This is a genomic window from Streptomyces sp. NBRC 110035, assembly GCF_000829695.1.
GTDB lineage: Bacteria > Actinomycetota > Actinomycetes > Streptomycetales > Streptomycetaceae > Streptomyces.
In genome coordinates this window covers 41865-98773 of record NZ_BBNN01000035.1, presented here as the reverse complement: position 1 = coordinate 98773, position 56909 = coordinate 41865, and the positions used below count along the sequence as shown (strand labels likewise).

Sequence of the window (56909 nt, the reverse complement as noted above, 5' to 3'; positions counted from 1 at the left end):
GGGGTGGGGCGGGTGGGCGGTGAGCCGTGGATCACCCTGAGCCGGCCGCCGGGGCGCCGGATCACCGGGCCGCCGGGCCGTCCCGCGTGACGGCTCACGGCTCACGGTTTGCGACAGATAATTTGAACGTGAGATGCGCATTACCTACGCTCCCCGGTATGAGGCTGCTGCGCTCCACCGACCTGGCCCTGCGGGTCCTGATGCGCCTCGCCGTGGCCGCGGAGGGCTCCCACCCGACGACGCGCGATGTCGCCGAGGCCATGGGCGTGCCGTACACCCATGCCGCGAAGGTCGTCGCCGAACTCCGGCACAGGGACCTGCTCACCGCCCGGCGCGGCCGGGGCGGCGGCCTCACCCTCACCGAGCGGGGCCGGACGGCCTCGGTCGGTGCCCTGGTGCGGGCCTTCGAGGGCGAGGGCGACGTCGTCGACTGCGAGGGCGCGTCCGCGTCCGGCACGGGCACGCCCTGCCCGCTCCGGTCCGCCTGCCGGCTGCGCGGCGCACTGCGGCGGGCCCGGGAGGCGTTCTTCGCCTCGCTGGACCCGCTCACCGTGTCGGACCTCGCCGCGAGCCCGACGGGCCCGCTGCTGCTGGAGATCTCCCGACCCCCTCGGCCGTAGCCCGCGGCCGTGCGGGGCGCGCTCAGTCCTGCTTGGCCAGCCAGAGGTCCGGGCCGAACACCTCGTAGTGGATGTCGGCCGGTGCGACGCCCTTGCCGATCAGCTGCTCCCGCACCGTCCGCATGAACGGCAGCGGGCCGCACAGGTACGCCCGCGTGCCCGCCGCGACCGGTACGCCGGTGAGGTCGACGTAGCCGGTGGAGGCGCCGGCCGGGGCGTCCTGCTCGTACCAGAGGTGCACCGCCGCGTCCGGCAGCTTCGCCGCGTGGGTCTCGTGGTCGGCGCGCAGGGCGTGGTCGGCGGGGGAGCGGTCACCGTGCACGACGGTGACCGGGGCGTCGTAGCCGTGGTCGGCGAGGTGGGCCAGCATCGCGGTCATCGGGGTCACGCCGATGCCGGCGGAGGCGAGCAGCAGGGGTGCGGCGGGCTCGGCCTCGAGGACGAGATCGCCGTACGCCTCGGACAGTTCCAGGACGTCCCCGACCCGCACGCGCGCGTGCAGGTGGCCGGAGACCTCGCCCTCGGGCGTTCCGTCGTCGTGCACGCGCTTGACGCTGAACTGCCGCTCGCCGGGGCCGGGCGCGCCGGAGAGGCTGTACTGGCGGATCTGCCGGGCGCCGTCGCCGAGGGTGACGCGGACGGAGACGTACTGGCCCGGGCGGAAGTCCCGCACCGGCCCCCCGTCGGCCGGACGCAGCCGCAGCGACACGACGTCGGCGGTCTCGGCGACCCGCCCGACGACCTCCCACTTCCGCCAGCCGGGCCCGCCCTGCTCCTCGTGGAGCCGCTTCTCGATGGCGATGAGGGCGTTGGCCATCAGCCAGTAGACCTCCTCCCAGGCGGCCGCGACCTCGGGCGTGACGGCCTCGCCCAGGACCTCCGCGATCGCGGCGAACAGGTGCTCGTGGACGATCGCGTACTGCTCCGGGGCGATGCCGAGCGAGGCGTGCTTGTGCGCGATGCGCCCCAGCATCGCGTCGGGCCGGGTGTCGGGGTGCGCCAGCAGGTGCGTGGCGAACGCCGCGATGGACCCGGCGAGGGCCTCGCGCTGGGTGCCGGCGGCCTGGTTGCCGCGGTTGAACAGGTCGCGCAGCAGCTCGGGGCGGGCCTCGAACATCCCGGCGTAGAACCGCTCGGTTGTCTCGCCGAGGGCCCCGCCCACGGCGGGAAGCGTGGCGCGGACGGTGGCGGCGGACTGCTCGGACAGCATCGGGTCTCCTCGTTGTGGACTGCCTTCTCGACGGTCTGCACCGCCCATTAAAACTTGCATCTGGAATACCAATTAAGGGGGGTGGGTCCAGGGCCGCCGGGAGGACCGTGTACAAGGCGTGTGCCGCGGGGCGCCGGGGCGGGCCGGATCGCATACGGGCCGCTCCGTGACGAACCCCGGCCCGAGCGGGCAGGATGGGCCGCAGGGTGATACGCCTGGCGTGGCCGGCCCCTTCGCGCCACCGTGGAAGCCCGTGGGACGATCAAGGTCGGCAACGCGCGCGAAACCCGGATGTGGTGGGATGGCCGCAGTGCCCGACCGCCGCCCGAGGAGGCCACCCGGTGCGGGAGAGACTGGCGGCCTGACCGGCAAGGATGGGGAAGCGGAAGATGGACAAGCAGCAGGAATTCGTGCTCCGGACGCTGGAGGAGCGCGACATCCGGTTCGTACGGCTGTGGTTCACGGACGTACTGGGCTTCCTCAAGTCCGTGGCCGTGGCCCCGGCCGAGCTGGAGCAGGCGTTCGACGAGGGCATCGGCTTCGACGGCTCCGCCATCGAGGGCTTCGCCCGGGTGTACGAGTCCGACATGATCGCCAAGCCGGACCCGTCGACGTTCCAGGTCCTGCCGTGGCGCGCCGAGGCCCCCGGCACGGCCCGCATGTTCTGCGACATCCTGATGCCGGACGGCTCCCCGTCCTTCGCCGACCCGCGCTATGTCCTCAAGCGCGCGCTGGCCCGCGCCTCCGACCAGGGTTTCACCTTCTACACCCACCCGGAGATCGAGTTCTTCCTGCTGAAGGACAAGCCGGTCGACGGCAGCCGCCCGACCCCGGCGGACAGCTCCGGCTACTTCGACCACACCCCGCACAACGTCGGCATGGACTTCCGCCGGCAGGCGATCACCATGCTGGAGTCGATGGGCATCTCGGTGGAGTTCTCCCACCACGAGGGCGCCCCCGGCCAGCAGGAGATCGACCTCCGTTACGCGGACGCGCTGTCCACGGCCGACAACATCATGACGTTCCGCCTGGTCATGAAGCAGGTGGCGCTGGAACAGGGCGTGCAGGCCACGTTCATGCCGAAGCCGTTCTCGGAGTACCCGGGCAGCGGCATGCACACGCACCTGTCCCTCTTCGAGGGCGACCGCAACGCGTTCTACGAGTCGGGCGCCGAGTACCAGCTCTCCAAGGTGGGCCGCTCCTTCATCGCGGGACTGCTGCGGCACGCGGCGGAGGTCTCCGCCGTCACCAACCAGTGGGTCAACTCCTACAAGCGCATCTGGGGCGGCTCCGAGCGCACCGCCGGCGCCGGCGGCGAGGCCCCCTCGTACATCTGCTGGGGCCACAACAACCGCTCGGCCCTGGTCCGCGTCCCGATGTACAAGCCCGGCAAGACCGGCTCGGCCCGCGTCGAGGTCCGCTCGATCGACTCCGGCGCCAACCCGTACCTGACGTACGCACTCCTCCTGGCCGCCGGCATGAAGGGCGTGGAGGAGGGCTACGAACTCCCGCCCGGCGCCGAGGACGACGTCTGGGCCCTCTCCGATGCCGAACGCCGTGCCCTCGGCATCGAGCCCCTCCCGCAGAACCTCGGCGAGTCCCTCACCCTGATGGAGCGCAGCGACCTGGTCGCCGAAACCCTCGGCGAACACGTCTTCGACTTCTTCCTGCGCAACAAGCGCCAGGAGTGGGAGGAGTACCGCAGCGAGGTCACGGCCTTCGAGCTGCGCAAGAACCTGCCGGTGCTGTAACGCGCGGAGCGAGCCCTGTTCCCCGACCCGTACGCGGTCCGGGGAACAGGACTCCCTTCCGGTGGGACCGGCCTCGGGTGGGACCGGAGCGGCGCGGTGCGGCCCGCCCTTGGGGCGGACGGCGGGAATGTGACGACAGGCCCTTAGCCCTTGAGGTGCCGGCCGGAGTCACGTGCCTGCTCGGTGACCTCGCCGGTCCGGCCGCGTGCCTCGTCCTGGGTGGTGCGTGCGGCCTGCGCCGCGGTGTCCTTCACCTCCGCGGCCGCGCTCTGCGTCACCTCCCGGGCGCCTTCCCTGAGGTGCTGCGCGGACTCCGCGGCGGCCTCCTTCACCGGCTCCAGGGCCTCGCCCCCGCGCTCCATCAGCTCGGTGGCCTTCTGCTGCTCGGCCCGGGACGCGGGCGCCATCGAGGACGCCAGCAGACCGACGCCGAAGGCGACCAGGCCGGCGGCCAGCGGGTTGCCCCGGGTCTGCCTGCGGGCCATGTCGGGTGCCTGCTGCACGGCGTCCCCCGCCCGAGCGGCCGCGGCGCGAGCCGAACCGGACGCCTTCCCGGCGCCCTCCTGCACCGAGCCGGCCGCCGACTGCGCGGTGCCCGTCACACCCTGCGCGGACTGCGACGCGGTGCCCATGACCCGGTCGCGGACGCCCGACACCCTGTCGCGCATCCGGTCCGCGCGGCGGCGCACCACCCGGCCGGGGCTGGTCCGCTCGGCGAGCTGGTCCACGTTCGTGGAGAGTTGTTCGCGAGTGGCCTCTATCTCGGCCCTCACCTGGTCGGGTGACGTGCCCATTCCGCGTTCTCCTTCATGGTCTCGACGGTCTGCTCGGGCTTCGGTGAGACGGCACGCATCCGTGCGCGGCCCTTCTGGTACAGCACGGCCGCGACGACGGCCCACACCGCGGCGACGATCAGGGCGGCCCAGCCCCCGTCCATCACGTTGGCCAGCCCCAGTACGGCGGCCAGCGACAGGAACAGCAGCACCAGGTAACCGGCGAAGCCGGCACCGCCGTACATCCCGGCGGCCTTGCCCGCCCTGGCCCCCTCCTCCTTGATCTCGGCCTTCGCCAGCTCGACCTCCTGCCGGAAGAGGGTCTGGAGGTCGGAGGTCACGCCGGAGAGGAGCCGGCCCACGGACTGCTCCTGTCCCTGCGGCTCGGTCGAGCCGGGCACGGGCGACATGGAGGACATCTCACACCTCCGGGTGTGCGCGCCCCGGCGCCCCGGTCGGCGGCACTCCTCCGGTGGGCGGAGGACCGGCCGGAGGAGTGCCGGGGGGCAGCGGCCGGGTGGGGGGCGTACCCAGCCCGTCCCACCCCTGCGACCCGGAGGCCTGCTCCTGTCCGGACCCGTCGGACCGCGACCGGGTCCGGGAGACGGCGCCCGACGCCTTCGCCAGCCGACCGACGGCCAGCCCGGCCAGCAGCGCGCCGCCGAGGAAGGCCCCGGGGCGCCGGCGGGCGAAGCTCTGGAGGTCGGAGACGAGTCCTTCGGCGCCCTGCTCCTCCAGGTAGTCGGCGGCACGGTGGCTCCGGTCGGCCGCCTGGGCCGCGAAACCGCGGGCGGCGGAGTCGCTCTGGGCGTGGTCGGCGAGATCGGTGAGGTCGCCCGCCCACCCCCGCAGTGCTTCGGCCGCGCGCCCGGCCTGCCCCTCGGCCTCCTCCATCGCCCGGCTCCGCAGGTCGTGGACGGCCGTACCGGCCTGCTGCCGGGCCTCGCCCGCCACGGTCCGGGCCTGCTCCGTCGCGGTGTCCGCGATCTGGCCCGCGGCCTGCTTGGCCTGACCGGCCGTCGCGGAGGCCTCTGTCCTGACCTTCTCTCCGGTATCCCCGGTTCCGGTGTGTACGGACTCACTCATCGGCGACTTCTCCTCATCGGATGTCCTGCGTGAGGTCCCGCGTCCCGGACGCCCCGGCGCCTGCCGGAAGTTGTACACCGGGCATCCCACGTGACCGTCCGTCCCGCCCCGAGTGGCCATTCGTGCGTACTTGACACGCTTTGTCCGTAAGGAATCCCTGCCGGGGACCGCCGGACCGGCCCCGGCCGGTGGGCGAGGAGGTGACGGTGAGGGAGGGGAAGGGGCAGGCGGTACGCCTGCAGGCGACGTGGGCGGGCAGCGGGTCCGGGCCCGTGGCCCGTGGCGTGGGACCGGGTGGGTTCTGGGTACCTGCGGGGCCCGGGGTGGCGGGCTGGGGTGGTCGTATGTCGCGGAGCGGTGACGGGATCGTCGAGCGGATGCAACCGTCCACTGGCGTGAAACCGCACCCTGGCGGGACATAATCGCTGGGATCGTGCGACGGCGGCTCGGCGGGGGAGCCGGTCGACGGAGGAACAGGGGGCGCTGGATGAACGCGGGACCGGTCGGGGTCGCGGTCGTGGCTCGGGGCGCTGTCGTCCGCGGTGGGCTCACCGCCCTGCTGAAGGAAGCGGGTCTCGTGAAGCGGAGTCGGGAGGGGGGCCGGGCCACCGCCGGAGCGTGGCGCAGAGCAGCGCCGGGTTGCCGGCCGTCGCGGCGACCGCGGGAGCGAGGAGAGGGGTGGCCGCCTCCTCGCCGTATGCCCTGACGAGCAGCGTTCGTACGGCTTGCTCGCCGAGCGGGTGCAGCGTCAGCTCGTACCGGAGGCCGGGGGCGGAACAGGAGCCCGCGGGGCGGGGTGCCGGGGGCGAGCCCTCGACACCGCCGACGCCTTCGGCCACCACCACACGCAGCACCGGCCGCCGGTGCCCCGGACCGCTGCCGGACGGCTCCGCCCACTTCGTCGCCGGTCCGGGCGTGGCCCGGAGGCCGTCGACGAGGATCGTCCACGGGGCCCCGGGGGCAGCGGGTTCCTCCCGGGCGGGCGTCCGGGTGCCGCCGTCGGCCGGCCACGTCATCGAGTTCACCGGCTCCGCGGTGGAGTCGCTGACCGTCGAGGGCCGCATGACGCTGTGCAACATGGCCATCGAGGCGGGGGCACGGGCCGGCATGGTCGCCCCCGACGACGTCACCGTCGAGTACGTGCGAGGCCGCCGCTACGCCCCCTCCGGCGAACTCTTCGAGCTCGCCGCCGAGCAGTGGAAGCAGCTGGCCGCGGACCCCGGCGCCCGCTACGACGCGGTGCACCGGATGAACGTCGACGACCTGGTGCCGCAGGTCACCTGGGGCACCAGCCCGGGCATGGTGGCCGACGTGACCGGTACGGTCCCGGACCCGCAGGACGAGAGCGACCCGGCGCTGCGCGCCGAGATGGAGAAGGCCCTGGAGTACATGGGCCTGGAACCCGGCCGACGCGTCGACGAGATCACGGTCGACACCGTGTTCATCGGGTCGTGCACCAACCCGCGGCTGGAGGACCTGCGGGAGGCCGCCGGGTTCGTCACCGGCAGGAAGGTGGCACCCGGCGTACGCGCCATCGTCGTCCCCGGCTCCATGGCCGTCCGCCGCGACGCCGAGGCCGAGGGACTGGCGGACATCTTCCGCGAGGCGGGCTTCGAGTGGCGTGAACCCGGCTGCAGCATGTGCATCGCCATGAACGGGGACCGCCTCTCGGCGGGCGAGCGCTGCGCCTCGACCAGCAACCGCAATTTCGAGGGACGTCAGGGCCGGGGCGGCCGCACCCACCTGGTGAGCCCGGTGACCGCGGCGGCCACGGCCGTGGCCGGCCGGTTCGCCGACGTCCGCGACGTGTAGAGGAAGGACCACCGTGGAGAAATTCATCACGCACGAGGGCACCGCGGTACCGCTGATGCGGTCCAACGTGAACACCGACGACATCGTCCCCGCCCGGTTCCTCAAGTCGATCAGCCGCACCGGCTTCGGCCGCCACCTGTTCGGGAACTGGCGCTACCTCGAGGACGGGACCACGCCCGCCCCGGACTTCCCGCTGAACGAACCCCGCTACGAGGGTGCCTCCGTGCTCGTCGCGGGCGACAACTTCGGCTGCGGCTCCTCGCATGAACACGCGCCCTGGTCCCTGCGGGAGTTCGGCTTCCGGTGCATCGTCGCGCCGAGCTTCGCCGACATCTTCCACAACAACTGCTTCAACAGCAGCATCCTCCCGGTCCGGCTGGAGGCGGCCGAGGTCGAGACGATCGCGGAGGGCCTGACGAGCGGGGCCCCGCCGACGCTGCACATCGACCTGCCGGCCCAGACCGTGACCACCGCCGACGGACGGACCTTCCGTTTCGAGACCGACCCCTTCAAGAAGAACTCCCTGATGGAGGGGCTCGACAACATCGGCTGGTCGCTCTCCCACAAGGACCGCGTCCTCGCCTACGAGCAGCGCCGCCGGCAGGAGGCGCCCTGGCTCTTTCCCCGTACCGCGTGACCCGGCGGCCCCGTACCGCGATGTCCGACAGCACAGAAGCTGGAGCCCGGCAGTGGAAGCACAGCAGTTGAAGGTCCTCGTCAACGACGAGGAGCAGTACTCCTTGTGGCCGACCTACCTCGCCGTCCCCGACGGCTGGCGGGAGACGGGGACGGCCGGCTCGAAGGAGGAGTGCCTCGCGTACGTCAAGGAGGTCTGGGTCGACATGCGCCCCAGGAGCCTGCGCCTGCAGAGGGAGAAGACGGCCGGCTGACGGCCGGTCCGGTCAGCGGAACTTCGTGACAGTGACAGAGGAGCCACTCATGGACGAACTCGTCGGACGCCTCTCGGCCGAGGTGCACAGGACCGTGGTCGGCGGTCCCTCGCCCTCGGTGAAGGACCTCCAGCGGCGTATCACCGAGATGGGGTACGTCTTCATCAAGTTCACCGACACCGACGGCGGCACCGACCTCGGCGTACGCGTCGACCCGGCCGCCAGCGACCTCGGCGGGGCCGACTTCGACCGGGGCGCCGGCCGCGTGCACCTCGAGGGCACGCTGACGCTCAACCTGGTGAAGGTGCGGTGCGTGACCGACATCGAGCTGCCGTCGCTCAGCGGAACCGGCCGCCTGGTGGCGCTCGAGGAAGCCGCCGTCGTGTAACGTCCGCCGGCTCTCCCCGCCGGGAGCCCCCGCACCGGACGGTCCCGCGTCCCGGGGGCCTCCTCCCGCGGCGGGACGGGGCTTCGCTCCCCGTCCCGCCGCTCCCGCCCTACGCCCGGCCGTCCTCTCGGCCCGCGGTGCCCGCCAGATCCGTCAGCAGCTTGTGCAGGGGCTCCGTCGCGCGGCGGCGGTACTCCTGGACCGCCCAGCCGTTGCCGTCCGGGTCCTTGAAGTACATGAACGTCGCGCCGTCGTCCGGGGTGTACACGACCGGTTCGGAGATCTCCAGGCCGCGTGCGGTCAGTTCCGCGTGGGCCGCCCCGATGTCGGCGACGCACAGCTGGAGGCCCCGGTACGAGCCCGGGGCCGGGCGGGCGTCACCCGCCATCTCCCAGATGCTGTCGCCCAGCGCGATCGAACACCCGGAGCCCGGGGGCGTCAGCTGGACGATGCGCATGCCCGGCATGACCTCCTGGTCGATGTCGACGTGGAAGCCGACCTTGTCCCGGTAGAAGTCCCTGGCCCGGTCGATGTCGCTGACGGGCAGCGGGAGTACTTCGAGGGTCATGGCCATGTTCATCAGAGGTCCTCCAGCTGTGTCGGTCGGGTCGGTCCGGTCTCTCGGCGTCACGCGAACCGCCATCTGGTCTGGCTGAACGGCTCGCCCTTACCGAACCCGAAAACCGTGCGCGGCGCCACCGAGAACACGACGGCGCGTCCCGGCCCGTGGTGGAAGTGGCCGCCGCGCACCTCGAAGTGCCAGAAGCTCCCGTACTTCGCCTCCCAGGCCGCCGCCAGTTCGCGCAGCCGGCCGTCGTCGGCGACCCGTACCGCCTCCCCCTCCACCGTCAGGTCGTGTCCCTCGTTCCAGGCGGGGGTGCCGGTGGTCAGGACGACGTGCGGGTTCGCCGCCAGGTTGCGGGCCTTGCGCTCCTGCGGCCCGGTGCAGAAGTGCAGCGCGCCGTCCGGCCAGACGGCGGGAAGCGGAGTGACGTGGGGACGGCCGTCGGGGCGGACCGTCGAGATCCAGAAGAGCTCCGCCGCGGCGAGCCGCCCCTGCGCCTCGGCCCAGGGGAGCGCGGTCGCCTCCGGGTCGCTGTAGCGCGGGTCGAGACGGACCTCGGGAGAAGCGGGGGAGACGGGAGCCCCGTTCGTCGGGGGTGGTGGTGCGTCGGTCATCAGGGCCTCACCGGTCGGGGACGGGGTGACGGGGGTGACGGGGGAGTTCTTCCCCCGGAAGGTCCGACCCCGCACGCCCCCGGAACTCATCGCGCACCGCACCGCACGGCATCGCACCCGCGTCCCGGGGACGGGCCGTGGCGGGACGGATAGGCTCGTCGCCTGGAAGGGCTCGTGGTGGGCCCGAGGCGGGTCAGGACCGAGGGAGGCCGGGGATGACGTCGGTGCCGGGGCGCAGGAGCAGTACCTTCACCCGGCTGCTGCGGCACGGTTTCACCGATCCGTCGGCGGCCGAGCGGCTGCTGGACGGGCCCGAGCCGGCCGCGGTGCGCGACGACCCGGTACTCCTCGACGCGCTCGGCGGCACCGCCGACCCCGATCTCGCGCTGCTGGGACTGGTCCGGCTGCTGGAGGCGCAGACCGGCGCCACCGGCCGGCAGGAGCTGCTGGACACGCTGATCGCCGCCAAGCCGCTGCGTGACCGGCTGCTCGGCGTGCTCGGCGCCTCCGAGGCCCTGGCCGACCACCTCGCCCGGCACCCCGACGACTGGCAGGCGCTCGTCACGTACGAGGCGCGGGACCTGCACCCCGGCGTCACCGAGTTCGAGCACGGCCTCGCCTCCGCCACCGACGCCGTGTCGCTGCGCGTCGCCTACCGGCGGTGCCTGCTGTCCATCGCCGCCCGCGACGTCTGCGGCACCACCGAGGTGTCCGAGACCGCCGCCGAACTCGCCGACCTGGCCACCGCCACCCTGCGTGCAGCCCTCTCGCTCGCCGAGGCCGCCGCGCCCGAGGACACCGCCCTGTGCCGGCTCGCGGTGATCGCGATGGGCAAGTGCGGCGGGCACGAGCTGAACTACGTGTCGGACGTCGACGTCGTCTTCGTCGGCGAGGCGGTGAACGGCGCCGACGAGGACAAGGCCCTGCGCGCCGCCACCCGGCTGGCCTCGCACATGATGCGGATCTGCTCCGAGAACAACGTCGAGGGCACCATCTGGCCCGTCGACGCCAACCTGCGGCCCGAGGGCCGCAACGGCCCCCTCGTCCGCACCCTCGCCTCGCACCGCGCGTACTACCGGCGCTGGGCCAAGACCTGGGAGTTCCAGGCGCTGCTCAAGGCCCGCCCGGTGGCCGGCGACCTCGCGCTCGGCGAGGAGTACGTCGCCGCCCTCCGCCCCCTGGTGTGGCAGGCTGCCGAGCGGGAGAACTTCGTCGCCGACGTGCAGAAGATGCGCCGCCGGGTGATCGACACCATCCCCACCGCCGAGGTCGACCGTCAGCTCAAGCTCGGCCCCGGCGGGCTGCGCGACGTCGAGTTCGCCGTGCAGCTGCTCCAGCTGGTGCACGGCCGCACCGACACCTCCCTGCGCAGCGGCACCACCCTCGACGCGCTGGGGGCCCTCGCCGCCGGCGGCTACGTGGGCCGCGCCGACGCCGCCCAGCTCGACGACGCCTACCGCTTCCTGCGCTCCCTGGAACACCGTATCCAGCTCTTCAAGCTGCGCCGCACCCACCTGGTCCCGGAGGGCGACGCGGACCTGCGCCGCACGGGCCGCTCCCTGGGCCTGCGCACCGACCCGGTGACGACCCTGAACCGCGAGTGGCGGCGGCACGCCTCCGTCGTACGGCGGCTGCACGAGAAGCTGTTCTACCGGCCGCTGCTCGACGCGGTCGCCCAGCTCGCCCCCGGCGAGGCCCGGCTCAGCGCCGAGGCCGCCCGCGAACGGCTGGTCGCCCTCGGCTACGCCGACCCGGGGGCCGCCCTGCGCCACCTGGAGGCGCTGGCGTCCGGCGTGACCCGCAAGGCGGCCATCCAGCGGACCCTGCTGCCCGTGCTGCTCGGCTGGTTCGCCGACTCCGCCGACCCGGACGCCGGCCTGCTGAATTTCCGCAAGGTCTCCGACGCGCTCGGCAAGACCCCCTGGTACCTGCGGCTGCTGCGTGACGAGGGCGCCGCTGCCGAGAACCTCGCCCGCGTCCTGTCCGCCGGACGGCTCGCCCCCGACCTGCTGATGCGCGCCCCCGAGGCGGTGGCCCTGCTCGGCGACGGCGAGGCCGGCGGCCTCAGCCCTCGCTCCCGTGACCACCTGGAACAGGAGATCGTCGCCGCCGTCCGTCGCGCCGACGGCGCCGTCCAGGCGGTCGCCGCCGCCCGCGGAGTCCGCCGCCGCGAGCTGTTCCGCACCGCCGCCACCGACATCGTCGGCTCCTACGGCACCGAGTCCCAGCCCGCGGAGGCCGACCAGGGCGCCCTGGTCGACCTGGTCGGCGGCGCTGTGTCGGACCTGACCGCCGCCACCCTCGCCGGCACGCTGCGCGCGGTCGTCCGGGAGGGCTGGGGGGACACCCTCCCCACCCGCTTCGCGATCATCGGCATGGGCCGCTTCGGCGGCCACGAGCTGGGCTACGGCTCCGACGCGGACGTCCTGTTCGTCCACGAACCGCGCGACGGCGTGGACGAACGGGAAGCGACCGACGCGGCCGGCAAGGTCGTCGCCGAGATGCGCCGCCTGCTCCAGATCCCCAGCGCCGACCCGCCCCTGCTCATCGACGCCGACCTGCGCCCCGAGGGCCGCTCCGGGCCGCTGGTCCGCACCCTGAAGTCGTACGAGGCGTACTACCGGCGCTGGTCCCTGGTGTGGGAGCGGCACGCGCTGCTGCGTGCCGAGCCGGTCGCCGGTGACGAGGACCTCGGCCGCCGCTTCGTCGAGCTGATCCACCCGCTGCGTTATCCGTCCGCCGGAATCGGTGAGGACGACGCGCGCGAGATCCGGCGCCTGAAGGCCCGCATGGAGTCCGAGCGGCTGCCCCGCGGCACCGACCCCAAGCTGCACGCCAAGCTCGGTCCCGGTGGCCTGTCCGACGTCGAGTGGACCGTGCAGCTGATCCAGCTGCGGCACGCCGCGCACGAGCCGGGGCTGCGCACCACCCGCACCCGCGAGGCGCTGGCGGCCGCCCGGGAGGCCGGGCTGATCCCCGCGGAGGAGGCGGCCGTCCTCGACGAGGCATGGGTGCTCGCCACGGGCGTGCGCAACGCGGTCATGCTGGTCCGGGGCCGGGCCGGGGACACCTTCCCCAGCGACCCGCGGGAGCTGGCCGCCGTCGGCCGCTACCTCGGCTACGGTCCCGGCCGTGCCGGCGACATGCTCGACGCGTACCGGCGCACGGCCCGCAGGGCACGGGGCGTGATGGAGGAGCTGTTCTACGGCGGGTCGTAGACCCGGCGGTGCGGGACCCCTCAGGGGCGCGGGGTCGTCTCCGGCGCCCGGGTGCGGGCGGAGGCGCCCGCGGTGGGGGAGCTGTCCGGGTCCTTCGGGGTGCGCGGGCCCACGACCGCCGTGCTCCCGCCGCCCGTGCCCCGGCTGCCGTCCGGGTTCGTGCCGCCGTCCGCCTCCACGACGGCCGCGTCCGTGCCGCGCCGGCCCGGCGAACCCCTGAACCGGCCGGCCCCGTCCCGGACGCCCCCGCCCCCGCCCCCGTCGTCCGGCACCGCTCGCGGCAGCGCGTACGGCCTGCTCCCGTACCAGAGGGTCGCCAGCGCGTAGCCGAAGGCGAGGCAGAGCAGGCCGCCCACCGCGTCCAGCCAGAAGTGGTTGGCGGTGGCGACGATGACCACCAGCGTGCCCGCCGGGTACAGCAGGCCCAGGACCTTCGCCCACGGGACCGTCGCCAGGGCGAAGACGGTCAGCCCGCACCACATCGACCAGCCGATGTGCATCGAGGGCATCGCGGCGTACTGGTTGGACATGTTCTTCAGGTCGCCGGAGGCCATCGACCCCCAGGTCTCGTGGACCACCACGGTGTCGATGAAGCCGCCGCCGTTCATCAGGCGCGGCGGGGCGAGCGGGAACAGGTAGTAACCGGCCAGGGCGACGGCGGTGGTGGAGAACAGCACCAGTCTGGTCGCCGCGTAACGGCCGGGATGACTACGGTAGAGCCATACCAGGACACCCAGCGTGACCACGAAGTGCAGGGTGGCGTAGTAGTAGTTCATGCCGACGACCAGCCAGGTCACCGAGTTCACCGCGTGGTTGACCGACTCCTCGAAGGCGAGGTTGAGCTGCCGCTCCAGGTCCCAGAGCCAGTCCGCGTTGCGCAGCGCCTCGGACTTCTGCTCCGGCACCGCGTTGCGGACGAGCGAGTACGTCCAGTAACTCACCGCGATCAGCAGGATCTCGAACCACAGCCGCGGTCGGCGGGGGGTGCGCAGACGGCGCAGGAGCCCTCGCCCCGTCCCGTCCTCGACGGGGTGCGCTGCGGCCTGGTGCCGGCCTTCCAGCGTGGTCACCGTCGCTTCACCCATGGGCACAGAGTCTGCCAGAAAAGCCCCTCCCGCAGATCATCCTACGGTCTGGGTGGACCCGCACGTTCTCTCCGGGGGAGGGCTCCGCCGCCTCCTCCTGGAGCAGGGGGCGAGGCCCGCCGCCTACGACCCGGGGACGACACGGCGCCCCGGACGGCCTCTGCGGGTGCGCGGTGCCACGGCTCCGCGCGTGCGGGCGGAGCCTGCTTCCGGGGAGCCGTGGCACCGGGCCGGTTCAGGGACGGGGGCGGGTGGCGGTGTCGAGGTAGAAGGCGTCGATGCTCTGGACGGCCTGCTCGAACTCCTCCAGGTTGACGGGCTTGGTCACGTAGGCGTTGGCGTGACTGCTGTACGCGCCCGTGACGTCGTCCGGGGCGGTGGACGTGGTCAGGACGACCACGGGGATCGTCTGCAGGTCGTCGTCGCTCTTCAGGACCTTGAGCAGGTCGCGGCCGTTCATCCGGGGCATGTTCAGGTCGAGGACGATGAGGTCGGGTCGCGGACTGTCCGGGGCCCGCAGGTGTTCCAGCGCGGCGACTCCGTCGGTGACCTGGACGAGGTTGCGGGCTCCGCGCTCGGAGAGGGCTTCCTCGATGAGCATGGCGTCGGCAATGTCGTCTTCGACCAGCAGGACGTCGAAGGGACGGGCGGGGGTGGTCATCGTCGGATGCTCCGTGGGTTTCTCGGGGGAATGGTGGAAAAGCCCCGGCCAGCGCCGCCGGGCACCTTGCCGGGTCATGCCGCAGGCGGCGCCGATCTGCGGGTAGCCGGCACCCGCGCGGGCGGCGGCCACGGCCGCTTCCTGCTGGAGCCGTTCAGCGGCCTGCTTGAGGTGATTCAGCACGCGGAGCAGGGCCAGGGCCTGTGCCGGGTCTTCCGGTGCCGGCTGTGCGGGGGCTTCCAGGAGCCGGTGGACGAGGCGCTGCGCAAGATCACCGACTGCCGCGTCCGTGAGGGAGGCGGTCTCCTGCGGAGTGATCCGCGGTGCGAAGTCCTTGCCAGGCATGCCTGGCACTCTAGGTCCCGGAGCGGCTCCGCGACAACAAGGGTTGTCACCCTCTAAAGTGTGCTGGCCCAACTTTCACACGATTGCCACACCGAGGAGCCCACACGATGACCGTCGACGAGAGGCGATCACGCGCACGAGGGTTTTCCGCGTGGACGACCAAGCGGTGGCTTCGCGTGGGAACGGCCGCGTCCCTCGTGGTCCTGGCCCTGCTCGGGGCGGCGGGCGCATGGGTCCTGGGGCGGACCGAGTCGATCAGCGACGAACTCGTGGACGTGCGCTCCTCCGCGCTGACCGTCGCGGTCCGCCTGGAAGCGGCCGTGCTCAACCAGGAGACCGGAATCCGCGGTTACGGCCTCACCGGCATACCGGAGTTCGTCGACCCCTACGAGCAGGGGCTCACCGAGCAGAAAGCGACCGTCGCGCACCTCACCGAGCTGCTCAAGGACGACCCCACGGGGCTGGACGACCTGAAGACCGTGCAGGACGCCGTGGCGACGTGGCAGGAGAGGGTCGCCCGGCCCGTCGCCGCGGCGCGCCCCGGATCCCCCTCGCCGACGGCCACCCATCGGGCGACGGAGGGCAAGGAGGCCTTCGACGACGTACGTGCCGCCCTGAGCAGCCAGCAGGACCAGCTGCGCGCGGACCTCGCACAGGTGAGGGAGGACCTGACGGACACGATGGCCTTGAGGAACGGGGTGTTCAGCGCCATCGCGGTGCTCATCGTCGTCCTCACGGCTCTGATCTTCGAAGGACTGCGCCGGGGCATCAACATGCCGCTGGAGCGGCTCGGCGCGGACGCCCGGGCCGTCACCGGCGGCGACTTCGAGCATCCCATCACCCCGACGGGACCCGCCGACCTGCGGCGCCTCAGCCGTGAGATCGACTTCATGCGGCAGCGTCTCGTACGGGAACTGGCCCTCAGCGAGGACACGCGGCAGCGGCTGGACACGCAGGCCGCGGACCTCCAGCGCTCCAACGCCGAGCTGGAGCAGTTCGCGTACGTGGCCTCCCACGACCTGCAGGAGCCGCTGCGCAAGGTCTCCAGCTTCACCCAGCTCCTCCAGCGGCGCTACGGAGGGCAGCTCGACAGCCGGGCCGACCAGTACATCGACTTCGCGGTCGACGGGGCGAACCGCATGCAGACCCTCATCAACGACCTGCTCGACTTCTCCCGGGTCGGGCGGCTGCACAACGCCCACCAGAGCGTCGACCTGGACGAGGTGCTGGAGCGGACCCTGTCCGCGCTGAGCGTCGGCATCGAGGAGGCCGGGGCGGAGATCACCCACGACCCGCTGCCGACCCTGGTCGCCGACCCCACCCAGCTGGGCATGCTCTGGCAGAACCTGATAGGCAACGCCGTCAAGTTCCGCCGCCCGGGCGAAACGCCGAAGATCCACATCACGGCGGCCCCGGAAGGCGAACTGTGGCGGTTCACCGTCACCGACAACGGCATCGGCATCGCACCGGAGTACGCCGACAAGGTGTTCGTGATCTTCCAGCGGCTGCACACCAAGGACACCTACACCGGCAGCGGAATCGGCCTCGCGATGTGCAAGAAGATCGTCGAGTTCCACGGAGGCACCATCCAGGTCGATCCGGAGTACCGCGACGGCGCACGCATCGTCTTCACCCTCGCACCCCGGCCGCCGGAGAGCCCCGGCCCGCCCACCGTGCCGGAGGCCGTCCGCGCCGACGCGGAACCCGCGCGATGACGACAGACATGCCGGCCGTGCCGGAAGTGGCCTCCGAGGGGTCGTTGTACCGCGTCCTGCTGATCGAGGACGACCCGGGCGACGCCCTGCTCGTGGAGGAACTCCTGCACGACACGGGGATGCGGTTCGCGCTGACCACCCGGACCACCCTGGCCGAGGCGCGCGCCGAACTGGCCGGCAGCCCGATCGACTGCGTCCTCCTCGACCTGCACCTGCCCGACGTGGCCGGCGTCGACGCGGTCACGGCCGTGCGAGGGCTGGCCCCGCACACCGCGGTGATCGTCCTGACCGGGCTGTCCGAGGACCGGGCGGGCACCGAGGCCATGGCCGCCGGAGCGCAGGACTACCTCGTCAAGGGCAAGGTCGAAGCGGACCTGCTGCGAAGAGCGCTGCGCTACGCCGTCTACCGGAGCCGGACGGAACGCGCGAGCGCCGAAGCCCAGGCCACCCGGCTGCGGGCGGAGGAGAACGCACGCCTGGAACGCGGCCTGCTGCCCCAGCCGATGCTCGACACCTCCACGGTGAGGGTGACGTCCCGCTACCTGCCCGGTGCGGAGATGGCCCTGCTCGGCGGGGACTTCCTCGACGTGGTGGAGGGGGACGACGGGCTGCTGCACGCCGTCGTGGGCGACGTCAGCGGCCACGGTCCCGACGCCGCTGCGCTGGGTGTCTGCCTGCGGATCGCATGGCGCTCCCTGGTACTCGGCGGCTACCGCGGAGACGACCTGCTGCACCTGATGGAACGCATCCTGATCGCCGAACGCGACAGTCAGCACCTGTTCGCCACCTGCACCCTGCTCACCCTCGACCAGAGCTCCGGCACCGCCGTCCTCCACCTGGCGGGCCATCACGAGCCCCTCCTGACCACGGCCGAGGGAACCCGGGAGGTGAGCGCCGAACACGGCATCGCCCTCGGCATCGTCCCCGGAGACGGCAGCTGGCCCTCCACGGTCGTTCCGCTCCCGGAGACCGGAGCCCTGACCGTCTACACCGACGGCCTCATCGAAGGGCACAACGGGACGAAGGGCGAGCGGCTCGGCGTCGAAGGGCTGCTCGCGCTGATCGGAAACCTGCCGCCGACGGATCCGGAGGACCACGTCGACCTCCTCATCAAGGAAACCCACACGCTCAACGCCGGCCGCCACTCCGACGACCTGGCCGTGCTCCGCCTCGACTGGGGCCACCTGCCCGCCGGCCGCTGAGGGCCCGGTGCGCCGGCACCGGCCCGGCGACCGCGGCAGCCGCGACGCCGTCCGCAGGGCTCCCCGCCGGTGTGCGCAGGGCGGGCAGCACGAACGGTCCGGTTGCTGTCGGCACCGCGCTCCGGCCGGGCCTGCCCCACGGATCAGGGCCGAGGTGACCAGCGGCACCTTCCCGCCGGGGCGAGCGGGGCCGGTGCGTGGGGACGCGCGGCGCAGGAGGGGCCGCCACGGAGAGACCGGAGCTCTCCCGCTCACCGGGGGCAGTGAGAGGGACGAGGACGCGGCCGGGGGCGCCCTCGGCCCGAAGAGGTCGGGGGGTCGGGGGAGTGCGCAGTCAGGGGGCTCGTCTCTTCGGCGTGTCCTGCCGGACAGTCCCGGGGCCTGTGGCGAAAGGGTCGCCTGCCGCGCGACGTCCGGCAGGCACTCCTGCCGCGTACTTCCGGCGCACCGCCCGGGAGGCCGGGCACGCCGGGGACGAGGGCTTCCGGGCGGCACTCCGGGAGCACGCTCTCCTACGCTCTCGGCTTCGCTCGAGCAAGGGGGGACCTCCAGGGCGCCGCGCGGCCGCCCTGCGGGCGACGACGCCCCTTCCGCCCCCGGGCCCTACTGGGAACGGTTCCGGTCCCCGGGGGCCGAGGCCGTCGAGCCGCGGACCACCAGCTCCGGCATGAACACGAACTCGCTGTGCGGGGCCGGCGTCCCGCCGATCTCCTCCAGCAGGGTGCGCACCGCGGCCTGGCCCATCGCCGGGACCGGCTTGCGGACCGTGGTCAGCGGCGGGTCGGTGAAGGCGATCAGGGGGGAGTCGTCGAAGCCGACCACCGAGATGTCCGTCGGCACCTCGAGACCGCGCTGCCGGGCCGCCCGTATCGCGCCCAGCGCCATCATGTCGCTGGCGCACACCACCGCCGTGCACCCGCGGTCCATGAGTGCGTTGGCGGCGGCCTGGCCGCCCTCCAGGGTGTACAGGGAGTGCTGGACCAGCTCCGTCTCCACGGTCCCGGCGTCCAGGCCCAGTTGGTCCTGCATGGCGCGTGCGAAGCCCTCGATCTTGCGCTGCACGGGCACGAACCGCTTCGGCCCGAGCGCCAGCCCGATCCGGGTGTGCCCGAGGGAGGCGAGATGGGTGACCGCGAGTGCCATCGCCGCCCGGTCGTCGGGGGAGATGAACGGCGCCTGCACCTGCGGGGAGAAGCCGTCGACCAGGACGAACGGCACGCCCTGGGCGCGCAGTCGCTCGTAGCGCTGCATGTCGGCCGTGGTGTCCGCGTGCAGGCCGGAGACGTAGATGATGCCGGCCACCCCGCGGTCGACGAGCATCTCCGTCAGCTCGTCCTCCGTCGACCCGCCCGGGGTCTGGGTGGCCAGGACCGGTGTGTAGCCCTGGCGGGTCAGCGCCTGCCCGATCACCTGGGCCAGGGCCGGGAAGATCGGATTCTCCAGCTCGGGAGTGATCAGCCCCACCAGGCCCGCGCTGCGCTGCCGCAGCCGCACCGGGCGTTCGTAGCCCAGGACGTCGAGGGCGGCGAGGACGGACTGGCGGGTGGTGGCGGCGACGCCCGGCTTGCCGTTGAGCACGCGGCTGACGGTCGCCTCGCTCACCCCGGCCTGAGCGGCGATGTCGGCAAGACGTGTGGTCACAGCACCGGACCCTATCGGCCGCCCCACTCCTTGCACACCGGCCGGACGCCTGGTGCGCGCCGTCGAACGGCCCGTCGCGGGCTGCTGCGTCATCGCGGTCCCTCATGTCGTGGTCGGCATGTCGTACTCGACACGTCGTGCTCGGCGTCCGTACCGCAACGGATGATTCCCCCGACGGAAACGGATGGCAAGTGCTTGCAGAGTCTTGCACAGCTGTCCGAACTCCTGCCCTGGCGCCGGAAACCCGGCGGTGGCGCGGTGATCGGGGCGTCACGGGGCGGGGGCCGGGGAGGTCACGGCGGGGTAACCGTCAGAGTTTCTTGCATGATTTTTCAGCAAGGTCTTTCGGATCGGTTGCATCGCTGTTACGTTCACGTCGCCCGGCGGCCCCATCGGCGCGGTCGGCACGTAGGCAGGACGGCAGACGGGGCCTTCCTGCATCACACGGGCTTTCACCCTCAAGGAGAACTCATGCGGCGTGGCATAGCGGCCACCGCGCTGGTGGCGTCCCTCGCCCTCACGGCGACGGCCTGCGGCGGAGACAGCGACAGCGGCGACTCGGCCGACGGCCCGGTCACCATCACCTGGTGGGACACCTCCAACGCGACCAACGAGGCGCCGACGTACCAGGCCCTGGTCAAGGAGTTCGAGGCCGCCCACAAGGACGTCAAGGTCAAGTACGTCAACGTCCCCTTCGACCAGGCGCAGAACAAGTTCGACACCGCCGCCGGTTCCAAGGGCGCCCCCGACGTGCTGCGCTCCGAGGTCGGCTGGACCCCCGCCTTCGCCAAGAAGGGCTTCTTCCTGCCGCTGGACGGCACCGAGGCGCTGAAGGAACAGGCGGAGTTCAAGTCCAACCTGATCGAACAGGCCACCTACGAGGACAAGGTCTACGGCGTTCCGTTCGTCACGGACACCCTCGCGCTGGTCTACAACAAGGAACTCTTCGAGAAGGCCGGCGTCGAGGCCCCCGAGACCTGGGACGACCTGAAGAAGGCCGCCGCCACCATCAAGGACGAGACCGGCGTCGACGGCTACTGGGGCTCCACCCAGGCCTACTACGCCCAGTCCTTCCTCTACGGCGAGGGCACCGACACGGTCGACGCCGACGCCAAGAAGATCACCGTCAGGTCGCCCGAGGCCGAGAAGGCCTACGGCACCTGGCTGGACCTCTTCGACGGCAAGGGCCTGCACAAGGCCGACACCACCGCCGACGCCTACGCCCACATCCAGGACGCGTTCGTCAACGGCAAGGTCGCCTCGATCATCCAGGGCCCGTGGGAGATCACCAACTTCTACAAGGGCTCGGCCTTCAAGGACAAGGACAACCTGGGCATCGCCACCGTCCCGGCCGGCTCCGCGGGCACGGCGGGCGCCCCGACCGGCGGCCACAACCTCTCCGTCTACGCCGGCTCCGACGCCGCGAAGCAGGAGGCCGCGCTGAAGTTCGTGAACTTCATGACCTCGGCCGGGTCCCAGGAGACCATCGCCCTGAAGAACTCCACGCTGCCCACGCGGGACGACGCCTACACCGACAAGGTCAAGGCCGACCCGGGCATCGCCGGCTACCAGACGGTCCTCGAGGCCGCCCAGCCGCGCCCGGCCCTGCCCGAGTACAGCTCGCTGTGGGGTCCGCTCGACGACGAACTGCCCCAGATCGCGGGCGGCAAGGAGTCCCTGGACAAGGGTCTCGGCGACGCCGAGACCGCCATCGCCAAGCTGGTGCCGGACTTCAGCAAGTAGAGCCCGCGTGGCCGCCGGGTCCCTTTCCGGGAGGGGAGGACCCGGCGGTCACCGGCCTGTGTGCCGAACCCCTTGACCCTCCAGAAGGTGCCCCACCATGACAGTCGCCATCGACCGTGCGACCGGCAAGCGCAGCGGTGACCGCCCGCCCCGCGCCGGCCGGGCCGGCCGCCTGAAGCAGGCCTACCAGAAGCACTGGTACGCGTTCGCCATGATCGTGCCCGTGGTCGTCGTGCTCGGCGTCCTCGTGCTGTACCCCCTGGCGTACGGCTTCTACCTCACCCTCACCGACGCCAACAGCCTCAACTCGGCCCGCACCATCGGCGTCAACGAGATCGAGGCCACGTACACGTTCATCGGCCTGGACAACTACGCCGACATCCTCTGGGGCGAGACGGCGTACGACCGCTTCTGGTCGCACTTCGTCTGGACGATCGTCTGGACGGCGGCCTGCGTCGGCCTGCACTACACCATCGGTCTGGGCCTGGCCCTGCTGCTCAACCAGAAGCTGCGCGGCCGCACCTTCTACCGGCTGATCCTGATCCTGCCCTGGGCCGTGCCGACCTTCGTCACCGTCTTCGGCTGGCGGTTCATGCTCGCCGACAGCGGCATCATCAACTCGGGCCTGGAGTCCCTGGGCCTGCCGACGCCGCTGTGGCTCGAGGACACCTTCTGGCAGCGGTTCGCCGCGATCATGGTCAACACCTGGTGCGGCGTGCCGTTCATGATGGTCTCCCTGCTCGGCGGACTCCAGTCGATCGACGGAACCCTGTACGAGGCGGCCGAGATGGACGGCGCGAGCGCCTGGCAGCGGTTCCGCCACGTCACCCTGCCCGGCCTGCGCTCGGTCAGCTCCACCGTCGTGCTGCTCGGCATCATCTGGACCTTCAACCAGTTCGCCGTCATCTTCCTGCTGTTCGGCAACACCGCGCCGGACGCACAGATCCTCGTCACCTGGGCGTACCAACTCGGCTTCGGACAGCAGCCGCGCGACTTCGCGCAGTCCGCGGCCTACGGCATGCTGCTGCTGGCCGTCCTGATCGTCTTCACCTCCTTCTACCGCCGCTGGCTGAACCGCAATGAGCAGCAGCTCGCGATCTGAGGCAGGAGCCCCCATGAGCACCCTCGACACCCCACCGTCAGCCGTGGTGACGGGCACGCCGGCCGGGCGGACCACGCCCCGCCGGCCCGGGACGCGGCGGCGCGGCGAGGTCGGCCGCGGCGGCGTCCTCGCCTCGCACGGCATCCTGACCGTGGCGAGCGCCATCGCGCTGTTCCCGGTCGCCTGGCTGGTCTTCCTGTCCCTCGGCCCGGACAAGGACGACTATCTGCGCCCCGGCGGCATCTGGGGCAAGATGACGCTGGACAACTACGCGTTCGTGCTGCAGAACACGAACTTCTTCGACTGGCTGAAGAGCTCGCTGATCGTCTCGCTCGGCACCACCGTCATCGGCGTGCTGGTCGCCGCCACCACCGGGTACGCGGTGTCCCGGATGCGGTTCCCCGGGTACAGGAAGTTCATGTGGGTCCTCCTGGTCACCCAGATGTTCCCGGTGGCCGTCCTGATGGTCCCGATGTACCAGATCCTGTCCGACCTTCAGCTGATCGATACCTACTTCGGGCTCATCCTCGTCTACTGCTCGACCGCGGTGCCGTACTGTGCCTGGCTGATGAAGGGCTACTTCGACACCATTCCGTTCGAGATCGACGAGGCGGGCCGGGTCGACGGGCTGTCCCCGTTCGGCACGTTCGTGCGGCTGATCCTGCCGCTCGCCAAGCCGGGGCTCGCCGTCGCCGCCTTCTACAGCTTCATCACGGCGTTCGGCGAGGTCGCCTTCGCCACGACGTTCATGCTGGACGACGAGAAGTACACGCTCGCCGTCGGTCTGCAGAGCTTCGTCAGCGAGCACGACGCCCAGCGCAACCTCATGGCCGCCACCGCGGTCCTGATCGCGATACCCGTCTCCGCGTTCTTCTACCTCGTGCAGAAGAACCTGGTGGCCGGCCTCACCGCGGGCGGCACGAAGGGCTGACGCCCTCCGTACGAAGACTCCCGCGCGCCGCGGCGCGCGGGGAGGCGGTCGCGGTGCACAGACATCCGACCCCGCCGGCACCGCGGCCGCCTCGTCTCCCGCCTCCTGCCCTCCCGGCCCCGGCCCCACTCGCCTCCCTGACCGACCCCACGTATTCAAGGACGACATGAGCCAGCAGCACACCGCCGCCCCGGCCCCGACCTCCACGACCGACGCTGCCGTCGCCACCGTCGCCAGGCGTCACGACTGGTGGCGGGACGCGGTGATCTACCAGGTGTACCCGCGCAGTTTCGCCGACAGCAACGGCGACGGCATGGGCGACCTCGAGGGCATCCGCTCCCGCCTGCCGTACCTGCGCGACCTCGGGGTGGACGCCGTGTGGCTCAGCCCCTTCTACGCCTCCCCGCAGGCCGACGCCGGCTACGACGTCGCCGACTACCGCGCCGTCGATCCCATGTTCGGCACCCTGCTCGACGCGGACGCGCTGATCCGGGACGCCCACGGACTGGGCCTGCGGATCATCGTCGACATCGTGCCCAACCACTCCTCCGACCAGCACGAGTGGTTCAAGCGGGCCCTCGCCGAGGGCCCCGGCTCGGCCTCGCGCGACCGCTACCACTTCCGGTCCGGCAAGGGCGTGGACGGTGAACTCCCGCCCAACGACTGGGAGTCGATCTTCGGTGGCCCCGCCTGGACCCGGGTCACCGAGCCCGACGGCACCCCCGGCGAGTGGTACCTGCACCTCTTCGCGCCCGAGCAGCCCGACTTCAACTGGGAACACCCGGCCGTCGGCGACGAGTTCCGCTCCATCCTCCGGTTCTGGCTGGACATGGGCGTGGACGGCTTCCGCATCGACGTCGCGCACGGCATGGTGAAGGCCGAGGGCCTGCCCGACCTGGGGGACCACGAGCAGCTGAAGCTGCTGGGCAACGATGTCATGCCGTTCTTCGACCAGGACGGCGTCCACGACATCTACCGCCAGTGGCGGCTCATCCTCGACGAGTACTCCGGCGAGCGGATCTTCGTCGCCGAGGCCTGGACCCCGACCGTCGAGCGCACCGCGAACTACGTCCGCCCCGACGAACTGCACCAGGCCTTCAACTTCCAGTACCTGGGCACCCACTGGGACGCCGAAGAACTGCGCGAGGTCATCGACCGCACCCTGGACGCGATGCGCCCGGTGGGCGCCCCCGCCACCTGGGTGCTCTCCAACCACGACGTCACCCGGCACGCCACCCGCTTCGCCAACCCGCCCGGTCTCGGCACCCAGATCCGGCTGCCCGGCGACCGGGAACTGGGCCTGCGCCGGGCCCGCGCCGCGACCCTGCTGATGCTGGCACTGCCCGGCTCGGCCTACGTCTACCAGGGCGAGGAGCTGGGACTGCCGGACGTCGTGGACCTGCCCGACGAGGTGCGCCAGGACCCGGCGTACTTCCGGGGCGCCGGCCAGGACGGCTTCCGCGACGGATGCCGGGTGCCGATCCCGTGGACCCGTACCGGTTCCTCGTACGGCTTCGGGGGCGGCGGCAGCTGGCTGCCGCAGCCGGAGGGCTGGGGCGAGCTGAGCGTCGAGGCGCAGAGAGGGGCGGCCGGTTCGACCCTGGAACTGTACCGGAGTGCACTCGCCGTGCGCCGGGACCAGGCCGGACTGGGCGCGGGCGACGCGGTGGAGTGGCTGACGGCGCCCGAGGGTGTCCTCGCCTTCCGCCGCGGGGAGTTCGTGTGCGTCGCGAACACCACGGGCCGGGCGGTGACCACCGAGGCGTACGGGCGGGTGCTGCTCGCCAGCGGCGACGTGGACCGGGCGGACGGCGGAGTGAGGGTGCCGGCCGACACGACGGTGTGGTTCACCACGGGCTGAGGCCTCACGGGCCGGGCACAGGGTCCGCCGCTTCCCGGCCGGGAAGCGGCGGACCCTGTGCCCGGTGCTGGTGTTACCTGCTGCGCTGCTCGCTCCGCCGGTTCACCTCACGGACCCTGGTGATCAATCCGGTGGCGCGGCCCTCCCGCAGCGCCTCCGCCAGCTTGCGCGCCGTGCCCGGATTGCAGCGCCCGAGATCCACCAGCGGCGGCAGATAACCACTGGCCAGCGAGACGGTGTCGAGCCCCAGCGAGGGCAGGAGCACGCCGGCGTCGTCCAGTGCCGAGGAGAGTTCGTTCCTGGCCTCGTCGGCGTCCTGGATCGCGGCCGCGCGCCTCGTACGTTCCTGTGGTGCCATGAGTGCGGTGCCCTTCCGTCGTGGTGATCCCGGCTCTCCCCACGATCATCGGTACGTGACGCTACGCTCACCAGGGGTGACGGCTTTCGTCGCACCGGATCGAAAACGGGGGGACGGGAGATGCCCGCGCCGAAGGACCTCGACCCGTCCGCGTCCCTGCCGGCGCTCTACGGCGTGAAGCTGCGCAAGCCCAGCGTCCGCGCCGGGTTCACCCAACGCGGGCTCGGCGACCTGATTCCCGTCGCCCACAGCCGCATCGCCCAGTTCGAACTGGGCAAGGAGACCCCGCCCGAGGACGTCAACGCCAGACTGGACGAGATCCTGAAGGCCGACGGCGACCTGGTCGACCTGTGGACCCACATCAGGCGCACGCCCATTCCGGACTGGGCACGGAAGTTCGTGGCGTACGAGGCCAGGACGAACGCCATGCACAAGTACACGGCGCACAGCGTTCCGGGTCTCCTGCAGACCGAGGCTTACGCACGTGAAGTGCTGTGCCACGGACAACCGTGGTGCACGGTGGAGGAGACCGAGGAGAACGTGGCGGCGCGGCTGAGTCGGCAGAGTCTGCTCCGCAAGCCGCAACCGCCACTGTTGTGGGTGGTCCTCGACGAGTCGGTGATCCGGCGTCCGGTGGGAGGCCCGACCGTCATGCGGGAGCAGTTGGCCTCCGTCCTGGAAGCCGCACACGTCCCGCACATCGAGGTGCAGGTGATGCCCTTCGTCGCGGGGGCCCACTCCGCCATGGGCGGCTCGCTCACCCTCCTGCCGTTCGACAACGCGCCGGACGTGGCCTACCCGGAGGCGGGCCACTCGGGCGAGTTGGCGGAAGACCGGGCCATGGTGACCCGGCACTCGCATCGTTACGGTCTCGTGCATGCCCGAGCCCTGCCACCAGAGGCATCCGCGGCCCTGATCCGGCGGGCCATGAAGGAGTACGAGACATGCGCAGTACCCGACCCGACCTGACGGCCGCAGTGTGGCGCAAGAGCACGTACAGCGATGGTGGCGGCGGAGACTGCCTGGAAACCGCGGACAACATCCCCGGCACCGTCCCCGTCCGTGACAGCAAGAACCCCACCGGCACGATCCTGCTCATCGGCACCTGCGCCTGGGCCGCCTTCGTCGACGGCATACGAACCAGCGGGCGCTGACGCGGGTCACCGCAGTGGCCCCGGGGCCGCGTCGTTCTCGCGGGGTGCCCGGTTCGACCAGGCGGACAGCGGCGAACCGACGACACGTCGAAGCTCCGGCCGGGGACGACGACTTGGGGGAGCTGTCCGTCTTCAGCCGGAGCTTCGACACGTCCGCCGCGGGCACCACCCCGCTCGTCACACCACGGGTGGCGGCAGGTCATGGGCGGCGGGATGCGACCTGCCGGATTCTCGCCAGGCGGTCGTCCACACGACAGTCGGTGCGTGACGCCACGCTCATCAGGGGTGACGGTTTTCGTCGCGCCGGATCGAGAGCGATCGACGAGACGCTGCAGAACTTCGGTGAGGCGGGATCCCGGCTCACCGGCAGGAACAGCCGCCGGTCGACGGCCGCCGACGCGCCGTCGGAGGCCAGGCGCAGCGGCACCCCGGCCTGCCGGTTGCCGTCCTTGCCCAGCCGGGCGGGCATCGGTTCCACCGACTCGCGCCGCCCGCCGCGACGTGAGGGGTCGAGGTGCGGGCACCAGGGATCTGCGTGCCGCTGTCTGCCGGGGGCCGGTCCTGCTGGAGTTCGCTGAAGCGTTCGGTCGCTCGGGTGCGTCCGGCGACGATGATGGTGTCGTCCACTTCCACGACGGTCTCGGGGGTGGCGTAGGCGAAGCCTTCGCCGGGGCGTTTGATGGCGACGACGGTGGCGCCGTGGCGGGTGCGGACGGCGCTGTTGGACAGGGGGAGACCGATGATGTCGGCGGGCGGTTTCGTCTTGACCACGGCGAAGTCGTCCTCGAACTCGATGTAGTCGAGCATGCGGCCCCGTACGAGGTGGGCGACGCGCTGGCCCATGTCGTGTTCGGGGTAGACGACGTGGTGGACGCCGAGCTGGGTGAGGATGCGGCCGTGGGCCTCGCTGATGGCCTTGGCCCAGACGCTCTCGATGCCGAAGGAGATCAGCAGCGAGGCGGTGAGGACGCGAAGGTCATGATGCCGAAGCCGCCCACCTGGATGAGCGCCAGGATCACCGCCTGCCCGAACCCGCTCCAGTAGGCGGGAGTGTCCACCACGATCAGACCGGTCACGCACACGGCGGAAGTGGAGGTGAACAGCGCCTCCACCGCACCGGCCCCGCCGGGCCCGGCCTTGGCCGCGGGCAGCATCAGCAGGCCGGTCCCGGCCGCGATCGCCGTGGCGAAGCCCGCCACGACCACCTGCGCCGGATGCCGAAGACGCGGCCACCGAAGCGTCACCACACCAAGCCCTCCGCCCTGCGGACAGGCACCATGATTGTTCGCACCGGAAGACGATAGACAACGCTCGCACCGTTCTCGGCATCAGGCCCCGCCGCGAGCCCTCCGCCGTGTCCGTGCCCCCGCCGTGTCCGTGCCTCCGCCGTGTCCGGGCCTGCGCCGTGCGGCTGACGGGCTCCGGTTCGCTTCCGACGGGGGTTCCTGCTCGTCCGGCCTCGAGTAGTCCCCCCGCCCTTTGAAGTTCTTGCCACAACTGCGGACCGACTACTGCCCTTTGTTCGGTGAACGTTTTAACATCTGCGTTGCCGCAAGGTTTCTGAAGATTTCAGCAAGAAGCTTCAGTCGCTCTGTGCGCTCCCCGCACCCTTCGATGGAGAAGGAACCCCACATGGCACGCAGGACCCTCGCCGGGGCCGCCGCACTCGCGGTCGCCTCGGTTGTCATGACCCCGACTGTCGCGCAGGCCGCGCCGCCCGGGAACAAGGACGTCACCGCCGTCCTCTTCGAGTGGAACTTCCACTCGGTCGCCCGCGAGTGCACCACCACCCTCGGCCCCGCCGGGTACGGCTCCGTCCAGGTCTCCCCGCCCGCCGAGCACATACAGGGCTCGCAGTGGTGGACGTCGTACCAGCCGGTCAGCTACAGGATCGCCGGCCGGCTCGGCGACCGCACCGCCTTCCGGAACATGGTGAACACGTGTCACTCGGCCGGCGTGAAGGTCGTCGTCGACGCCGTCATCAACCACATGTCCGCGGGCAACGGCACCGGAACCGGCGGCTCGGCGTACACCAAGTACCACTACCCCGGCCTGTACTCGTCGCCCGACTTCGACAACTGCACCTCGCAGATCAACAACTACCAGGACCGCTGGAACGTCCAGAACTGCGAACTGGTCGGTCTCGCCGACCTCGACACCGGCGAGAACCACGTCCGCGGAGCCATCGCCGGGTACCTGAACGACCTGCTCTCCCTCGGGGTGGACGGCTTCCGCATCGACGCGGCCAAGCACATGCCGGCCGCCGACCTGGCGAACATCAAGTCCCGGCTCTCCAATCCCGGCGTCTACTGGAAGCAGGAGGCCATCCACGGCGCCGGCGAGGCCGTCCAGCCCGGCGAGTACACCGGCACCGGCGACGTCCAGGAGTTCCGCTACGCCTTCGACCTCAAGCGGGTCTTCACCAACGAGAACCTCGCCTACCTGAAGAACTACGGCGAGGGCTGGGGCTACATGAACGGCGGCGTCTCCGGCGTCTTCGTCGACAACCACGACACCGAGCGCAACGGCTCCACGCTCAGCTACAAGGACGGCGCCACCTACACCCTGGCCAACGTCTTCATGCTGGCCTGGCCCTACGGTGCCCCCGACATCAACTCCGGCTACGAGTTCTCCGACCACGACGCCGGCCCGCCCAACGGCGGCCAGGTGAACGCCTGCTGGCAGAACGGCTGGAAGTGCCAGCACGCCTGGCCGGAGATCAGGTCCATGGTCTCCTTCCGCAACGCCACACGCGGCCAGGCGGTGACCAACTGGTGGGACAACGGCGGTGACGCGATCGCCTTCGGCCGGGGCAACAAGGGCTTCGTGGCCGTCAACCACGAGTCCGGCTCGCTGACCCGTACCTACCAGACGTCCCTCGCGGCAGGTACCTACTGCAACGTACAGAACAACACGCAGGTGACGGTGGACGGTTCGGGCCGGCTCACCACCACCCTGGGCGCCGCCACGGCCCTCGCGGTGTACGCGGGCAAGTCCTCCTGCTGAACGCGCGCCGGTCGCGCCGCCGCTCACGGGGGCGACGCGACCGGCGTCCGGATGAAAGTCCTTACCGTTACTTTCGCAACCCTTGCTGTAAAGCTTTCAACGGCGATACGGTCACGCCGGCGCCCCGGTGACGTGGCCGGAACAGGCCGTGCCGTGGTGCGGGGTCGGACCCTCAATGAGCCGTAGTCGCAAGGAGTTCACGCCTGTGATACCCAGATGGCCCGCGCCCCCGGCGCGCCGCACCGCGCAGGGCGGGCGGGTGGCCGCCGTGACGGCGGCCGCGCTCGCCGCCGCCCTTGCCGCCACCCTCGTGCAGCCCCTGGCGGCCCAGGCCGCCGCACCCCCCGAGCCCCCGTCCGACGCCACGCTGGCGAAGGCCCCCGCGCGGCACGATCTCACCCGGGAGCAGTTCTACTTCGTCCTGCCGGACCGGTTCGCCAACGGGGACGCGAGGAACGACCGGGGCGGGCTGACCGGTTCGCGGCTCAGCACCGGGTACGACCCCACCGACAAGGGCTTCTACCAGGGCGGCGACCTCAAGGGCCTCACCGAGAAGCTCGACTACATCAAGGGGCTCGGCACCACCGCCCTCTGGATGGCGCCCCTCTTCGAGAACCAGCCCGTGCAGGGGACGGGGGAGAACGCCTCGGCCGGCTACCACGGTTACTGGATCACCGACTTCACCCGGGTCGACCCGCACTTCGGCACCAACAAGGACCTCGAGACCCTCATCGACAAGGCCCACGACAAGGGCATGAAGGTCTTCTTCGACGTCATCACCAACCACACCGCCGACGTCGTCGACTACGAGGAGAAGTCCTACGACTACCTCTCCAAGGGCGCCTTCCCCTACCTGACCAAGGACGGGAAGCCCTTCGACGACGCCGACTACGCCGACGCCTCCCGGAAGTTCCCGCGCGTCGACGCCGGTTCCTTCCCCCGCACCCCGGTCGTCCCCGCCGCGAAGAAGGACGTCAAGGTCCCGTCGTGGCTCAACGACCCGACGATGTACCACAACCGGGGCGACTCCACCTTCGCCGGCGAGTCCGGCGAGTACGGCGACTTCTCCGGGCTCGACGACCTGTGGACCGAGCGTCCCGAGGTCGTCGACGGCATGGAGAAGATCTACCAGCGGTGGGTGAAGGACTTCGACATCGACGGCTTCCGGATCGACACCGTGAAGCACGTCAACATGGAGTTCTGGACCCAGTGGGCCACCGCCCTGGACGCCTACGCGGCGAAGAAGGGGCGCGACGACTTCTTCATGTTCGGCGAGGTCTACTCCGCCGACACCGACGTCACCGCCCCCTACGTCACCGAGGGCCGCCTCGACGCCACCCTCGACTTCCCCTTCCAGGAGGCGGCCCGCCGGTACGCCTCCCAGGGCGGCAGCGCGCAGCGGCTCGCGTCCGTCTTCGGCGACGACCACAAGTACACGACCGACCGGGCCAACGCCTACGAGCAGGTCACCTTCCTCGGCAACCACGACATGGGCCGCGTCGGGACGTTCCTGAAGCAGGACAACCCCGGGGCGTCCGACGCCGACCTGCTGAAGAAGGACATGCTCGCCAACGAGCTGATGTTCCTCAGCCGCGGCAACCCCGTCGTCTACTACGGCGACGAGCAGGGATTCACCGGCGCCGGCGGCGACAAGGACGCCCGCCAGACCCTGTTCGCCTCCCGCACCGCCGACTACCTCGACGACGACCTCATCGGCACCGACCGCACCCACGCCGAGGACACCTACGACACGAAGGCCCCCCTCTACCGGCAGATCAGCGCCCTCGCCGAGCTCCGCAAGGCGCACCCCGCCCTCACCGACGGCATCCAGCAGGAGCGGTACGCGGCCGACGGCCCCGGCGTCTACGCCTTCTCCCGCACCGGGACCGGCACCCGCACCGGCCAGGACACCACCGAGTACGTCGTCGCCTTCAACAACGCCGACGACGCCAAGAAGGCGACCTTCGCCACGAACTCGGCCCGCATGACCTTCCGCGGCATCCACGGCACCGACGCCTCCGTCACCAGCGACGCCGACCGGAAGATCACCCTCACCGTCCCGGCCGGCTCGGCGGTCGTCCTCGAGGCGGCGGGCAGGCTCGCCGAGCCCGCCGCGAAGCCCACGGTCACCCTGAAGGCCCCCGGGGCCGGAGCCACCGGCACCGTCGAGCTCACCGCCGACGTCGAGGGCGGACAGCTCAACCGCGTCGTCTTCGCCGCCCGGACCGGCAACGGCAAGTGGCGCACTCTCGGCTCCTCCGACCACGCCCCCCACAAGGTCACCCACACCATCGGCGACGACGTCCCCGCCGGCACCGCCCTGCGCTACAAGGCCGTCGCGATCGACTCCGCCGGCCGCACCGCGAGCGCCCTGGCGGCCTCCACCACCGGCGCCCCGCCCGTCGAGGAACCGCCCACGGCGGGCTCCCGCGACCACGTGGTCGTCCACTACCAGCGCGCCGACGGCGACTACGACGACTGGGGCCTGTACGCCTGGGGCGACCTCGCCGACGGCGAGGCCACCGAGTGGCCGGACAGCCACCCCTTCACCGGCCGCGACGCCTACGGCGCCTTCGCCCACGTCAAGCTCAGGCCCGGCGCCTCCACCGTCTCATTCCTCGTCGTCGACGAGGACGGCGACAAGGACGTCTCCACCGACCGCACGATCGACGTCACGAAGAACGGCGAGATCTGGATCGAGCAGGGCGAGGAGACCGTCACCACCGAACGCCCCGAGTACCCGGAGCAGGACAAGAGCAAGGCGGTGCTGCACTACCAGCGCGCGGACGGCGACCACGACGGCTGGGGCCTGCACGTGTGGACCGGCGCCGCCGAGCCCACCGACTGGTCGAACCCCCTGGAGCCGGTGAGGACCGATCCCTATGGCGCGGTCTTCGAGGTACCGCTCACCGAGGGTGCCACCAGTCTCAGCTACATCATCCACAAGGGCGACGAGAAGGACCTCCCCTCCGACCGGTCGCTCGACCTCGAGGCGAACGGCCACGAGGTGTGGCTGTTGAGCGGTGAGGAGAAGTACCTGCTGCCGCAGCCGCCCGGCTCGGCCGCCGCCGTCGACCCGACCACCTCGAAGGCGGTCTGGATCGACCGGCACACCGTCGTGTGGGACGGCTCCGCGGGCGCCGCCTCCACTCAGCTGCTCGCCTCCCGCAGCGGCTCGATCGAGGCGCGGGACGGCACGCTCGTCCTCGGTGACGACACACGCGTGATCCGGCTGCTCCCGGCCGACCTGACCGACGCGCAGAAGGCGACGTTCCCGCACCTCAAGGACGGCACCGCTCACGCGGTCGACCCGCGCGACCGGGACCGCGTGCGCGAGGCCCTGCGCGGCCAGGTCGTCGCCGCCCGGCGCGCCGCCGACGGGGCCGTCCTCGCGGCGACCGGCGTGCAGATCGCGGGCGTCCTCGACGACCTGTACGCGGCCGGCGCGACGAAGGCGGAGCTCGGCCCGACGTTCCGGCACGGCCGGCCCACGCTGGCCGTGTGGGCGCCGACCGCGCAGAACGTCTCGCTGGAGATCGGCGGCTCCACCGCCCGCATGAAGCGTGACGACGCCACCGGCGTCTGGTCCGTCACCGGCCCGAAGTCCTGGAAGGGCAAGCCCTACCGGTACGCCGTGAAGGTGTGGGCGCCCAGCACCCGCGAACTCGTCACCAACAAGGTCACCGACCCCTACTCCGTCGCCCTGACCACCGACTCCGCGCGCAGCCTCGTCGTCGACCTCGGCGACCGCGACCTCGCCCCCGAGGGCTGGTCGGGTCTGGACAAGCCGAAGGCCGTCCCCCTCAAGGACGCCCGGATCCAGGAACTGCACATCCGCGACTTCTCCGTCGAGGACCGCACGGCGGAGCAGCCCGGCACCTACCTCGCCTTCACCGACAAGGACAGCGACGGCTCGAAGCACCTGCGGAAGCTGGCGCGGGCCGGCGCCTCGTACGTGCACCTGCTGCCCGCCTTCGACATCGCGACCATCCCCGAGAAGAAGTCCGACCGGGAGACCGGCGACTGCGATCTCGCCTCCTACCCGGCCGACTCCGGCAAGCAGCAGGAGTGCGTGGCGAAGGCCGCCGCGAAGGACGCCTACAACTGGGGCTACGACCCGTACCACTACACGGTCCCCGAGGGCTCCTACGCCAGTGACCCGGACGGCACGGCCCGCACGGTCGAGTTCCGCAGGATGGTCGAGGCGCTGAACGAGGACGGCCTGCGCGTCGTCATGGACGTCGTCTACAACCACACCGCGGCGAGCGGGCAGGCGAAGACCTCCGTCCTGGACCGGATCGTGCCCGGCTACTACCAGCGGCTCCTCGCCGACGGTTCGGTCGCCGACAGCACCTGCTGCGCCAACACCGCGCCCGAGAACGCCATGATGGGCAAGCTCGTCGTCGACTCGGTCGTCACCTGGGCCAGGGAGTACAAGGTCGACGGCTTCCGCTTCGACCTCATGGGCCACCACCCCAAGGCCAACATCCTCGCCGTCCGCAAGGCCCTCGACGCGCTGACCCCCGCGCAGGACGGCGTCGACGGCAAGAGGATCATCCTGTACGGCGAGGGCTGGAACTTCGGCGAGATCGCCGACGACGCCCGCTTCGAGCAGGCCACACAGAAGAACATGGCCGGAACCGGCATCGCCACCTTCTCCGACCGGGCCCGCGACGCCGTCCGCGGCGGCGGCCCCTTCGACGAGGACCCCGGTGTCCAGGGCTTCGCCTCCGGCCTGTTCACCGACCCCAACTCCTCGGACGGCAACGGCACCGAGGCCGAACAGAAGGCCCGGCTCCTGCACTACCAGGACCTGATCAAGGTCGGTCTGAGCGGAAACCTCGCCGAGTACCGCTTCACCGACACCGACGGCAAGGAGGTCACCGGTTCCCAGGTCGACTACAACGGCGCACCGGCCGGATACGCCCACGCACCCGGCGACGCCCTCGCCTACGCCGACGCGCACGACAACGAGACCCTGTACGACGCGCTCGCCTACAAACTGCCACAGAACACGACGGTGTCGGATCGTGCCCGCATGCAGGTGATCGCGATGGCGACCGCCACCCTCTCCCAGGGCCCGGCGCTCTCCCAGGCCGGCACCGACCTGCTGCGCTCCAAGTCCCTGGACCGCAACTCCTACGACAGCGGCGACTGGTTCAACGCCATCCACTGGAACTGCGCCGACGGCAACGGCTTCGGCCGCGGCCTGCCGCCGGCCGCCGACAACGCCGACAAGTGGCCCTACGCCGGGCCGCTGCTGAAGACGGTGCCGACGCCCGGGTGCGCGGAGATCGACGGCGCCTCCGCCGCCTACCGGGACCTGCTGAGGATCCGCACGACGGAGAAGACCTTCTCCCTCGGCACCGCGGGGCAGGTGCAGTCCGCGCTGTCCTTCCCGCTGTCCGGGAAGGACGAGACACCCGGCGTGATCACCATGCGCCTCGGTGACCTGGTCGTCGTCTTCAACGCGACGCCGCGGAGGCAGGAACAGCGCGTCGCCGCGCTCGCCGGCACGGACCACCGGCTGCACCCGGTGCAGGCGGCGGGCTCGGACGCGGTGGTGAAGACCTCGTCCTACGCGGCGGACACCGGCACCTTCACCGTCCCGGCCCGCTCGGTCGCGGTGTTCACCACGGCCGGCTGACGCACCGGGCGCACCGGCGCAGAAGCTAGGGTGGGCCCTCCGACCCGGAACCGGAGGGCCCCTTCATGCCGCAGATCACCGTCGACCACTCCGCACAGCTGAAGCACGGCTTCGAGTGGGACCGGCCCGCCTTCGTCCAAGACCTGCACAGCACCGTGGTGGAGATCGCGGCGGCGAAGCTCCCGGCGTGCAAGACCCGGTTCCGCCCGACCGGCGACGTCTTCATCGGCCACGAGCAGGCAGAGGACCACGCCCTCGTGCACGTCCACATCGGCATGCTCCCCGGGCGTACCGAGGAGACCAAGGCGCGGCTCACCGAGGCCGTCCTGGAACTGGTGCGCCGGCACGTGCGGCCGGTCGACGGCCTGACCCTGCACGCCTCCGCCGAGGTACGCGACCTCGACGCGTCGTACCGCAAGTTCGTGGAGCCGGCGGAGTAGGCGGAGCAGAGGGAGCCGGCGAAGCAGGCGGAGGGCCGCTTCAGCGGGCCAGCGCGATGAGCCGGGCGGCCAGGTCGGCGAACGGTCCGTCGCCCGGCTCGTCCTTGAGCAGGCCGCGCAGCAGCCCGCCCAACTCCTCGTCGTGGGCCGCGGCGACCGCACAGAGCGCGGCGAAGTCGTGCACCAGCTGGGTCTCCAGCTCGTCCCGCGGTATGCGGCGGCCGTCCAGCCAGATCAGCGCCGTCGACTCGGCGAGCGAGATCCAGGACCGCACCACCAGTTCCAGCCGCGCGGGCGGGTCCACCGCGCCCATGTGCGACAGGATCTGTTCGTACGCCGCCTGCCGTACGGAGTCGACCAGCGCATGGGTGGTCGGGGCTGTGTTCATCGACCAGGCCGCGCCTGCGGGTACCGCCGGGCCGCCGCGCATCAGGGCGGAGAAGCCGGGCCCGTGCTCGTCGACGAAGTCGAAGTACCGGCCCATCACCCGTAGGAGCCGCGCACCCAGCGGGCCCTCGCGCGGCTCCACGAACCGCGACGCCAGATCGTCCGCGGCCCGCTTCAACGCGGCTTCGTAGAGGCTGAGTTTACCGGGGAAGTAGTGGTACACCAGCGGGCGCGAGATACCGGCCGCCGACGCGATCTCGTCGATGGAGACGTCGTCGGGCGAACGACGGCTGAACAGTTCGAGGGCGACGCCGATCAACTGCTGCCGACGTTCCTCGACTCCCATCCTGCGACGCACCCCGGTAGTCATACAGACAGCCTACCGATCGAATCCGGCCGTGAACGGTCCGCACCGGACGGCGGTGATCGTCCGGGTGCCGGCCGGTCCGGCTCCGGTCAGCGGAGCCCGGTGACCCGGTCCCCGTTCTCCAGGGTTCCCTCGAGGTCGGCCCGGGCGCCCTGCTCGGCCCCGACGGTCAGCAGGCTGCCCTGCGCGGTGCCCTCGACACCGCCCGTCGCGGTGACCGACGTCGTGCCGGGGCTGCCGGCGGCCAGCAGGTACCAGATGCCCGCACCGGACTTCCACAGCACCCCGGCCAGCACCCGCGGCTCACGCTCCCCGCACTGCGGTACGTCCCCGGCCTGGGCCGCCACCACCCCGGACGGTCCGCCCGGCGTGTGGAACTGCGCCTGCGTCCGGGTGCCGCCGCCCCGCCAGGTCTCGGCCCGCGTGCACACCCAGGCCGCGGCCCCGCTCGCGTCCGGCAGCGGCTGCTCGGCGAACGCCCACGCGTTCACGCTCCGTACGCCCGCCGAGCGCATCGAGGCCAGCGAGCAGGCGAACGGCGCCCAGGTACGCCGCGCCTCCCCTCCGGCCACCTCACCGGTCTTTCCGGGCCGTCCCGCGGTCAGCGCGGCCGGGACCAGCTCGCCGAGGTCGGTCACCAGCCGGGTGCCGGTGTCGTCGGTCAGCTCCAGCACGTTCCACGAGGTGCACGAGCCGGACTTCGGGGCCGCACCGGCCAGCGGCGGGGTCACGCCGCCGGTGAGCGCGAGGTCCGCCGTGTCCGCGCCGGGCTCGCGCAGGTCCCGCGTACCGGCCGAACGCACCCAGGGCGCCGTCAGATAGCGGACGTTGCCGTCGGACCGCCCCAGCACCAGCGCGCTCGCCCCGGCCCGGTCCGCGCCGTCCGCCCGGGCGAAGTCCAGGGCGGCGCCCTCGGTGCCGTCCACGGGTTCGGCGTACCTGGCGATGCGCAGACCGTCGTGGAGGACCACCACGCGCGCGTGGTCGACCGTCCCGGCGTACAGCAGCTGGGGCGGTCCGGCCGGGCCCCCGGACGGGGTGCCCGGCGTCGCCGACACCCGCACCCGCTCGCCGGGCCGGGCCCACACGGCGAGGGCCCGGCGCAGCAGCCCCGCGTCACCGGCCAGGTCGCCGCGGGCCGGCCACACCGAGAAGTCGGTGCGCGCGGAGGTCTTCCAGGCGGTGGGGGAGACCCGGGTCAGCTTCCCCGGATCCAGGGCGGCCTGCGCGGCCCGGTTCAGCGCGTACGGCGGCGCGGCGGCGCCGTCGGGGCCCCAGCCGTCCTCCGGCAGCCCGAACAGCGCGCCGCAGACGACGAGCGCGGCCCCGCCGGCCAGCACGGCCTTCAGACGCCGGCGGCGGCGCACCAGATCGGTGGGCCGGGCCTGCAGCGAGCAGGGGTCGAACGCGGGGGAGCCGAGCAGCCGGTCCCCGGCCGGCACCCGGTCGGCCTCGCGCAGCGCACCCACCGCGTCGGCCACGCCCGCCTCCGTGAGCAGCGTACGGACGTCGGCGTCCGGGAGCCGCTCCAGAGCACGCAGCACATGGGCGGCGCGGGCGGGACCGGACAGGGCGGACAGCTTTTGCTCCAGGGCGAGTTCGTCGGCGCCGCCGGACCGCGGGAACAGGCGCAGTCCCCACACCTGGGGCAGCGGTGGCGGCAGGGCGGGCAGCCCGGCCCGCCTGCGCCGGGCCCCGCGCCGCCGCACGGCCGTACGGCGCGACGGGCTCGCCCGCAGCGCCGTACGCACCACCTGGAGCCGGACCAGCGCGTATCCGGGGTCGCCGTCCGGGCCGACGGCCCGCTCGGGCCGGGGGGACTGGGCGGGGATCACGGGTGCCGCGGTGCGGCCACGGGGCAGCGCGCGCTGGACCAGGGCGTGCGCGGTCAGCACCCGCCTGCCCCCGGCGCCCGGCTCCGGCGGCAGCATCAGGTACGCGAGCCGGACGAGCCGCGGATAGTGCTCGACGAGAGCGGTCTCGGCCTGACGGACGTCGACTAGCGGGTCGTCGGGGGAGGGGACCGTGGGCCGCTTGGCGGCATGCTGTGACTGCACATCAGGCAGAACGAGCGATGTCTCCGTAGGTCACCGGTTGAGCAGTCCGGCTCCCGGAGCCGTATCGAAGGCGGAGAGCCCCTCGCCGGGGCTCCGTGCGGCATGTCGCCGGAAGGACCGGAGGAACTCATGAGGCTGACCCGACCGAGGATCGCGCTGACCGGCGCGGTGGCGGTACTGGCACTGGCGGGCTGCGGGTCCGGCGGCGGGGGCGACGACGGCGACGGGAGGAGCGGGGCGCCCGTCACGGCCACCGGCAGCCTGGAACACCTGGCCGCCGAGGCGAAGTGCGAGCCGGACATGCAGACCGACGCCGACACCATCCGTCAGGCCATCTGCGAGACGGGCAAGGAGAAGTACATCCTCGCCACCTTCGCCACCGACCGCGGCCAGCGCGAGTGGATCGACACGGCCAAGGACTACGGCGGTCTCTACCTCGTCGGCCGCAAGTGGGTCGCCGTCGGACACGGGAACGTGCTCGAGGACCTGCGTGGCCGGCTCGGCGGCGACGTGGAGGAGGGCATCGACCACAGCGGCGGGGGCCACGGCGGCGGTGCGCACGCCTCCGGTCCCGCCGGGGAGGAGACGGGCGGTCACACCGGGCACGGAGGCTGACCGGACACACCGGGTGCACCGGGCACACGGAAGGAGGGCCGGTGGCGGGAATCCCGCCACCGGCCCTCCTCCTTCAGTGGGCGACCGAGGGGACTACGTGCAGTTCTTGCCCCGGTTGATGCACTTGACCACCTTGTTCATCAGCCTCTCGTCCATGACGTTGATGAAGTCGTTGTGGTCGGTGATCGGCTTGTGCAGCTGCTCCGGGAAGCCGTCCACGGCGTACGGGTTCTGCACCTGACCGTTCTCGACGGTCGGGGCGGGCACGTCGTACACCAGGCGGACCTGGAGCTGCGGGATGGCCTGGAAGCCGTTCGGGCAGCTGCCGTCCTGCTGGACGAACGCCACGTGGTCACGGTGGTTGGCGCTGTCGATGTTCTGCCCGTCCCAGCAGCTCTGGAAGTTGGACGTGCGCACCACCTGGCTGCCCTCGGGGCACAGCACGTACTTGTCCGTGACCTGCCGGTCCTCGAATCCGGTGCAGCTGAACGACGTGTTGGCGTTCGCGACGCCGTTGGTGAAGGCCTTGGCGTCACCGGTGATGATCCGGATGAACTTCGGCATCGCGACGACGTCGCCCTGCTTGTTGCCGACGAACTTGATCTCCGCCTGGCTGGCCTTCAGGATCTTGCCGACGTTGCCCTCGGCACCGCCGCCCAAGTCGCCCGCGTCGAACTCCTGGGTGCCGTCCTGCAGGCGCAGCACCGGCCAGTAGTACGTGGACTTGTCGCCCTGGTTCTGGCAGGTGGTGTCGGCGTTGGCCAGGTCGTCGTCGCTGGCGAACGCGGTGTTGCCCTGGTTGCCGACGTAGTCGTGCGTGTGGTGGGCGCCGTTGTCGACACCGGGGGCCACGATGATGTTGTCGCTGTTGAACAGGTCGTTCTCGTTGACACCGCACGCCGTGGTGAAGGATCCGGTGGATCCGGTGTCCCCGTTCGCGGCCAGACCGTTCGGCAGGTCGCGCGAGTTCGGCTGGACGTCGTTGATGTCGACGAAGTCGTCGGCGAACGGGCCCGCGGCGCCGTTGCCGTTGTCGTTCGGCGTCTGCCCGTTGCCCTGGTCCTGACCGCCGTCCTGGCCGTCGTCCTGACCTCCGTCGTCCTGGCCTCCGCCGTCCTGGCCGTCGTTCGGCAGGGGCTGGTCGGCGGGGCGGCCGGAGCAGGAGGCGAGTTCGTCCAGGTTTCCGGGTGCCTGGCCGCCCGCGCGGTTGATCTCCAGCTTGATCCGGTCGATGAGCGCCTTACGGCGGTCCTTGAGCGGACCCAGAATGGCGTTCTGGACGTACTGCGAGTCCCCGGCCTGTGCCTGGCGCGTGGTGACCAGGCGCTGGTAGGCGTCGGTGATCTGCTGGTCCATCGAGGCCAGTTCACCGTCGACCTCACCACGGGCCCGGTCCGGTACGTCGGAGAGCTGCTGGCCGACGTCCGGGCAGTCGATCGTGGCGATCTGCCGGGCCGCGTTCGACTTCGTCCGGTTGTTCTGCGAGTCGGACTCGTGAGCCGAGGCGTAGAAGTTCGCCCAGATCAGCCCGCCCCCACCGAGCGCTAGGGCCGCCGATGCGGCCACGGCCTTGGTGGCCAACGGCATACGGCGTTTTCTTGTGTTGCGTCCCATGGAACTCCTCTGACTTCCTTGCGGGGCATCCCTTGCGGGGCATCGAGGCGCCCGACAGGAGTGAAGCGGCTCCCTTGAGTACGGGGAGGGCCCCACGGGTGTTCAGCCGTCCCGGGAATTGATGAGAAGTTCGTACGGCACGCTGGTTTCAACAGCCTTCGTACTACCAGGAGTTGCGGATCAACCGCAACGGGTGAGGGGGCCGTCGGTGCGGCGGGCCCGGTTCTACCGGCCACGGTCGAGATGGGCGAGAACCGCCAGCACGCGCCGGTTGTCGTCCTCCGAGACCTCCAGGCCCAGTTTGGCGAAGATGTTGGCGGTGTGCTTGGCGACGGCCCGTTCCGTCACCACCAGCTTGCCGGCGATCGCCGCGTTGGACCGGCCCTGCGCCATCTGCTCCAGCACTTCCCGCTCCCGGGGCGTCAGCCGTGCCAGTGGCCGGTCGTCGTCCGGCTTCCGCGCCAGCAGCTGCTGGATCACCTGCGGATCCATGGCCGTACCGCCGTCCGCCACCCGCCGTACGGCGTCCACGAACTGCTCCGCGTCGAACACCCGGTCCTTGAGCAGGTAGCCCACCGCACCGCTGCCGTCGGCCAGCAACTCCCGCGCGTACAACTGCTCGACGTGCTGCGACAGCACCAGCACCGGCAGCCCGGGACGCCGCCGCCGTGCCTCGAGCGCGCACTGCAGGCCCTCGTCGGTGTGGGTCGGCGGCAGGCGCACGTCGACCACGGCGACGTCCGGTTCCGACTCGGCGAGTGCGCGGGCCAGTTCGGGCCCGGACTCCACGGCTGCGGCGATCTCGAAGTCATGGGCCTCGAGGAGCCGGACCAGCCCGTCGCGCAGCAGGAACAGGTCTTCGGCTAGGACAACTCGCAAGGGATCTCCACGGTGACCATGGTGGGGCCGCCCGTGGGGCTGCTGACGGCCAGGACGCCGTCGAATGTACCCAGCCGCCGCTCCACCCCGGTCAGCCCAGAGCCGGCTCCGATCACCGCGCCGCCCCTGCCGTTGTCGGTGACGCTCGCCCGCAGATGCCCGTCCGCATGGTGCAGGTCCACCCAGATCCGGTCGGCCTCCGCGTACTTCACCGCGTTGGTGAGCACCTCGCCGACGGCGAAGTACGCGGCCGACTCCACCGGCGCCCCGGCCCGCCCCGGCAGGTCCACGCTCACCTCGGTCGCCACCGGGAGCCGCAGCGCCAGCGCCCGCACCGCGTCGCCCAGACCGCGCTCGGCCAGCACCGGTGGATGGATGCCGCGCACCAGCTCGCGCAGCTCCGACAGCGCCTCCGCCGACGACTTGCGGGCCTGCGCGATCAACTCCCGTGCTTTTCCGGGGTCTTTGTCGAGCAGTACCTCGATGGTCCCCAGATCCATGCCCATCGCGACCAGCCGGGCCTGTGCCCCGTCGTGCAGATCCCGCTCGATGCGCCGCAGTTCGGCCGCGGAGGTGTCCACCGCGTCGCGTCGCGTCTCGGTCAGCACCCGTACGCGCTCCTCCAGATCCCCCTGCCCGGGGGAGAGGACGGCGCGGGTGAGCCGGTAGTGGGCGTTCAGCACCGACGGGGCGAGGACGTGGGCGACGAGGGCCAGCCCGAGGGCCAGCGCCCCGGCGCCGAGCGCGGACGCCTGGTCGCCGACGGGGACGAAGCCGTACCAGTACGGGTCCGGCATCACCCGCCACAGCCCGGCCGCGAGCGCGAGCCCCTCCAGCGGGTACAGCAGCAGCGCGGCCGGCAGCACCGCGGTGGCGAACCCCGCGCTCATGTCGACCGGCAGCCACAGCAGTTCCCGCCAGGTCGCCGGGTCGCGCAGCAGCACGGAGGTGCGCGCCCACGGGCCGGCGTCCTTCGGCACCGGCCGGTACGCGGGCGGAATGCGCACCCCGCCCCACTCCGCGGCCAGCACCCGCCGCCAGTTCGCGTAGGTCCGGGCCCACTTCAGCACGTACGGCGTGGTGACGATGCCGACGCCGGCCGGGATCAGCGCGAGCGACATCACGGTCAGGGTGAAGGCCGTCACCGTCAGCGGGAGCGACACCAGCGCCAGCCCCAGCCCCCGTAAGGCCCCCTTCAGAAGGCCTTTGGTGCGCCTGGTGCGCCCGCTTCCGGCCCGGGTGTCCGCGCTCGTGCTGTCCGTGGTCACGGGGTGGGTGGTCATGAGGTCAGTCTGGCCGAGTGCCGCATCCGGGTCACGGGGCCGGGCCCCCGGCCGGGGGGTGGTGCTGCCTCCACCCCGGTCGTCCCTTGCCCCGGCCCCGCGAGCGCCGTCCCGTCACGCCCTGCCGGCCGCGGCGAGCACCCTCGCCTCCGTCTGCGGGTCGAGGCCCTTGACCGTCCGGTCCCGGCGCCGGGGCGCGCTCCCCCCGAGGTCCCGCAGCCAGCGCCAGGTGTCGGCGACGGTCTCGCCGACGGGACGGCAGCGCAGCCCCGTCGCGAGCGCCCGGGAGACGTCACCGGCGTGCAGGGCGTCGTGCATCCCGCTGCCCGGCGGCACCCAGACCGGCAGCTGCGTCCACGGTTCGACGCCGGCTTCGAGGATCACCTCCGGCTCGGTCCACCGCAGCTCGGCCGCGCCCCCGGTCACCTCCGCGCAGGCCTCCAGCAACGTGCCCGTCGTCGCGTGCCCCTGCGGGCCGGTCAGGTTGTACGGGCCGCCGATCCCCTGCTCGGCCGCCCCGAGGATCCAGCCGGCGAGGTCGCGGACGTCGACGTACTGGAGGGGCAGGTCACGCGGCCCCGGTGCGAGGACCGGGCCGCCGCGCGCCATCCGGTCCAGCCACCAGGGCAGCCGGCCGACGTTCTCGTACGGGCCGAGGATCAGCCCCGCCCGCACCAGCACCGACCGGTCCGCGCCGAACGCGTCCACGACGGCCAGTTCGCCGCCCCGCTTGTCCCGCGCGTAGTCGGTGCGACCGGCGTCCGCGTGGGCGTCGGCCACGACCGGGGCCGCCTCGGTGGCTCCGGCGGGCGCGGGCCACGCGTACACCGAGCGGCTCGACACGTGCACGTACCGTCCGGCGCGGTCCCGCAGCAGCCGCGCCGTGTCCCGGACGGCACGCGGGGCGGCCGACCAGGTGTCGACGACGACGTCCCAGGCGTCGTCCGACTCGTCCAGGGCGGCCAGACCGTCGACGGCCGTGCGGTCGCCCAGCAACGACCGCACGCCCACCGGGGCCGCGTGCCGCCCCCGGTGGAAGACGGTCACCTCCCAGCCCCGCCCCAGCGCCGCCTCGACGACGGCCCGTCCCACGAACTCCGTACCACCCAGCACCAGAAGTCTCATACGCCGGACTCTGCCGGAGCGGGCGGGGCGGGGGAACAGGGATCTGCCGAGGGCAGAGGACCCGGGACCGGCGACGAAGCGAGGGGTACCCGTCGGACGGGTACCCCTCGCTTCACCAGCGGGCGCCGGGCTGCGGGACGGCTCAGACCTGGCCGGCCTTCTCCAGCGCGGTGCAGCACGTGTCGACGATCAGACGCGTCACCAGGTACGGGTCGACGTTGGCGTTCGGACGGCGGTCCTCGATGTAGCCCTTGCCGTCCCTCTCGACCTGCCACGGGATGCGCACCGAGGCGCCGCGGTCGGAGACGCCGTAGGAGTACTCGTTCCACGGCGCGGTCTCGTGCAGGCCGGTGAGGCGGTCGTCGATGCCGGCGCCGTAGTTCTTGACGTGGTCGAGCGGCTTGGAGCCCTCACCGAGCGACTCGCACGCGGTGATGATCGCGTCGTAGCCCTCGCGCATCGCCTTGGTGGAGAAGTTGGTGTGCGCGCCCGCGCCGTTCCAGTCGCCCTTGACCGGCTTGGGGTCCAGGGTGGCGGAGACCTCGAAGTCCTCGGCGGTGCGGTAGAGCAGCCAGCGGGCCACCCACAGCTGGTCGGAGACCTCCAGCGGCGCCAGCGGACCGACCTGGAACTCCCACTGGCCCGGCATGACCTCGGCGTTGATGCCGGAGATGCCCAGGCCCGCCTTCAGGCAGTTCTCCAGGTGCGCCTCGACGACGTCACGGCCGAAGATCTCGTCCGAGCCGACACCGCAGTAGTAGCCGCCCTGCGCGGCCGGGAAGCCGCCCTCGGGGAAGCCGAGCGGGCGGGCGCCCTTGAAGAAGGTGTACTCCTGCTCGATGCCGAAGACCGGCTCCTGCGCGGCGAACCGCTCGGCCACCTCGGCCAGGGCGGCCCGGGTGTTGGACTCGTGCGGCGTCATGTCCGTGTTCAGGACCTCGCACAGGACCAGGACGTCGTCACCGCCGCGGAGGGGGTCGGGGCAGACGAAGACCGGCTTCAGCACGCGGTCCGAGGCGTGGCCCTCGGCCTGGTTGGTGGACGACCCGTCGAAGCCCCAGACCGGCAGCCCGGCGACCGCGGTCGTCTTCTCGGAGTCCGCCAGGATCTTGGTCTTGGAACGCAGCTTGGCCGTCGGTTCCGTGCCGTCGATCCAGATGTACTCAGCCTTGAAGCTCACGGTCCACTTCCTTCGGGGCGGGTCGGGGCGCATGTGCGGGTGCTGCACGCTGCGGCGTTGCGCCACGCCGGCAGCGGGGTGCCGGGGCGCCCCGCTCGCGATGACACGCAGCCTGTCAACAGGCGATTTCCCGGCCATTGCCCGGATGTGAACCTCGCGTTACCGGCGACCGCCGTGCCCCGGATCGCACGGTGAGCACCGCGCGGCGGGCACGACTCGCATGGACGGGACCACGCGACGGGGCCGTACACGACAGGGAGCCCTCCCCGGCTCCCGACGGCGGTCGAGCGGGGGAGGGCTCCCACCCCGGGCGCGGACCGGGCCGAGGCGCGCCCCGCCCCCCGAACGTGGTCTGCGCCGCAGGGTGCTTCCGGGTTCCGGGGCCGGCCCGGGGCTCAGCCCACCTTCTCGATGAGCGCCCGGCGGATCAGGAACCTGCCGGGCTCCCGGACCTGCTCGAAGGCCGCGTCGTTGAGCAGGGCGCAGCTGCCGGACACCCCGGTGACCTCGACGGTCGTGGACTTGTCGTTGTCCAGGTTGGTGACCTTGAGCCGCGTCCCGGCCGGGAACCGGTCGCTGGACGCCGCCGGGGCCCCGCCCTCGCCGGAGAGGGTGACCGTGGAGCCGTTGCACACCTGCTCGCCGGAGGCGGCGGCGCCGTCACCGCCCGGGGGCTGCGCGGCGTCGTCCCCGCCGGCCTGCTCGTCCGGGGCGGGCTGTGCGGGCTGCTCGGGCCGGGCGGGCCGGGAGTCCTGAGCCGACTCCCCCACCGTGCACCCGGACGCTTCCTGCTTGAGCTCGATCTCGGCGATGACCGCTTCGCGGTTGGCGATCCGCGCCTCGGACTGGGCGTCGGGACTGGCCCGCTGGCCCTCGATGAACTTCTGGTTGTTGCCGAGCGCGGTGGCGAGACCCTGGCAGACCGTCGAATCGGCCGCCGACTTGGTGGTGGGCGTCTGGGAGGCGTTCGACGTGCTCGCCATGACGAAGGCGCCGCCGCCCGCCACCGTCACCGCGCTCACCAGCAGCGCGAGCTTCTTCCTGGGGCCGAGCGTTCTCCTGCGCGACATGCGCGTCTCCTGAGAGGTAGGGGAGCGTACGCCGCTATGTACGAGATCCCGAACGGAGTTGCTCAGCGTCCCGGCCGACTCCCCGAAGCGGCCTGCGTCACAAGGGGTGGTGCTCAGCGGGACAGGACGCCCCGTACCGCCTCGTCGGTACGGGCCACGACCGCCGTGCCGTCCTCGGCGGTGACGATCGGCCGCCGGATCGGCCGGGGATGCTCACAGAGCGCCGCGATCCAGCGCTCGCGCGATCCGTCGTCCCGCGGGCACCGCCCGAGTCCGAGCTCCTCGGCGGCGGCCTCCCGGGTGCGGGTGATGTCCCACGGCTCACGACCGGGCCGCTCCAGCACCTCCCGGATCTCGTCCGGGCCCGGTACGTCCTCCGGGTAACGGCGGACGGTGCACTCGGCACCCTCGGCGTCCGGCAGGCTGACGGCGCTGCGGCACGTGGAACGGGCCGGACCGATCCGGACCTCCATCCGCCCACGGTACGCCCGGCCCGGTTCTGTTCGATTTCTCACCGCCCTCACGCACCCCCTCCGGACCGGATGCTCCACGATCGTGATCCACCGCCTCACCTGGGCATTCGATGGCTGCCTCGGGTTCCCCGAATGTCGGTGCCGGGCGGTAAACTGGGAGCAGTGTTCGAGGGTGTTGCCGGGGCCGGCGTGGATCCCGGTGGGCACCCTGACCGCGACAGGAGGATGCCTGTGCCCGCTGCCGCACTCAAGCCGATGTCCACCCAGTCCACGGCGAAGCGTGCCGTCCCGCTCGAAACGCCCTGCGTGCCCGTGGCGAAGCGACCGCTGCCGCCGGGCCGCCCGCGGGAGTGGTACGTGGCGCACAACCGCCGCCTCAAGGCGATGAGGCTCGCCATCGCCCTGCTCGACTCCGGCGTATACCTCCCCGACCAGGCCCGCAACGAGACGATCCGCGGCGCGGCCCACCTGATCGGTGTGCACCCCCCGTCGGACACGACCTGCCACATGGTCCGGGCGTTCATGCGCTACAACCGCTGAACCGGCCTTCGGAGGAGGCCGGGCGCCCCGGTCCTCGGGGGCGCCCGGCCGCTCCGCGGTCAGTACGGGCGGAAATTGACGTAGCCGAGGAAAACGATCACTGCGGCGACGCAGCCGAGGACCACGACGGTGGAGACCCAGGACGACGACGAGCGGCGGGACGCCCGGTGCTCGGGTTCATCGCGGAACGGGACCGGTCCGGGAGGGTTGTCCTTCCAGCGCGCGGCGAGCATGCGGGCGCGGGCCGACGGCTCCTTGTACTCGGCCGTGTCCGCCCACTTGATGTCGAACTCCCGCTCTTCGTCGTTCCTCTCGGGCATCCCCGCGACCTCTCTCGAACAACAGTGTCAGCTTCAATCATCCCTCGCGGGGCCCGCAGGGGGAAGCGACTTCCGGACACAGGGAGGTGCCTCCGGCCGCCGCCGTGCGCGGAGGTGCACGAGGGCCGCCACCCCGGCATGCAGGTGGCGGCCCTCGTGGTGTTTCCGGCGTGCGGGCGGAGGAGGCGCCGGGCGGTGGGTGCCCGGCCGCCGCCGTCTACACGTCGAAGTAGAGCTCGAACTCGTGCGGGTGCGGGCGCAGGGCCAGCGGGGCGATCTCGGTCGTGCGCTTCAGGTCGATCCACGTCTCGATCAGGTCCGGCGTGAAGACGTCGCCCTGGAGGAGGAACTCGTGGTCGGCCTCGAGGCGGTCGAGGACGGCGCCGAGCGAGGTCGGGACCTGCGCCACGTTGGCGTGCTCCTCGGGAGCCAGCTCGTAGAGGTCCTTGTCGATCGGCTCGGCCGGCTCGATCTTGTTCTTGATGCCGTCCAGGCCCGCGAGCAGCAGCGCAGAGAACGCCAGGTACGGGTTGCCGGAGGCGTCCGGGGCGCGGAACTCGACGCGCTTGGCCTTCGGGTTCGAGCCGGTGATCGGGATGCGCATCGCGGCGGAACGGTTGCGCTGCGAGTACACCAGGTTCACCGGGGCCTCGAAGCCCGGGACCAGGCGGTGGTACGAGTTCACCGTCGGGTTGGTGAAGGCCAGCAGCGACGGGGCGTGCTTGAGGATGCCGCCGATGTAGTAGCGGGCCATGTCCGACAGGCCGGCGTAGCCCTGCTCGTCGTAGAACAGCGGGGAGCCGCCCGTCCACAGCGACTGGTGGACGTGCATGCCCGAGCCGTTGTCACCGAAGATCGGCTTCGGCATGAAGGTCGCGGTCTTGCCGTTGCGCCAGGCGACGTTCTTCACGATGTACTTGAAGAGCTGCAGGTCGTCGGCGGCCGCGAGCAGGGTGTTGAACTTGTAGTTGATCTCGGCCTGGCCGGCCGTGCCCACCTCGTGGTGCTGGCGCTCGACCTTCAGGCCGGCCCGGTCCAGCTCCAGGGAGATCTCGGCGCGCAGGTCGGCGAAGTGGTCGACCGGCGGGACCGGGAAGTAGCCGCCCTTGTAGCGGACCTTGTAGCCGCGGTTGTCCTCCAGCGCACCGGTGTTCCAGGCGCCCGCCTCGGAGTCGATGTGGTAGAAGGACTCGTTCGCCGAGGTGCTGAAGCGCACGCTGTCGAACACGTAGAACTCGGCCTCGGGGCCGAAGAAGGCGGTGTCCGCGATGCCGGTGGAGGCGAGGTAGGCCTCGGCCTTCTTGGCGACGTTGCGCGGGTCGCGGGAGTACTGCTCGCCCGTGATCGGGTCGTGGATGAAGAAGTTGACGTTCAGCGTCTTGTCACGGCGGAACGGGTCGACCCTGGCGGTCGTCAGGTCCGCGCGCAGCGCCATGTCGGACTCGTGGATGGCCTGGAAACCGCGGATCGAGGATCCGTCGAAGGCCAGCTCCTCATCGGGGTCGAACGCCTCAACAGGCACCGTGAAGTGCTGCATCACGCCCGGGAGGTCGCAGAAGCGGACGTCGACGAACTTGACGTCCTCGTCCGCGATGAACTTCTTGGCCTCGTCGGCGTTCTGGAACATCCAGCTCCTCCTACTCCCGACCGTCCCGCCGGGGTGGTAGATCGTTCGTGCGGCCAGTGCGGGCGGCCCACGCTGCCCCCGACCCTAGGGACGGGTGGTTTCTCGGGCGTGACCCATTTGTTTCGCACAAGTTAACCGGCTCATCTCTCACGGTAGACCCGGTGACGTTCCGCCGACGCATTGCCGTCCTCCCCGGCCGGCGCCGGTCCCTCCCCGGTCCACCCCGCCCTCCGCCGGTCGTGCGGGGGCGCAGTACCGTGGTCGGGTGGACAACAGGCAGGCAATCGGATCGTGGCTCTCCGGGCCACGCGCGGCCATGGAAGACGCCGGCGCCGACTTCGGGTACCGGGGGGAGCAGCTGGGGCTGCCGGAGGACGGACCGGGCTCCCTCGCCCGTCCGGGGCGCAGGATCGGAGCCCTGGTCGTCGACTGGGCGCTGTGCGTCCTGATCGCATACGGCCTCATCACCGACGGCTACAACGGGCAGACGACCAGCAACTGGGCGCTCCTGGTGTTCTTCGTCCTGAGCGTCCTGACCGTCGGCACGGTGGGGTTCACCCCCGGAAAGCGGATCCTCGGCCTGCGCGTCGTCGCCGTCGGCAGCGGCCGGGTCCAGCCGGTGCGCGCCCTGGTCCGCTCGGCGCTGCTCTGCCTGGCCGTCCCCGCCCTGGTCTGGGACCGTGACGGCCGCGGCCTGCACGACCGGCTCGCCCGCACGGTCGAGGTGCGCGTCTGACACACCGTCCGCCACGACGTCCGTACGACGCAGGAGGGGCGCCCGGAATCATTCCGGGCGCCCCTCCTGCGTCGTACGGACGTCGTGTACGGGGCTTCAGCGGGTCTTCGGGCCGCCCTTCGGAAGCTTCATGCCCTTGGGCATCGGGCCCTTCGGGAGTGGCATGTTGCTCATCAGGTCACCGAGGGCGCGCAGCCGGTCGTTGGTCGCGGTGACCTGCGGGCCCGTGAGCACGCGGGGCAGCTTGAGCATGGTCGTGCGCAGCTTCTTCAGCTCGACCTGGCCCTCGCCCGTGCCCACGACCATGTCGTGCACCGGGACGTCCGCGACGATGCGGTTCATCCGCTTCTTCTCGGCGGCGAGCAGGCTCTTCACCCGGTTCGGGTTGCCCTCGGCGATCAGGACGATGCCGGCCTTGCCGACCGCGCGGTGCACCACGTCCTGGTTGCGGTTCATCGCCACGGCGGGAGTCGTGCTCCAGCCCCGGCCGACGTTGTCCAGTACGGCCGCGGCAGCGCCCGGCTGTCCCTCCATCTGCCCGAAGGCCGCCCGCTCGGCCCTGCGCCCGAACACGATCGCCGTCGCGAGGAAGGCGAGCAGGAAGCCCAGGATGCCGAGATAGATGGGGTGACCGATCAAGAAACCGATCGCGAGGAAGACACCGAAGGTGACGATTCCGACAGCCGCGAGTACAAGACCAATCTTTTTGTCGGCCCTGCGGGTCATCTTGTAGGTCAGGGCGATCTGCTTCAGTCGCCCGGGGTTCGCAGCGTCCGCTGCGGTTTCCTTCCTCGCCATGCGATGAAGTCTACGTGTCCCCGGGAGCGGGGACGACGGCAGTGTCCGTGAGGGTTCAGAGGCTGATGACGGTCGGGGACTGGTCGAGCACGCGCTGCGCCTCGACCCGGTCCTTGGCGCGGCGGCGGTCCTCCAGCACGGAGGTCCAGGCGTTGCGGCGGGCGGTGCGCTGGCCGCCGCTCAGCAGAAGCGACTCGACAGCACGCAGGGCGGTGCCGAAAGACGGGATGGCGGTGGCGCGGACGGGCGCGGCCTGCATCGTGGAGGTCCCCCTCGAAACATCATTCGGATACGGGAGTACGTGGCGTGATTCCAGGGTCACTGATTGGTGTTACCAGGGCGTGACCCGCCGGTCAAACGGACATGAAGCCGGGATTCAGGCCCCGTGAAAGCCGACGCGGCCCCGGCGTACGCCCTCATCTGCGAGGACGGCAGGGACCGCGTTCTCTCGGCCGTTACTTGTCAGTAGTATCTTGTGCTCAGATTCACACGCATGCCTCACGCGTGCCCCTCCCCGCCCCGGAGCGGACGGGGTGACACCGTGTCAGACGGCCTGCGCCGCGATGTACGTACCGCGCTTCTCGACCGCCATCTGGTACAGGCGGCCGGCACGGTACGAGGAGCGGACCAGCGGACCGGACATCACACCGGAGAAGCCGATCTGCTCGGCCTCCTCCTTCAGTTCCACGAACTCGTGCGGCTTCACCCAGCGGTCGACGGGGTGGTGGCGCACCGACGGGCGCAGGTACTGCGTGATGGTGACGAGCTCGCAGCCGGCGTCGTGCAGCTGCCTCAGCGCCTCACCGACCTCCTCGCGGGTCTCGCCCATGCCGAGGATCAGGTTCGACTTGGTGACCAGGCCGTTGTCCCGGGCGGCGGTGATGACCTTCAGGGAGCGGTCGTAGCGGAAGCCGGGGCGGATCCGCTTGAAGATGCGGGGCACGGTCTCGACGTTGTGCGCGAACACCTCGGGGCGGGAGGAGAAGACCTCCTCCAGCTGCTCCGGGACGGCGTTGAAGTCGGGGGCCAGCAGCTCGACCTTGGTGCGGCCGGTCTCGCGCGCGGCGGTCTGCGCGTGGATCTGGCGCACCGTCTCGGCGTACAGCCAGGCGCCGCCGTCCTCCAGGTCGTCGCGGGCGACGCCGGTGATGGTGGCGTAGTTCAGGTCCATGGTGACCACGGACTCGCCCACACGGCGCGGCTCGTCACGGTCGAGGGCCTCGGGCCTGCCGGTGTCGATCTGGCAGAAGTCGCAGCGTCGGGTGCACTGGTCGCCGCCGATGAGGAAGGTCGCCTCGCGGTCCTCCCAGCACTCGTAGATGTTCGGGCAGCCGGCTTCCTGGCAGACCGTGTGCAGCCCCTCGCTCTTCACGAGGTTCTGCATCTTCGTGTACTCGGGCCCCATTTTCGCCCGCGTCTTGATCCACTCGGGCTTGCGCTCGATGGGGGTCTGGCTGTTGCGGACCTCCAGGCGCAGCATCTTGCGTCCGTCGGGTGCGACTGCGGACACATCGGCTCCCTAGCTTCGATTCTTCGGCGTACACCAGGGTACGCCCGTGTTTGTCGGGCCTGCCGGTCAGGCCAACCTCCGAGACGCGGGGCCCGTTCCCGGGTGCGAGGCCCGGGCCTCGCACCCGGGAACGGGCCGGATCAGGCGCTCGCGCGGACGATCTCCCGGGGTTTGGGGTCGGCGTGCTCCAGGATGTCCCGCAGGTGGCGCTCGACGACCGGGAGCACCTCGTCGATCGTGATGTCGCGGCCCAGCTCGGCCGCGAGGGAGGTGACGCCCGCGTCGCGGATGCCGCACGGGATGATCCGGTCGAACCACTTGTTGTCCGGCTGCACGTTGTACGAGAAACCGTGCATGGTGACGCCCTTGGCCACCCGGATGCCGATGGCCGCGAGCTTGCGGTCCTCGCGGCGCTGCCCGGCGTTGGAGGGCGCGTACTCGGGGCCGTTCAGCCGCGGGTCGAACTCCTCGTCGGTCAGACGGGGGTCGAAGTCCAGGGAGAGACCGCCGGGCGCCGGGCGCTGATCGACCGGGTCGCCCAGCACCCACACCCCGCTGCGGCCCTCGAGGCGGGTGGCCGTCACGCCGAACTCCGCGGAGGCGCGGATCAGTGCCTCCTCCAGGCGCCGCACGTGCGCCACCACGTCCACCGGGCGGGGCAGCTTCTGGATCGGGTAGCCCACCAGCTGGCCGGGGCCGTGCCAGGTGATCTTGCCGCCGCGGTCCACGTCGACGACCGGGGTCCCGTCCAGGGGACGCTCGCTGTCCTGGGTGCGCCGGCCGGCCGTGTAGACCGGGGGGTGCTCCAGCAGGATCACGGTGTCGGGCACCTCGTCGGCGAACCGCGCCGCGTGCACCCGGCGCTGTTCGTCCCAGGCCACCTGGTAGTCGACGGCCTCGGCCCCGAAACCCATTCGGACGAACCGCAACTCACTCACGGGCGAGCGCCTCCCAGACAGTAGTAAGGAGCAGGAAAAAGCGGTAAGGCGGTGAGGCGTGAGATGCCGTAAGGCACGAAACACACCCAAGCCACTGTACGACCGTACGGGCGTTCGCTGTTCCGGCGCCCGCGGGGCGCCCGCTGCGTCCGGCGCCGGCTCTCCGGCCACGCCCGGCGTCAGCCGTCAGCCGCGACGCCAATCCTCACACGATCGGATGAATGCAGGTCGAAGACTGCGACCGGGTGCTTACCCTCCGCTACATTCGCGCCGTCCAGCAGGCCATAAGAGCTGCTCATGGGCTGCTCATGGGCAATCCGGGCACCACCACGTCCGCCGGAAGGCAGGAGACCGCACCGCAGATGTCGGAACGACCCGCGCCGCGCACCCCCAACCGCCAGCTCGCCGCGCTCATCGCAGAAGCGGGGTTCTCCAACGCGGGACTCGCCCGTCGCGTGGACCAGCTCGGTCTCGAACACGGACTCGACCTGAGATACGACAAGACCTCCGTCACCCGCTGGCTGCGGGGGCAGCAGCCCAGAGGCACCACACCCGCGCTCATCGCCGAGGTCTTCACCCGGCGCCTCGGCCGCCGGCTCACCGCCCAGGACCTCGGCCTGGACGCCTGCGCCCCTGTCTACGCGGGACTGGAGTTCGCCGCCTCCCCCGACGAGGCCGTCGACATCGTCAGCGGCCTGTGGCGCAAGGACTCCGGCAGCCACGCCGAGCTGCGCAAGATCGCCTTCACCTCGGCGGGGCTCGTCGTACCGAGCCGGGACTGGCTCATCGGCCGGGCCGACGAGAAGGTGGCCCGCGCCGAGCCGCCGGTCCGCGTCCCCGCCCAGATCCGCTCGGCGGGCGGACCGGCGGGCAAAGCGGCAGGGCGGCAGTCCGCGTTCGGCGTCCGCCGCCGGTACGCCGCCGACCGCGGCCCCGGCCAGCGGGTCACCGGCGGCGACATCGCCGCCCTGCGCTCGGTCGGCGAGCTGTTCCGCACCCTCGACGACGCCTACGGCGGCGGCCACGCCCGCCAGGCGCTGGTGCGCTACCTGGAGCACGAGTGCGAGCCGATGCTGCGCGGCAGCTACGGCGAACAGACCGGCCGCCGCCTGTTCGCCGCCGTCGCCGACCTGACCCGGCTGGCCGGCTGGACGTCGTACGACATCGGCGCGCACGGGCTCGCCCAGCGCTACTTCGTCCAGGCGCTCCGCCTCTCCCAGGCGGCCGCCGACCGGACCTACGGCGCGTACGTCCTGGTCACCATGAGCAGACAGGCCGTCTACCTCGGCCACGGCCGGGAGGCCGTACAGCTGGCGCGCGTGGCCCAGCAGGGCGCGGGCGGCTCCACCCCGCCCCTGGTGCAGGCCCTGCTGCACGCCGTCGAGGCGCGCGGGCACGGGGCGCTCGGTGAGGTCCGGGCCTGCACCGCCGCCCTGGTACGCGCCGAACGCGCCCTGGAGAGCGCCCGGCCCGGCGACGAGGTCCCGCACTGGGTGCGCTTCTTCGACGAGGCCCAGCTCGCCGACGAGTTCGGCCACTGCCACCGGGACCTCCAGCAGTTCCGGGCCGCCGCCCAGCACGCGGAGCGCTCGCTGCAGCTGCGCGCCCCCGGTTACGCCCGCAGCCGCCTGTTCTGCCGCGTCGTCCTCGCCACCGCCCGCCTGGGCCTCGGCGAACTCGACCAGGCCTGCCTCCTCGCCGCCGAGGCGGCCGGTCAGGCCGCCGAGATGCGCTCGGTACGGGCGGTGGAGTACGTCCGCGACTTCGAACGTCGCCTGGAGCCCTACCGCGACGCGGCCCCGGTCCGCGTCTACCGGGACAGGACCGCGGCGTACGGCTGAACGCCGGGGATACCGGCGGGCGGTGGGCCGGGGCACCGCCCGCCGGGACGGTCAGGCCGCCCGGGCCGTGGGGAGGGGATCGGCCGTGTGCAGGGGGCGGTCCGCGCCCAGGTCCGCCAGGATCGCGGCCGAGGCACGGCGGCCCGAGTGCAGGGCGCCCTGCACGGTGCTGGTGTCGCGGTGGTCGCCGCACACGTACAGGCCCGCCAGCAGCCGTACCGGGCGGCGCAGATCGTGCGGTGGAGGCGTCGCCGGCACGGCGTCGGCGGTGTGGTGGACCGCCACGGTCTCCCAGCGTGCCGTCGACATGCCGTACAGCCTGGACAGGTGCACGCGCACGCCCGTGTCGACCTGCGCCCCGGGCGGTCCCAGGACCGTGGACGACACCAGCGTGCGGCCGGCCGGGGCCCGGGACGGGTCGACCCGGCTCACCACCGCCGTGTGGGCCACCGGGCCACCCCGGTCGGCGTCCAGGAGCAGCGAGGCCCCGGTCTGCGGCGGCTCGTCGGTCGCGTGGTGCACCACCGTCACGGGATGGAAGTCCGGCACCCGCAGGCCCGGCAGCAACTGCGCGGCGGCGCGCGCGTCCGTCGCGATCAGCACCGCGCGGCAGCGGAACTCGCCGTGCTCGGCGGTGGTCACCGACGTCGTCGAGACGGAGGTGACCCGGACACCGGTGCGCAGCGTGCCCGGCGGCAGGCTCCGGGCCAGCAGTTCCGGAAGTGCCTCCGCGCCGCCCTCCGGCAGGCACAGCCGCCCGGACGCGAAGGCGCGCAGCGCGAGATCCGCGCACCGGCTGGACGTGGTGAGGTCCGGGTCGCACAACAGCGCGGAGAGCAGCGGACGGAGGAAGCCGTCGACGGTACGGGCCGGCAGGCCGCGGGCCACCAGCGCCTCGGCCGCGGTCAGCTCCGGCCGGGCCAACAGACGTTCCACCGGGGTACCCGCGAGCCGGGTGAACGCGGCACCCAGCCGGGCCTGGTCGACGGCGGTGCCCAGCGGGGCACCGGTCCGGCTCCGGGGAGCGGACACCTGCCGCCCGGGAACGGCCACCGGCCTCCTGGGCGCCGCCCCCGTCCGGGGGGCGCCTGCGAGGGCGCGCACCGCATGGAGCGCGCCCCTTGCCCCCCTCGCGCCGATGGGCAGGCCCGCGCGGTGGTGCCGTCCGTCGCTGTGCAGCAGGACCCCGGGTGCGAACGGGCGCAGCACGAGCCCGTCCAGGCCCGCGGCCGGCCGCAGTTCGGGATACGCCGTGGACAGCAACTGCCCGGTTCTGTCGAGCCGGAAGCCGTCGATCCTCTCCGTGGCCATCCGGCCGCCCACCGCGGGGGCGGCCTCCAGGACCACGGTGGCGACTCCTGCACTGGTCAGTCGTCGCGCCGCGGAGAGTCCGGCGGTCCCGGCCCCCACGACGACGACGTCCGCCTGGTACGCGGGCTCAAGCACGTGCCCCTCCTCGAGGTTGCGCGGACGCTGGAGACGTCACGCCCCCAACAGGCCCCAGGAATAACCGAGTTCTGCTCGAGGTTAGGACCGGGAAGGCGCGTGGGGAGTCGCGCATCGACAGGGGCACGGGCGCACGGCGGTCGCATGCGGCCTCCGGACGTGCCCCTCACGGCCACCGAGACCGCCCCACGCCCCGGCCGCCCCACGCCCTCGGCACCTGGCCCCCTCGGCACCGCACCCCAACCCGGCCACCCGCGCCCGGCGTTTTCCGCCCGGCGTTTTCCG

51 protein-coding genes are annotated in these 56909 nt (G+C 71.9%); 22 read left to right on the top strand and 29 right to left on the bottom strand.

Features of this window, described 5'->3' with window-relative positions; translation table 11 throughout:
• Positions 1–158: 158 nt before the first annotated feature.
• Entirely contained in the window at positions 159–620 is a 462-nt protein-coding gene (locus TU30_RS24255) for an Rrf2 family transcriptional regulator (protein ID WP_042173540.1), read from the top strand.
• A gap of 22 nt (positions 621–642) precedes the next feature.
• On the opposite strand, the gene TU30_RS24250 is transcribed toward TU30_RS24255, so the two are convergent.
• Positions 643–1830 carry a globin domain-containing protein gene (locus TU30_RS24250; protein ID WP_042173537.1) on the bottom strand — a complete coding sequence of 396 codons (1188 nt, stop codon included), beginning with the start codon at positions 1828–1830 and terminating at the stop codon, positions 643–645.
• A 389-nt stretch (positions 1831–2219) separates the two neighbouring features.
• Between TU30_RS24250 and TU30_RS24245 the strand changes: the two genes are divergently transcribed.
• Entirely contained in the window at positions 2220–3581 is a 1362-nt protein-coding gene (locus tag TU30_RS24245) for a glutamine synthetase family protein (protein ID WP_042173535.1), read from the top strand.
• A 143-nt stretch (positions 3582–3724) separates the two neighbouring features.
• Here the strand turns inward: TU30_RS24245 and TU30_RS24240 are convergent, their stop codons facing one another.
• The 4 genes from TU30_RS24240 to TU30_RS24225 form a co-directional block, all read right to left on the bottom strand.
• The gene (locus TU30_RS24240; protein ID WP_042173532.1) at positions 3725–4375 is read right to left on the bottom strand and encodes a DUF3618 domain-containing protein; all 651 of its coding nucleotides are present in this window, start codon (positions 4373–4375) and stop codon (positions 3725–3727) included.
• Positions 4351–4764: a phage holin family protein gene (locus TU30_RS24235; RefSeq protein WP_042173637.1), complete on the bottom strand. Its 414-nt coding sequence runs from the start codon at positions 4762–4764 to the stop codon at positions 4351–4353. Before TU30_RS24235 ends, TU30_RS24240 begins: the two co-directional genes overlap by 25 nt.
• Positions 4765–4774: 10 nt before the next feature.
• Positions 4775–5440 carry a hypothetical protein gene (locus TU30_RS24230; RefSeq protein WP_052479898.1) on the bottom strand — a complete coding sequence of 222 codons (666 nt, stop codon included), beginning with the start codon at positions 5438–5440 and terminating at the stop codon, positions 4775–4777.
• Positions 5441–5988: 548 nt separating this feature from the next.
• Entirely contained in the window at positions 5989–6456 is a 468-nt protein-coding gene (locus TU30_RS24225; RefSeq protein ID WP_042173530.1) for a hypothetical protein, read from the bottom strand.
• Here TU30_RS24225 and TU30_RS24220 point away from each other — a divergent pair.
• Genes TU30_RS24220 through TU30_RS24205 form a run of 4 tightly spaced genes read left to right on the top strand, consistent with a single transcriptional unit; the run spans position 6431 to position 8530 of the window.
• Positions 6431–7252 carry an aconitase family protein gene (locus tag TU30_RS24220; RefSeq protein WP_234307972.1) on the top strand — a complete coding sequence of 274 codons (822 nt, stop codon included), beginning with the start codon at positions 6431–6433 and terminating at the stop codon, positions 7250–7252. The two genes, TU30_RS24225 and TU30_RS24220, sit on opposite strands and share 26 nt — an antisense overlap.
• Before the next feature lie 13 nt (positions 7253–7265).
• Positions 7266–7889 carry a 3-isopropylmalate dehydratase small subunit gene (leuD, locus tag TU30_RS24215; protein WP_042173528.1) on the top strand — a complete coding sequence of 208 codons (624 nt, stop codon included), beginning with the start codon at positions 7266–7268 and terminating at the stop codon, positions 7887–7889.
• 52 nt (positions 7890–7941) lie between these two features.
• Positions 7942–8142 carry an MbtH family protein gene (locus TU30_RS24210; protein WP_042173526.1) on the top strand — a complete coding sequence of 67 codons (201 nt, stop codon included), beginning with the start codon at positions 7942–7944 and terminating at the stop codon, positions 8140–8142.
• Between the two features lie 49 nt (positions 8143–8191).
• Positions 8192–8530: a hypothetical protein gene (locus tag TU30_RS24205; protein WP_042173524.1), complete on the top strand. Its 339-nt coding sequence runs from the start codon at positions 8192–8194 to the stop codon at positions 8528–8530.
• A gap of 109 nt (positions 8531–8639) precedes the next feature.
• Here TU30_RS24205 and TU30_RS24200 read toward each other — a convergent pair whose 3' ends face one another.
• Both TU30_RS24200 and TU30_RS24195 read right to left on the bottom strand, forming a co-directional pair.
• Positions 8640–9104 carry a VOC family protein gene (locus tag TU30_RS24200; protein ID WP_042173631.1) on the bottom strand — a complete coding sequence of 155 codons (465 nt, stop codon included), beginning with the start codon at positions 9102–9104 and terminating at the stop codon, positions 8640–8642.
• A gap of 53 nt (positions 9105–9157) precedes the next feature.
• Positions 9158–9709 (bottom strand): pyridoxamine 5'-phosphate oxidase family protein, encoded by a 552-nt coding sequence (locus TU30_RS24195; protein ID WP_042173629.1) that lies wholly within the window; start codon positions 9707–9709, stop codon positions 9158–9160.
• 215 nt (positions 9710–9924) lie between these two features.
• Between TU30_RS24195 and TU30_RS24190 the strand changes: the two genes are divergently transcribed.
• On the top strand, positions 9925–12927 hold the full coding sequence (locus TU30_RS24190) for a bifunctional [glutamine synthetase] adenylyltransferase/[glutamine synthetase]-adenylyl-L-tyrosine phosphorylase (RefSeq protein ID WP_042173522.1): 3003 nt from the start codon (positions 9925–9927) through the stop codon (positions 12925–12927).
• A 20-nt stretch (positions 12928–12947) separates the two neighbouring features.
• On the opposite strand, the gene TU30_RS24185 is transcribed toward TU30_RS24190, so the two are convergent.
• Positions 12948–14012, bottom strand: coding sequence for a phosphatase PAP2 family protein (locus tag TU30_RS24185; protein WP_199816889.1), 1065 nt, complete (start codon positions 14010–14012; stop codon positions 12948–12950).
• A 235-nt stretch (positions 14013–14247) separates the two neighbouring features.
• Positions 14248–15018, bottom strand: coding sequence for a response regulator (locus TU30_RS24180; RefSeq protein ID WP_078878475.1), 771 nt, complete (start codon positions 15016–15018; stop codon positions 14248–14250).
• 107 nt (positions 15019–15125) lie between these two features.
• Here TU30_RS24180 and TU30_RS24175 point away from each other — a divergent pair, with 107 nt between their 5' ends.
• Both TU30_RS24175 and TU30_RS24170 read left to right on the top strand, forming a co-directional pair.
• Entirely contained in the window at positions 15126–16733 is a 1608-nt protein-coding gene (locus TU30_RS24175) for a CHASE3 domain-containing protein (RefSeq protein WP_042173521.1), read from the top strand.
• Positions 16730–17935: a PP2C family protein-serine/threonine phosphatase gene (locus TU30_RS24170; RefSeq protein ID WP_042173519.1), complete on the top strand. Its 1206-nt coding sequence runs from the start codon at positions 16730–16732 to the stop codon at positions 17933–17935. Before TU30_RS24175 ends, TU30_RS24170 begins: the two co-directional genes overlap by 4 nt.
• A 603-nt stretch (positions 17936–18538) precedes the next feature.
• Here the strand turns inward: TU30_RS24170 and TU30_RS24165 are convergent.
• Positions 18539–19576 (bottom strand): LacI family DNA-binding transcriptional regulator, encoded by a 1038-nt coding sequence (locus tag TU30_RS24165; RefSeq protein WP_042173518.1) that lies wholly within the window; start codon positions 19574–19576, stop codon positions 18539–18541.
• 471 nt (positions 19577–20047) lie between these two features.
• Between TU30_RS24165 and TU30_RS24160 the strand changes: the two genes are divergently transcribed.
• From TU30_RS24160 to TU30_RS24145, 4 genes are all read left to right on the top strand, one after another.
• Complete coding sequence (locus tag TU30_RS24160) at positions 20048–21319, top strand: extracellular solute-binding protein (protein WP_042173516.1); 1272 nt, start codon at positions 20048–20050, stop codon at positions 21317–21319.
• Positions 21320–21416: 97 nt separating this feature from the next.
• Entirely contained in the window at positions 21417–22421 is a 1005-nt protein-coding gene (locus tag TU30_RS24155; RefSeq protein ID WP_042173514.1) for a carbohydrate ABC transporter permease, read from the top strand.
• A 13-nt stretch (positions 22422–22434) separates the two neighbouring features.
• A complete protein-coding gene (locus TU30_RS24150; protein WP_042173512.1) occupies positions 22435–23352 on the top strand; it encodes a sugar ABC transporter permease in 918 nt (305 codons plus the stop codon).
• A 166-nt stretch (positions 23353–23518) separates the two neighbouring features.
• A complete protein-coding gene (locus TU30_RS24145) occupies positions 23519–25213 on the top strand; it encodes a glycoside hydrolase family 13 protein (RefSeq protein ID WP_042173509.1) in 1695 nt (564 codons plus the stop codon).
• Between the two features lie 73 nt (positions 25214–25286).
• Here the strand turns inward: TU30_RS24145 and TU30_RS35590 are convergent, their stop codons facing one another.
• Positions 25287–25571 (bottom strand): hypothetical protein, encoded by a 285-nt coding sequence (locus TU30_RS35590; protein ID WP_063837657.1) that lies wholly within the window; start codon positions 25569–25571, stop codon positions 25287–25289.
• A 120-nt stretch (positions 25572–25691) separates the two neighbouring features.
• On the opposite strand from TU30_RS35590, the gene TU30_RS24135 reads away from it, so the two are divergent.
• Both TU30_RS24135 and TU30_RS34505 read left to right on the top strand, forming a co-directional pair.
• On the top strand, positions 25692–26540 hold the full coding sequence (locus TU30_RS24135; RefSeq protein ID WP_052479897.1) for a DUF5753 domain-containing protein: 849 nt from the start codon (positions 25692–25694) through the stop codon (positions 26538–26540).
• The gene (locus TU30_RS34505; RefSeq protein WP_052479896.1) at positions 26516–26725 is read left to right on the top strand and encodes a DUF397 domain-containing protein; all 210 of its coding nucleotides are present in this window, start codon (positions 26516–26518) and stop codon (positions 26723–26725) included. The genes TU30_RS24135 and TU30_RS34505 overlap by 25 nt, the downstream gene beginning before the upstream one ends.
• A 360-nt stretch (positions 26726–27085) precedes the next feature.
• Here the strand turns inward: TU30_RS34505 and TU30_RS38380 are convergent, their stop codons facing one another.
• A complete protein-coding gene (locus TU30_RS38380; RefSeq protein ID WP_370626703.1) occupies positions 27086–27568 on the bottom strand; it encodes a TrkA C-terminal domain-containing protein in 483 nt (160 codons plus the stop codon).
• Positions 27569–27672: 104 nt separating this feature from the next.
• Positions 27673–27924 carry a potassium transporter TrkG gene (locus TU30_RS35580; protein WP_304951816.1) on the bottom strand — a complete coding sequence of 84 codons (252 nt, stop codon included), beginning with the start codon at positions 27922–27924 and terminating at the stop codon, positions 27673–27675.
• 433 nt (positions 27925–28357) lie between these two features.
• Here TU30_RS35580 and TU30_RS24125 point away from each other — a divergent pair, with 433 nt between their 5' ends.
• The 3 genes from TU30_RS24125 to TU30_RS24115 all read left to right on the top strand — a co-directional run bounded on the left by TU30_RS24125 (position 28358) and on the right by TU30_RS24115 (position 35818).
• Positions 28358–29731, top strand: a complete 1374-nt coding sequence (locus TU30_RS24125; protein ID WP_042173507.1) for an alpha-amylase family protein — start codon at positions 28358–28360, stop codon at positions 29729–29731.
• A gap of 205 nt (positions 29732–29936) precedes the next feature.
• Positions 29937–35378: a pullulanase-type alpha-1,6-glucosidase gene (gene pulA, locus TU30_RS24120; RefSeq protein ID WP_042173505.1), complete on the top strand. Its 5442-nt coding sequence runs from the start codon at positions 29937–29939 to the stop codon at positions 35376–35378.
• A gap of 65 nt (positions 35379–35443) precedes the next feature.
• Positions 35444–35818, top strand: a complete 375-nt coding sequence (locus tag TU30_RS24115; protein ID WP_042173504.1) for a 5-carboxymethyl-2-hydroxymuconate Delta-isomerase — start codon at positions 35444–35446, stop codon at positions 35816–35818.
• Between the two features lie 40 nt (positions 35819–35858).
• On the opposite strand, the gene TU30_RS24110 is transcribed toward TU30_RS24115, so the two are convergent.
• A complete protein-coding gene (locus tag TU30_RS24110) occupies positions 35859–36575 on the bottom strand; it encodes a TetR/AcrR family transcriptional regulator (RefSeq protein WP_042173502.1) in 717 nt (238 codons plus the stop codon).
• 86 nt (positions 36576–36661) lie between these two features.
• Positions 36662–38629 carry a hypothetical protein gene (locus TU30_RS24105; RefSeq protein ID WP_042173500.1) on the bottom strand — a complete coding sequence of 656 codons (1968 nt, stop codon included), beginning with the start codon at positions 38627–38629 and terminating at the stop codon, positions 36662–36664.
• Between the two features lie 129 nt (positions 38630–38758).
• Here TU30_RS24105 and TU30_RS24100 point away from each other — a divergent pair, with 129 nt between their 5' ends.
• On the top strand, positions 38759–39244 hold the full coding sequence (locus TU30_RS24100; protein WP_042173618.1) for a hypothetical protein: 486 nt from the start codon (positions 38759–38761) through the stop codon (positions 39242–39244).
• Between the two features lie 93 nt (positions 39245–39337).
• Here TU30_RS24100 and TU30_RS24095 read toward each other — a convergent pair whose 3' ends face one another.
• The 7 genes from TU30_RS24095 to TU30_RS24065 all read right to left on the bottom strand — a co-directional run bounded on the left by TU30_RS24095 (position 39338) and on the right by TU30_RS24065 (position 46868).
• Positions 39338–40858, bottom strand: coding sequence for a DUF1996 domain-containing protein (locus TU30_RS24095; protein ID WP_042173498.1), 1521 nt, complete (start codon positions 40856–40858; stop codon positions 39338–39340).
• Positions 40859–41083: 225 nt separating this feature from the next.
• A complete protein-coding gene (locus tag TU30_RS24090; protein ID WP_042173496.1) occupies positions 41084–41737 on the bottom strand; it encodes a response regulator transcription factor in 654 nt (217 codons plus the stop codon).
• Positions 41722–43020: a sensor histidine kinase gene (locus tag TU30_RS24085; protein WP_042173494.1), complete on the bottom strand. Its 1299-nt coding sequence runs from the start codon at positions 43018–43020 to the stop codon at positions 41722–41724. Before TU30_RS24085 ends, TU30_RS24090 begins: the two co-directional genes overlap by 16 nt.
• Positions 43021–43134: 114 nt before the next feature.
• Entirely contained in the window at positions 43135–44145 is a 1011-nt protein-coding gene (locus TU30_RS24080) for an SDR family oxidoreductase (protein ID WP_042173493.1), read from the bottom strand.
• Positions 44146–44287: 142 nt separating this feature from the next.
• The gene (gene glnII, locus TU30_RS24075; RefSeq protein ID WP_042173491.1) at positions 44288–45325 is read right to left on the bottom strand and encodes a glutamine synthetase; all 1038 of its coding nucleotides are present in this window, start codon (positions 45323–45325) and stop codon (positions 44288–44290) included.
• A gap of 395 nt (positions 45326–45720) precedes the next feature.
• Entirely contained in the window at positions 45721–46395 is a 675-nt protein-coding gene (locus TU30_RS24070) for a hypothetical protein (protein WP_042173489.1), read from the bottom strand.
• Between the two features lie 113 nt (positions 46396–46508).
• On the bottom strand, positions 46509–46868 hold the full coding sequence (locus TU30_RS24065; RefSeq protein ID WP_042173487.1) for an ArsC/Spx/MgsR family protein: 360 nt from the start codon (positions 46866–46868) through the stop codon (positions 46509–46511).
• Between the two features lie 231 nt (positions 46869–47099).
• Here TU30_RS24065 and TU30_RS24060 point away from each other — a divergent pair, with 231 nt between their 5' ends.
• A complete protein-coding gene (locus TU30_RS24060) occupies positions 47100–47408 on the top strand; it encodes a hypothetical protein (protein ID WP_042173485.1) in 309 nt (102 codons plus the stop codon).
• A gap of 59 nt (positions 47409–47467) precedes the next feature.
• Here TU30_RS24060 and TU30_RS24055 read toward each other — a convergent pair whose 3' ends face one another.
• Positions 47468–47728 (bottom strand): hypothetical protein, encoded by a 261-nt coding sequence (locus TU30_RS24055; protein WP_042173483.1) that lies wholly within the window; start codon positions 47726–47728, stop codon positions 47468–47470.
• A gap of 217 nt (positions 47729–47945) precedes the next feature.
• Positions 47946–49355, bottom strand: coding sequence for a type I glutamate--ammonia ligase (glnA, locus tag TU30_RS24050; protein ID WP_042173482.1), 1410 nt, complete (start codon positions 49353–49355; stop codon positions 47946–47948).
• A 265-nt stretch (positions 49356–49620) separates the two neighbouring features.
• On the opposite strand from glnA, the gene TU30_RS24045 reads away from it, so the two are divergent.
• Positions 49621–50091, top strand: coding sequence for an RDD family protein (locus TU30_RS24045; protein ID WP_042173480.1), 471 nt, complete (start codon positions 49621–49623; stop codon positions 50089–50091).
• Between the two features lie 96 nt (positions 50092–50187).
• Here the strand turns inward: TU30_RS24045 and TU30_RS24040 are convergent, their stop codons facing one another.
• The 4 genes from TU30_RS24040 to lipB form a co-directional block, all read right to left on the bottom strand.
• The gene (locus TU30_RS24040) at positions 50188–50889 is read right to left on the bottom strand and encodes a DUF4191 domain-containing protein (RefSeq protein ID WP_042173478.1); all 702 of its coding nucleotides are present in this window, start codon (positions 50887–50889) and stop codon (positions 50188–50190) included.
• A gap of 55 nt (positions 50890–50944) precedes the next feature.
• Positions 50945–51148, bottom strand: coding sequence for a hypothetical protein (locus tag TU30_RS24035; protein ID WP_042173476.1), 204 nt, complete (start codon positions 51146–51148; stop codon positions 50945–50947).
• Positions 51149–51433: 285 nt separating this feature from the next.
• A complete protein-coding gene (gene lipA, locus TU30_RS24030) occupies positions 51434–52399 on the bottom strand; it encodes a lipoyl synthase (RefSeq protein WP_042173474.1) in 966 nt (321 codons plus the stop codon).
• Positions 52400–52539: 140 nt separating this feature from the next.
• On the bottom strand, positions 52540–53337 hold the full coding sequence (gene lipB, locus TU30_RS24025) for a lipoyl(octanoyl) transferase LipB (protein WP_042173472.1): 798 nt from the start codon (positions 53335–53337) through the stop codon (positions 52540–52542).
• 362 nt (positions 53338–53699) lie between these two features.
• Here lipB and TU30_RS24020 point away from each other — a divergent pair, with 362 nt between their 5' ends.
• Positions 53700–55178 (top strand): hypothetical protein, encoded by a 1479-nt coding sequence (locus tag TU30_RS24020; RefSeq protein WP_042173616.1) that lies wholly within the window; start codon positions 53700–53702, stop codon positions 55176–55178.
• Between the two features lie 51 nt (positions 55179–55229).
• On the opposite strand, the gene TU30_RS24015 is transcribed toward TU30_RS24020, so the two are convergent.
• Positions 55230–56624, bottom strand: a complete 1395-nt coding sequence (locus tag TU30_RS24015; protein WP_042173470.1) for an NAD(P)/FAD-dependent oxidoreductase — start codon at positions 56622–56624, stop codon at positions 55230–55232.
• Between the last annotated feature and the right edge of the window lie 285 nt (positions 56625–56909).

Bases quoted from the DNA above. Each gene is read 5' to 3' on its own strand.
- TU30_RS24175 (WP_042173521.1), top strand. From the start codon at position 15,126: ATGACCGTCGACGAGAGGCGATCACGCGCACGAGGGTTTTCCGCGTGG.
- TU30_RS24100 (WP_042173618.1), top strand. From the start codon at position 38,759: ATGAGGCTGACCCGACCGAGGATCGCGCTGACCGGCGCGGTGGCGGTA.
- TU30_RS24085 (WP_042173494.1), bottom strand. From the start codon at position 43,020: ATGACCACCCACCCCGTGACCACGGACAGCACGAGCGCGGACACCCGG.
- TU30_RS24245 (WP_042173535.1), top strand. From the start codon at position 2,220: ATGGACAAGCAGCAGGAATTCGTGCTCCGGACGCTGGAGGAGCGCGAC.
- TU30_RS24235 (WP_042173637.1), bottom strand. From the start codon at position 4,764: ATGTCGCCCGTGCCCGGCTCGACCGAGCCGCAGGGACAGGAGCAGTCC.
- TU30_RS24020 (WP_042173616.1), top strand. From the start codon at position 53,700: ATGTCGGAACGACCCGCGCCGCGCACCCCCAACCGCCAGCTCGCCGCG.
- glnA (WP_042173482.1), bottom strand. From the start codon at position 49,355: ATGTTCCAGAACGCCGACGAGGCCAAGAAGTTCATCGCGGACGAGGAC.
- TU30_RS24095 (WP_042173498.1), bottom strand. From the start codon at position 40,858: ATGGGACGCAACACAAGAAAACGCCGTATGCCGTTGGCCACCAAGGCC.
- TU30_RS24155 (WP_042173514.1), top strand. From the start codon at position 21,417: ATGACAGTCGCCATCGACCGTGCGACCGGCAAGCGCAGCGGTGACCGC.
- TU30_RS24150 (WP_042173512.1), top strand. From the start codon at position 22,435: ATGAGCACCCTCGACACCCCACCGTCAGCCGTGGTGACGGGCACGCCG.
- TU30_RS24055 (WP_042173483.1), bottom strand. From the start codon at position 47,728: ATGCCCGAGAGGAACGACGAAGAGCGGGAGTTCGACATCAAGTGGGCG.
- TU30_RS24040 (WP_042173478.1), bottom strand. From the start codon at position 50,889: ATGGCGAGGAAGGAAACCGCAGCGGACGCTGCGAACCCCGGGCGACTG.
- TU30_RS24035 (WP_042173476.1), bottom strand. From the start codon at position 51,148: ATGCAGGCCGCGCCCGTCCGCGCCACCGCCATCCCGTCTTTCGGCACC.
- TU30_RS24195 (WP_042173629.1), bottom strand. From the start codon at position 9,709: ATGACCGACGCACCACCACCCCCGACGAACGGGGCTCCCGTCTCCCCC.
- TU30_RS24080 (WP_042173493.1), bottom strand. From the start codon at position 44,145: ATGAGACTTCTGGTGCTGGGTGGTACGGAGTTCGTGGGACGGGCCGTC.
- TU30_RS24190 (WP_042173522.1), top strand. From the start codon at position 9,925: ATGACGTCGGTGCCGGGGCGCAGGAGCAGTACCTTCACCCGGCTGCTG.
- TU30_RS24125 (WP_042173507.1), top strand. From the start codon at position 28,358: ATGGCACGCAGGACCCTCGCCGGGGCCGCCGCACTCGCGGTCGCCTCG.
- TU30_RS24070 (WP_042173489.1), bottom strand. From the start codon at position 46,395: ATGTCGCGCAGGAGAACGCTCGGCCCCAGGAAGAAGCTCGCGCTGCTG.
- TU30_RS24240 (WP_042173532.1), bottom strand. From the start codon at position 4,375: ATGGGCACGTCACCCGACCAGGTGAGGGCCGAGATAGAGGCCACTCGC.
- TU30_RS24250 (WP_042173537.1), bottom strand. From the start codon at position 1,830: ATGCTGTCCGAGCAGTCCGCCGCCACCGTCCGCGCCACGCTTCCCGCC.
- TU30_RS24230 (WP_052479898.1), bottom strand. From the start codon at position 5,440: ATGAGTGAGTCCGTACACACCGGAACCGGGGATACCGGAGAGAAGGTC.
- TU30_RS24110 (WP_042173502.1), bottom strand. From the start codon at position 36,575: ATGACTACCGGGGTGCGTCGCAGGATGGGAGTCGAGGAACGTCGGCAG.
- TU30_RS24225 (WP_042173530.1), bottom strand. From the start codon at position 6,456: ATGACGTGGCCGGCCGACGGCGGCACCCGGACGCCCGCCCGGGAGGAA.
- TU30_RS38380 (WP_370626703.1), bottom strand. From the start codon at position 27,568: ATGGGCCAGCGCGTCGCCCACCTCGTACGGGGCCGCATGCTCGACTAC.
- TU30_RS24180 (WP_078878475.1), bottom strand. From the start codon at position 15,018: ATGCCTGGCAAGGACTTCGCACCGCGGATCACTCCGCAGGAGACCGCC.
- TU30_RS24255 (WP_042173540.1), top strand. From the start codon at position 159: ATGAGGCTGCTGCGCTCCACCGACCTGGCCCTGCGGGTCCTGATGCGC.
- TU30_RS24185 (WP_199816889.1), bottom strand. From the start codon at position 14,012: ATGGGTGAAGCGACGGTGACCACGCTGGAAGGCCGGCACCAGGCCGCA.
- TU30_RS24135 (WP_052479897.1), top strand. From the start codon at position 25,692: ATGCCCGCGCCGAAGGACCTCGACCCGTCCGCGTCCCTGCCGGCGCTC.
- TU30_RS24115 (WP_042173504.1), top strand. From the start codon at position 35,444: ATGCCGCAGATCACCGTCGACCACTCCGCACAGCTGAAGCACGGCTTC.
- TU30_RS24065 (WP_042173487.1), bottom strand. From the start codon at position 46,868: ATGGAGGTCCGGATCGGTCCGGCCCGTTCCACGTGCCGCAGCGCCGTC.
- TU30_RS24200 (WP_042173631.1), bottom strand. From the start codon at position 9,104: ATGGCCATGACCCTCGAAGTACTCCCGCTGCCCGTCAGCGACATCGAC.
- TU30_RS24205 (WP_042173524.1), top strand. From the start codon at position 8,192: ATGGACGAACTCGTCGGACGCCTCTCGGCCGAGGTGCACAGGACCGTG.
- TU30_RS24145 (WP_042173509.1), top strand. From the start codon at position 23,519: ATGAGCCAGCAGCACACCGCCGCCCCGGCCCCGACCTCCACGACCGAC.
- TU30_RS35590 (WP_063837657.1), bottom strand. From the start codon at position 25,571: ATGGCACCACAGGAACGTACGAGGCGCGCGGCCGCGATCCAGGACGCC.
- TU30_RS24160 (WP_042173516.1), top strand. From the start codon at position 20,048: ATGCGGCGTGGCATAGCGGCCACCGCGCTGGTGGCGTCCCTCGCCCTC.
- TU30_RS24170 (WP_042173519.1), top strand. From the start codon at position 16,730: ATGACGACAGACATGCCGGCCGTGCCGGAAGTGGCCTCCGAGGGGTCG.
- TU30_RS34505 (WP_052479896.1), top strand. From the start codon at position 26,516: ATGCGCAGTACCCGACCCGACCTGACGGCCGCAGTGTGGCGCAAGAGC.